General features: G+C 68.7%; 58 protein-coding genes and 2 pseudogenes (1 of these 60 running past the window's edge). 36 read left to right on the plus strand and 24 right to left on the minus strand.

The window, feature by feature from the left end:
* The 3 genes and pseudogenes from BM199_RS30150 to BM199_RS30155 all read left to right on the plus strand — a co-directional run.
* A pseudogene (locus BM199_RS30150) lies at positions 1–182 on the plus strand (IS701 family transposase); the annotation flags it as partial.
* Entirely contained in the window at positions 179–343 is a 165-nt protein-coding gene (locus BM199_RS34055) for a hypothetical protein (RefSeq protein ID WP_177242661.1), read from the plus strand. The pseudogene BM199_RS30150 and the gene BM199_RS34055, both read left to right, overlap by 4 nt.
* A 32-nt stretch (positions 344–375) precedes the next feature.
* A complete protein-coding gene (locus tag BM199_RS30155; protein ID WP_091678875.1) occupies positions 376–1716 on the plus strand; it encodes a hypothetical protein in 1341 nt (446 codons plus the stop codon).
* A 10-nt stretch (positions 1717–1726) separates the two neighbouring features.
* Here BM199_RS30155 and BM199_RS30160 read toward each other — a convergent pair whose 3' ends face one another.
* The gene (locus BM199_RS30160) at positions 1727–2341 is read right to left on the minus strand and encodes a TetR/AcrR family transcriptional regulator (protein ID WP_091678878.1); all 615 of its coding nucleotides are present in this window, start codon (positions 2339–2341) and stop codon (positions 1727–1729) included.
* A gap of 29 nt (positions 2342–2370) precedes the next feature.
* Entirely contained in the window at positions 2371–4086 is a 1716-nt protein-coding gene (locus BM199_RS30165) for an SDR family oxidoreductase (protein ID WP_245788927.1), read from the minus strand.
* A 315-nt stretch (positions 4087–4401) separates the two neighbouring features.
* Between BM199_RS30165 and BM199_RS30170 the strand changes: the two genes are divergently transcribed.
* The 8 genes from BM199_RS30170 to sepH all read left to right on the plus strand — a co-directional run bounded on the left by BM199_RS30170 (position 4402) and on the right by sepH (position 13491).
* Entirely contained in the window at positions 4402–5241 is an 840-nt protein-coding gene (locus BM199_RS30170) for an ABC transporter ATP-binding protein (RefSeq protein WP_091678883.1), read from the plus strand.
* Positions 5238–6068 (plus strand): ABC transporter permease, encoded by an 831-nt coding sequence (locus BM199_RS30175; protein WP_091678886.1) that lies wholly within the window; start codon positions 5238–5240, stop codon positions 6066–6068. The genes BM199_RS30170 and BM199_RS30175 overlap by 4 nt, the downstream gene beginning before the upstream one ends.
* Complete coding sequence (locus BM199_RS30180) at positions 6065–7240, plus strand: sensor histidine kinase (RefSeq protein WP_091678888.1); 1176 nt, start codon at positions 6065–6067, stop codon at positions 7238–7240. The genes BM199_RS30175 and BM199_RS30180 overlap by 4 nt, the downstream gene beginning before the upstream one ends.
* Positions 7237–7845 (plus strand): response regulator, encoded by a 609-nt coding sequence (locus tag BM199_RS30185; RefSeq protein WP_091678891.1) that lies wholly within the window; start codon positions 7237–7239, stop codon positions 7843–7845. The genes BM199_RS30180 and BM199_RS30185 overlap by 4 nt, the downstream gene beginning before the upstream one ends.
* A gap of 234 nt (positions 7846–8079) precedes the next feature.
* On the plus strand, positions 8080–9843 hold the full coding sequence (locus tag BM199_RS30190) for an L-lactate permease (RefSeq protein ID WP_091678894.1): 1764 nt from the start codon (positions 8080–8082) through the stop codon (positions 9841–9843).
* Positions 9844–9848: 5 nt separating this feature from the next.
* Positions 9849–11207, plus strand: coding sequence for a serine hydrolase domain-containing protein (locus BM199_RS30195; RefSeq protein ID WP_091678897.1), 1359 nt, complete (start codon positions 9849–9851; stop codon positions 11205–11207).
* An 84-nt stretch (positions 11208–11291) separates the two neighbouring features.
* Positions 11292–12419, plus strand: coding sequence for a phosphoserine transaminase (serC, locus tag BM199_RS30200; RefSeq protein WP_091678900.1), 1128 nt, complete (start codon positions 11292–11294; stop codon positions 12417–12419).
* A 190-nt stretch (positions 12420–12609) separates the two neighbouring features.
* Positions 12610–13491 carry a septation protein SepH gene (sepH, locus tag BM199_RS30205; RefSeq protein WP_091678902.1) on the plus strand — a complete coding sequence of 294 codons (882 nt, stop codon included), beginning with the start codon at positions 12610–12612 and terminating at the stop codon, positions 13489–13491.
* Between the two features lie 15 nt (positions 13492–13506).
* Here sepH and BM199_RS30210 read toward each other — a convergent pair whose 3' ends face one another.
* Genes BM199_RS30210 through BM199_RS30220 form a run of 3 tightly spaced genes read right to left on the minus strand, consistent with a single transcriptional unit; the run spans position 13507 to position 15434 of the window.
* Positions 13507–13884, minus strand: a complete 378-nt coding sequence (locus BM199_RS30210; protein WP_091678905.1) for an MmcQ/YjbR family DNA-binding protein — start codon at positions 13882–13884, stop codon at positions 13507–13509.
* Positions 13885–13938: 54 nt separating this feature from the next.
* Positions 13939–14550 carry a DUF2537 domain-containing protein gene (locus BM199_RS30215; protein WP_091679032.1) on the minus strand — a complete coding sequence of 204 codons (612 nt, stop codon included), beginning with the start codon at positions 14548–14550 and terminating at the stop codon, positions 13939–13941.
* A gap of 38 nt (positions 14551–14588) precedes the next feature.
* On the minus strand, positions 14589–15434 hold the full coding sequence (locus BM199_RS30220; protein WP_091678907.1) for a TrmH family RNA methyltransferase: 846 nt from the start codon (positions 15432–15434) through the stop codon (positions 14589–14591).
* Between the two features lie 199 nt (positions 15435–15633).
* On the opposite strand from BM199_RS30220, the gene BM199_RS30225 reads away from it, so the two are divergent.
* From BM199_RS30225 to BM199_RS30245, 5 genes are all read left to right on the plus strand, one after another.
* Positions 15634–17130 carry a glutamate-cysteine ligase family protein gene (locus BM199_RS30225; protein ID WP_091678908.1) on the plus strand — a complete coding sequence of 499 codons (1497 nt, stop codon included), beginning with the start codon at positions 15634–15636 and terminating at the stop codon, positions 17128–17130.
* Between the two features lie 214 nt (positions 17131–17344).
* Positions 17345–17962, plus strand: a complete 618-nt coding sequence (locus BM199_RS30230) for a TetR/AcrR family transcriptional regulator (protein WP_091678911.1) — start codon at positions 17345–17347, stop codon at positions 17960–17962.
* A gap of 82 nt (positions 17963–18044) precedes the next feature.
* Entirely contained in the window at positions 18045–18731 is a 687-nt protein-coding gene (locus tag BM199_RS30235; protein ID WP_091678914.1) for a biliverdin-producing heme oxygenase, read from the plus strand.
* Positions 18732–19077: 346 nt separating this feature from the next.
* The gene (locus BM199_RS30240) at positions 19078–19701 is read left to right on the plus strand and encodes a superoxide dismutase (RefSeq protein WP_091678916.1); all 624 of its coding nucleotides are present in this window, start codon (positions 19078–19080) and stop codon (positions 19699–19701) included.
* A gap of 113 nt (positions 19702–19814) precedes the next feature.
* Positions 19815–20579, plus strand: coding sequence for an arylamine N-acetyltransferase family protein (locus BM199_RS30245; protein ID WP_091678919.1), 765 nt, complete (start codon positions 19815–19817; stop codon positions 20577–20579).
* A 281-nt stretch (positions 20580–20860) separates the two neighbouring features.
* Here BM199_RS30245 and BM199_RS30250 read toward each other — a convergent pair whose 3' ends face one another.
* Both BM199_RS30250 and BM199_RS30255 read right to left on the minus strand, forming a co-directional pair.
* Positions 20861–22114 carry an MFS transporter gene (locus BM199_RS30250; protein ID WP_091678921.1) on the minus strand — a complete coding sequence of 418 codons (1254 nt, stop codon included), beginning with the start codon at positions 22112–22114 and terminating at the stop codon, positions 20861–20863.
* A 149-nt stretch (positions 22115–22263) separates the two neighbouring features.
* Positions 22264–22704, minus strand: a complete 441-nt coding sequence (locus BM199_RS30255; protein WP_091678925.1) for a MarR family winged helix-turn-helix transcriptional regulator — start codon at positions 22702–22704, stop codon at positions 22264–22266.
* A 168-nt stretch (positions 22705–22872) separates the two neighbouring features.
* Between BM199_RS30255 and BM199_RS30260 the strand changes: the two genes are divergently transcribed.
* The 3 genes from BM199_RS30260 (at position 22873) to BM199_RS30270 (ending at position 25321) form a co-directional block, all read left to right on the plus strand.
* Positions 22873–23676 carry a CU044_5270 family protein gene (locus BM199_RS30260; RefSeq protein ID WP_091678928.1) on the plus strand — a complete coding sequence of 268 codons (804 nt, stop codon included), beginning with the start codon at positions 22873–22875 and terminating at the stop codon, positions 23674–23676.
* 144 nt (positions 23677–23820) lie between these two features.
* Positions 23821–24438, plus strand: a complete 618-nt coding sequence (locus BM199_RS30265) for an RNA polymerase sigma factor (RefSeq protein ID WP_091678930.1) — start codon at positions 23821–23823, stop codon at positions 24436–24438.
* Entirely contained in the window at positions 24431–25321 is an 891-nt protein-coding gene (locus BM199_RS30270; protein ID WP_143101957.1) for a CU044_5270 family protein, read from the plus strand. The genes BM199_RS30265 and BM199_RS30270 overlap by 8 nt, the downstream gene beginning before the upstream one ends.
* Positions 25322–25557: 236 nt before the next feature.
* Here the strand turns inward: BM199_RS30270 and BM199_RS30280 are convergent, their stop codons facing one another.
* Complete coding sequence (locus tag BM199_RS30280; RefSeq protein WP_091678938.1) at positions 25558–27015, minus strand: NCS2 family permease; 1458 nt, start codon at positions 27013–27015, stop codon at positions 25558–25560.
* A 54-nt stretch (positions 27016–27069) separates the two neighbouring features.
* Between BM199_RS30280 and BM199_RS30285 the strand changes: the two genes are divergently transcribed.
* Positions 27070–27342: a DUF2530 domain-containing protein gene (locus BM199_RS30285; protein ID WP_091678941.1), complete on the plus strand. Its 273-nt coding sequence runs from the start codon at positions 27070–27072 to the stop codon at positions 27340–27342.
* A gap of 16 nt (positions 27343–27358) precedes the next feature.
* Here the strand turns inward: BM199_RS30285 and BM199_RS30290 are convergent, their stop codons facing one another.
* Positions 27359–30262 (minus strand): sacsin N-terminal ATP-binding-like domain-containing protein, encoded by a 2904-nt coding sequence (locus BM199_RS30290; RefSeq protein WP_091678944.1) that lies wholly within the window; start codon positions 30260–30262, stop codon positions 27359–27361.
* On the minus strand, positions 30243–31055 hold the full coding sequence (locus tag BM199_RS30295; RefSeq protein ID WP_091678946.1) for a DUF3027 domain-containing protein: 813 nt from the start codon (positions 31053–31055) through the stop codon (positions 30243–30245). Before BM199_RS30295 ends, BM199_RS30290 begins: the two co-directional genes overlap by 20 nt.
* A gap of 138 nt (positions 31056–31193) precedes the next feature.
* Between BM199_RS30295 and BM199_RS30300 the strand changes: the two genes are divergently transcribed.
* The 3 genes from BM199_RS30300 (at position 31194) to BM199_RS30310 (ending at position 34702) form a co-directional block, all read left to right on the plus strand.
* Positions 31194–31988, plus strand: coding sequence for a glutaminyl-peptide cyclotransferase (locus BM199_RS30300; RefSeq protein WP_091679035.1), 795 nt, complete (start codon positions 31194–31196; stop codon positions 31986–31988).
* Positions 31989–32176: 188 nt separating this feature from the next.
* The gene (locus BM199_RS30305) at positions 32177–34192 is read left to right on the plus strand and encodes an MFS transporter (protein ID WP_091678949.1); all 2016 of its coding nucleotides are present in this window, start codon (positions 32177–32179) and stop codon (positions 34190–34192) included.
* Between the two features lie 9 nt (positions 34193–34201).
* A complete protein-coding gene (locus BM199_RS30310) occupies positions 34202–34702 on the plus strand; it encodes a DUF2771 family protein (RefSeq protein ID WP_091678951.1) in 501 nt (166 codons plus the stop codon).
* 25 nt (positions 34703–34727) lie between these two features.
* Here the strand turns inward: BM199_RS30310 and BM199_RS30315 are convergent, their stop codons facing one another.
* Entirely contained in the window at positions 34728–35114 is a 387-nt protein-coding gene (locus BM199_RS30315) for a cold-shock protein (RefSeq protein WP_091678954.1), read from the minus strand.
* 211 nt (positions 35115–35325) lie between these two features.
* Between BM199_RS30315 and BM199_RS30320 the strand changes: the two genes are divergently transcribed.
* Positions 35326–35544: a hypothetical protein gene (locus BM199_RS30320; RefSeq protein ID WP_091679037.1), complete on the plus strand. Its 219-nt coding sequence runs from the start codon at positions 35326–35328 to the stop codon at positions 35542–35544.
* Here the strand turns inward: BM199_RS30320 and BM199_RS30325 are convergent.
* Positions 35483–36154, minus strand: coding sequence for an HAD family hydrolase (locus BM199_RS30325; RefSeq protein WP_091678957.1), 672 nt, complete (start codon positions 36152–36154; stop codon positions 35483–35485). The two genes, BM199_RS30320 and BM199_RS30325, sit on opposite strands and share 62 nt — an antisense overlap.
* 112 nt (positions 36155–36266) lie before the next feature.
* On the opposite strand from BM199_RS30325, the gene BM199_RS30330 reads away from it, so the two are divergent.
* The 4 genes and pseudogenes from BM199_RS30330 to BM199_RS35120 all read left to right on the plus strand — a co-directional run bounded on the left by BM199_RS30330 (position 36267) and on the right by BM199_RS35120 (position 38968).
* The gene (locus BM199_RS30330) at positions 36267–36911 is read left to right on the plus strand and encodes a TetR/AcrR family transcriptional regulator (RefSeq protein ID WP_091678960.1); all 645 of its coding nucleotides are present in this window, start codon (positions 36267–36269) and stop codon (positions 36909–36911) included.
* Entirely contained in the window at positions 36908–37870 is a 963-nt protein-coding gene (locus tag BM199_RS30335; RefSeq protein ID WP_091678961.1) for a R2-like ligand-binding oxidase, read from the plus strand. Before BM199_RS30330 ends, BM199_RS30335 begins: the two co-directional genes overlap by 4 nt.
* A 175-nt stretch (positions 37871–38045) precedes the next feature.
* A pseudogene (locus BM199_RS35115) lies at positions 38046–38186 on the plus strand (ion channel); the annotation flags it as partial.
* A 191-nt stretch (positions 38187–38377) separates the two neighbouring features.
* Positions 38378–38968 carry an NAD-binding protein gene (locus BM199_RS35120; RefSeq protein WP_342741748.1) on the plus strand — a complete coding sequence of 197 codons (591 nt, stop codon included), beginning with the start codon at positions 38378–38380 and terminating at the stop codon, positions 38966–38968.
* 16 nt (positions 38969–38984) lie between these two features.
* On the opposite strand, the gene BM199_RS30345 is transcribed toward BM199_RS35120, so the two are convergent.
* On the minus strand, positions 38985–39449 hold the full coding sequence (locus BM199_RS30345) for a pyridoxamine 5'-phosphate oxidase family protein (RefSeq protein WP_091678964.1): 465 nt from the start codon (positions 39447–39449) through the stop codon (positions 38985–38987).
* 64 nt (positions 39450–39513) lie between these two features.
* Here BM199_RS30345 and BM199_RS30350 point away from each other — a divergent pair, with 64 nt between their 5' ends.
* Complete coding sequence (locus tag BM199_RS30350; protein ID WP_091679040.1) at positions 39514–40092, plus strand: TetR family transcriptional regulator; 579 nt, start codon at positions 39514–39516, stop codon at positions 40090–40092.
* Between the two features lie 4 nt (positions 40093–40096).
* Here BM199_RS30350 and BM199_RS30355 read toward each other — a convergent pair whose 3' ends face one another.
* Entirely contained in the window at positions 40097–40963 is an 867-nt protein-coding gene (locus BM199_RS30355; protein WP_091678966.1) for an oxidoreductase, read from the minus strand.
* Positions 40964–41062: 99 nt separating this feature from the next.
* Here BM199_RS30355 and BM199_RS30360 point away from each other — a divergent pair, with 99 nt between their 5' ends.
* Positions 41063–41701 (plus strand): response regulator transcription factor, encoded by a 639-nt coding sequence (locus BM199_RS30360; RefSeq protein WP_091678969.1) that lies wholly within the window; start codon positions 41063–41065, stop codon positions 41699–41701.
* A gap of 11 nt (positions 41702–41712) precedes the next feature.
* On the opposite strand, the gene BM199_RS30365 is transcribed toward BM199_RS30360, so the two are convergent.
* Positions 41713–43374: an AMP-binding protein gene (locus BM199_RS30365; protein ID WP_091679042.1), complete on the minus strand. Its 1662-nt coding sequence runs from the start codon at positions 43372–43374 to the stop codon at positions 41713–41715.
* A 117-nt stretch (positions 43375–43491) separates the two neighbouring features.
* Between BM199_RS30365 and BM199_RS30370 the strand changes: the two genes are divergently transcribed.
* Complete coding sequence (locus BM199_RS30370; protein WP_091678972.1) at positions 43492–44277, plus strand: PhzF family phenazine biosynthesis protein; 786 nt, start codon at positions 43492–43494, stop codon at positions 44275–44277.
* 156 nt (positions 44278–44433) lie between these two features.
* Positions 44434–44805: a YccF domain-containing protein gene (locus tag BM199_RS30375; RefSeq protein ID WP_091678975.1), complete on the plus strand. Its 372-nt coding sequence runs from the start codon at positions 44434–44436 to the stop codon at positions 44803–44805.
* 22 nt (positions 44806–44827) lie between these two features.
* Here the strand turns inward: BM199_RS30375 and BM199_RS30380 are convergent, their stop codons facing one another.
* Positions 44828–45256, minus strand: coding sequence for a winged helix-turn-helix transcriptional regulator (locus BM199_RS30380; protein ID WP_091678977.1), 429 nt, complete (start codon positions 45254–45256; stop codon positions 44828–44830).
* A 136-nt stretch (positions 45257–45392) separates the two neighbouring features.
* Between BM199_RS30380 and BM199_RS30385 the strand changes: the two genes are divergently transcribed.
* Positions 45393–46241, plus strand: coding sequence for an SDR family oxidoreductase (locus tag BM199_RS30385; protein ID WP_091678980.1), 849 nt, complete (start codon positions 45393–45395; stop codon positions 46239–46241).
* Here BM199_RS30385 and BM199_RS30390 read toward each other — a convergent pair.
* From BM199_RS30390 to BM199_RS30420, 7 genes are all read right to left on the minus strand, one after another.
* Positions 46231–46800: a snapalysin family zinc-dependent metalloprotease gene (locus tag BM199_RS30390; protein ID WP_091678982.1), complete on the minus strand. Its 570-nt coding sequence runs from the start codon at positions 46798–46800 to the stop codon at positions 46231–46233. The genes BM199_RS30385 and BM199_RS30390 overlap by 11 nt on opposite strands.
* A 166-nt stretch (positions 46801–46966) precedes the next feature.
* Positions 46967–47779, minus strand: a complete 813-nt coding sequence (locus BM199_RS30395) for a metallophosphoesterase (protein ID WP_425425620.1) — start codon at positions 47777–47779, stop codon at positions 46967–46969.
* A 106-nt stretch (positions 47780–47885) separates the two neighbouring features.
* Complete coding sequence (locus BM199_RS30400) at positions 47886–48680, minus strand: HAD-IIA family hydrolase (RefSeq protein WP_091678985.1); 795 nt, start codon at positions 48678–48680, stop codon at positions 47886–47888.
* A 57-nt stretch (positions 48681–48737) separates the two neighbouring features.
* Positions 48738–49841, minus strand: a complete 1104-nt coding sequence (locus BM199_RS30405) for a sulfate/molybdate ABC transporter ATP-binding protein (protein WP_091678988.1) — start codon at positions 49839–49841, stop codon at positions 48738–48740.
* A complete protein-coding gene (locus BM199_RS30410) occupies positions 49838–50665 on the minus strand; it encodes an ABC transporter permease (RefSeq protein ID WP_091678991.1) in 828 nt (275 codons plus the stop codon). The genes BM199_RS30405 and BM199_RS30410 overlap by 4 nt, the downstream gene beginning before the upstream one ends.
* Positions 50652–51389: a molybdate ABC transporter substrate-binding protein gene (modA, locus tag BM199_RS30415; protein ID WP_245788923.1), complete on the minus strand. Its 738-nt coding sequence runs from the start codon at positions 51387–51389 to the stop codon at positions 50652–50654. Before modA ends, BM199_RS30410 begins: the two co-directional genes overlap by 14 nt.
* Before the next feature lie 8 nt (positions 51390–51397).
* Positions 51398–51799, minus strand: a complete 402-nt coding sequence (locus BM199_RS30420) for a TOBE domain-containing protein (RefSeq protein ID WP_091678995.1) — start codon at positions 51797–51799, stop codon at positions 51398–51400.
* A 159-nt stretch (positions 51800–51958) separates the two neighbouring features.
* On the opposite strand from BM199_RS30420, the gene moaA reads away from it, so the two are divergent.
* From moaA to BM199_RS30435, 3 genes are all read left to right on the plus strand, one after another.
* Positions 51959–53023 carry a GTP 3',8-cyclase MoaA gene (gene moaA, locus BM199_RS30425; RefSeq protein ID WP_091678998.1) on the plus strand — a complete coding sequence of 355 codons (1065 nt, stop codon included), beginning with the start codon at positions 51959–51961 and terminating at the stop codon, positions 53021–53023.
* 146 nt (positions 53024–53169) lie between these two features.
* Positions 53170–53415 (plus strand): MoaD/ThiS family protein, encoded by a 246-nt coding sequence (locus BM199_RS34770; protein WP_245788929.1) that lies wholly within the window; start codon positions 53170–53172, stop codon positions 53413–53415.
* 615 nt (positions 53416–54030) lie between these two features.
* Positions 54031–54684 (plus strand): transglycosylase family protein, encoded by a 654-nt coding sequence (locus tag BM199_RS30435; RefSeq protein WP_091679004.1) that lies wholly within the window; start codon positions 54031–54033, stop codon positions 54682–54684.
* Between the two features lie 171 nt (positions 54685–54855).
* Here the strand turns inward: BM199_RS30435 and BM199_RS30440 are convergent, their stop codons facing one another.
* On the minus strand, positions 54856–55247 hold the end of the coding sequence (locus BM199_RS30440; protein ID WP_091679006.1) for a molybdenum cofactor biosynthesis protein MoaE. It continues 559 nt past the right edge of the window; only the last 392 of its 951 coding nucleotides appear in the window; its start codon lies off the right edge, out of view; the stop codon is at positions 54856–54858.

Below are 55247 nucleotides of genomic sequence, written 5' to 3' on the forward strand. Positions count from 1 at the left end.
GCTGGCGGATCGAAGAGTGTTTCCAGCAGGCCAAGAACGAAGCCGGACTGGATCACTACCAGGTCCGGTCCTGGCGGGCGTGGTACGCCCACATCACCCTGTCGATGCTCGCCCACGCCTGGCTCGCCGTCGCCAAATCCCTTGCCATAAAAGGGGAATCGGTATCGCCGAACCAGACATGATCAGCTTTACACTACCGGAGATCCGGCGCCTGCTCACCAAGCTGGTCCTGCGTGTCGCCGACGCCGCCGAACACATCTGGTCCTGGTCACGCTTCCGCCGCCGACGACAACACCAAGCCCGCCTCAGCCACTACAAACGCCGCGGCTACCCACTTCCTTAACTGCCGTTGCAGTACTAGGGGGACGAACGTCGATGACCGACAAGACCATCAAGCACGCGAACCCGGCGAAGTACAGCGCAGCGGTCAACGAGGCGCTGGCCGCGTTCGAGGCGGCGCTCACCGAGCGGTACGAGAAGGAAGCCCGCGAGAGTTTCCACATACCGTGGAACCCAGACCGGGAAAACCCGATGGTGGGAGCACCGTCCAGTCCTGACCAGGTCCTGCAGCGGATACCTCGCTGGGTGAAAGAGATCCGCGCCGGCGTGGAAGCCGAGATTCCGGTTTACGAGACCCAGGACCTGGATGTTCTGGCGTCGGCATTCGATCAGTTGCACCGCGCCGCCCGCTTTCTCGGAAACGAGAAAGCGATCGGCATCCCCAGTGGTATTCCGGCCCACGTGAACAACATCAACGGGAACAGCACGTGGGCCGGGATTGCCGGCGAGGAGTTCCGACGGAACTTCGGCCTGTCAACCCGTCCTACCATGGACAACCAGCGCGGTATAGCCGACAGTCTCATCAATCTGTATGCGGCTCGTGCGGTCACCATCGATTCCGCTCGTCGGAACACGCTCCGCGCGATTCGAACGGCAGCGGGCAAACTGAGCCAGACGGTCAGTACCGACAACTCCGAGACCGAGCTGTGGCAGTGGACGGGGCTGAGCCTAGGCGCTGTCGTCGTTGGTATTCCCAATCCGACCGTTGGTGTCGTGTCGTCGGTGGCGGTCGTCGTCGGCAACGCATTTGACTTCTACCAGACCGACCTGGAATACGCCGACGACATTCACAGCATCGTGACAGGAGTCGAGGACAGTCTGAAGAAGGCAACGCAGGACGCCATCAACGCCGGATACGACTGGTCCAACAAGGTCAAGGAACTCCAGCGTGAAATCGCGAAGACGGACAGCAAACTCCTGGAGTTGTTCGATTTGACCACAGCCGGCACCACGAGTCAGCCGACGGGCGGATACGCCGTCGAGGACATAGGTGAGATCGAAAAGCTCGCGCAACACTGCTTCACTGCCTCCGAGGAATACGAACAAGTGGTCTCGGCAGTGATCGCGACGGACGACGCGGACCCGCAGCTGCGGGGAATGGACGGCGCGGAGACCGCGGGCGACGTGGAACTGAAGGACACACGCGATGCGTTCGTCTCCTTCCTGCAGACCACGTGCGCGCGGTACTACGAGGCGGGCTGCCGACTCACCGACGCCGCCCGCGCGTACTTCGATATGGAGACAACGAACACAGAAATCCTGAATGCGCTGGCAGAACAACCGGACCTCAACGGAGCCGACCCGGACCGTGGCGGGACAGTGGAGCAACACGTCGGAGCAACGGACCGCAGGAACATCCAGGACCAGATGCTCTGAGTGCCGGATGTCAGAACTCAAGCTCGGCGGAGCCGACCGCGAGCGCCACCGCCGCCGGATCGTGGGCGGCAGTGGCGTTGAGCATGGCGACGAGCTGATCGACGAGCCAGTGCTCGAGTTCCACGTCCCGCGGAATGCCGTCCTGTAGCCAGGTGAGCAGCGCGCCCTCGACCACGGCCGTCCAGCAGCGCAGGGTCGCGAGCAGGAGCGGTGAGGGATCGGTTACCCCGGTTTCCGCCAGGATCACCTCGACCGCGCGGTTGCGGACCTGGTCGACGACGGCGTTGGTCTCCGAGGTCGCGACCACGGATCCGCTACGCAGCAACGCGATGTACCCGGCGCGGTACTCGCCCGCGACGTCGATCAACCCGCGCACAGCGGCTCTAAGGCGCTGCGTCGGTGTCCCCTCCTCGCGCAGGGCCAGGCGGTCGATCAACCCGTCGGTCACCGAGCGCAGCGCCGCGAGGTGCAACTCCCGGATACTGGAGAAGTACCGGTAGAACAAGGGCCTGGACACTTCCGCCCGCTTGACGACGTCATCCACCGAGACGTCCTCCGGCGGTCTGCTGCCGAAGAGTTCCAGCGCCGCCGCGATGAGGTCCTGCCTGCGCGCCTCCGGCGACATCCGGCGAGGTTTGCCCGCGCTGGCCTGGCTCACTTCGGTGTGGCATCCAGTTTCGCGGTGGCGCGCAGCACGCCTGGCGTCAGCCTGGACATCACCAGCGCCGCCTTGGCCTCCGGAGTGGACGGTTGGAGTGCGACGTCGCGTTCCACCGCGCGCAGAATGTCCCTGGCCACCTTCTCCGGCCCGAACCCGCGTTTGGCGTACATGCTCGTGGCGGACCGCTGCCTGCGAACCTGTTCCGCGTCGTCGACACCGGCGAATCGGGTGGTGCTGGTGATGTTGGTGTGCACGATTCCCGGGCAGACGGCGGTGACTCCGATGTTCTCCGCGGCCAACTCCGCGCGCAGGCACTCGCTCAGCATCAGCACGGCCGACTTCGTCGTGGCGTAGGCGGACAGGATCTTCGACGGCATGTAGGCGGCCGCGGAGGCGATGTTGACGATATGCCCGCCCTCGCCCCGTTCGACAAGTTGCTCCGCGAAGGCCCTGCACCCGTGGATCACACCCCAGAGGTTCACGTCGATGACGCGCTGCCAGTCCTCCTCGCTCGTGTCCAGGAAGGGCCCGGAAACCCCGATGCCCGCGTTGTTCACCACGACGTCGGGAATTCCGTGTTGCGCACGTACGCGGACCGCGAACTCGCGAACGGCCTTTCCGTCCGCGGCGTCCACCTTGTAATGGGCGGCGGCGACGCCGTGCTCGCGGGCCATCGTGGCGGTCTCGGCGGCCGAATCACCGTTCAGGTCGGTGACCACGATGTCGGCCCCCTGTGCGGCGAAGGCCAGTGCCGTGGCCCTGCCGATCCCGCTGCCGCCACCGGTGACCACCACCAGCCTGCCGGGAAAGCGCAGGTCCTTCCCGTCGCCGCCGGCGACCCTGGTTCGGCGCAGTGCGCGTGCCTGACGCCCGTGCTCCACATATTCGACCAGTTCCGTCGTGGCCCTGGCGACCATCTCGGGCCGGGAGCGCGTGACCCAGTGTCCTCCGGCGACCGGGCGGACCCGCAGGTCCGGCACCCAGCGCTGAATCTCCGTCTGCAGCGGTGTCGTGACGAAGCCGTCGCCGGTCGGCGCGAGCACCTGTACCGGAATGTCGGCGGTCCGGGGCATCGGCCTGGTCAGCCGGGGCAGCATGTTCGCGCGGTAGAGCTTCAGTCCGTGCATACCGTCACTGGTGTCCGCATTGGACTCGGCGGGCTCCAGTCGCGCGATGATCCTGCGCATTACACCCGTTCGCCACAACAACTCCGGCAGGAGTGGCAACTGGAAGAAGGCGATGTAGCCGGAGTGCAGGAACTGGGTGATCCCGTTGCGCAGGGCCCTCGGGCTGGGGCGCAGTTGGGCGCGGAACCACGCGCCGGCATGGTCGAGGCTCGGCCCGGACATCGAGGTGTACGACGCGATCCGCCCGCGCATCCGCTCGCCGGTCACCGCGTGCCAAGCCTGGATTGAGCCCCAGTCGTGGGCGAGCAGATGCACCGGCCGGTCCGGACTGACCGCGTCGGCGACCTCGGCGAGGTCATCGGCGAGCTGGTCGAGCCGGTAGGCGGAGCGCTCGCGCGGCTTGTCCGACGCACCCGCGCCGCGCACGTCGTAGGTCACGACCCGGAACTTCTGCCGCAGCCCGGCGATCACGCCGTCCCACATCGAACTGTTGTCCGGATAACCGTGCACGCACAACACGACCGGCTTGTCCGCTGCCCCGCATGTGCGCACCGACAGGCGCACACCATCACTAGCCGTCACCCAGCTCTGCGTCCGCTCCTCGGTAGCCACGACTGCCATGTTAGACAATCTGTCAACAAGCGCCGAGGGTTATTCACAAGTCATTCGCTGTGGCAGGCTTCTTGGCCGCAGTAGGAGGGCCCCGCTGTGGCAGGCTTCTTGGCCACAGTAGGGGCGGCTCGCGACGAGTGACTGCAGGTGAGATGCGAGATCGAAGTGGGGGTCCGTTGTGAATAGCCCGACTTGTCAACAAGCGCTGTCCACCGTTCGACGGACAGCCGGGTTCAACGGTCCGGACGTCCCGCGACAGGGTGCTCGCACAGCAGCATCGACCCCATGACCACAGCGGTGCAGGTGCGTGGATTACGCAAGGAGTACCCGGGGCGCGTCGCCGTCGCGGGAATCGATCTCGATATCGAGGGCGGGGAGATCTTCGCCCTGCTCGGGCCGAACGGAGCGGGGAAGACGACCACGGTCGAGATCCTGGAAGGACACCGCAGGCGCGATGCCGGGGAGATCCAGGTGCTCGGCACGGACCCGGCGCATGCGGGGCAGCGCTGGCGGGCGCGGATCGGCATCGTGCTGCAGACCGCGACGGACGCGGCGGAGCTGACGGTCGCGGAGAGCGTGCGGCATTTCGCCGGCTACTACCCCACCCCGCGGGACCCGGACGAGGTCATCGACCGGGTCGGCCTCACGGCGCGGGCCAAGGCCCGGGTTCGCACGTTGTCCGGCGGGCAGCGGCGCAGGCTGGACGTCGCACTCGGGATCGTCGGTGATCCGGAACTGCTGTTCCTGGACGAACCGACGACCGGATTCGACCCGGAGGCCCGCAGGCAGTTCTGGGCGCTGATCCGGCTGCTCGCCGCCGACGGCACGACGATCCTGCTCACCACGCACTACCTGGACGAGGCGGAAGCCCTCGCCGACAGGGTCGCGGTGATCGCGGACGGTTCGGTCGTCGCGCAGGGCACACCCGCGACGATCGGCGGCCGGGACCGCGCGCTCGCGACGGTGCGCTGGCGGGAACAGGGCGCTGTGCTGGAACGCAGGACGAGCACGCCCACGGAGCTGATCCGCGAGCTCTCCCGCACGGGTGGAGAGCTCGCGGATCTCATCGTCCTGCGCCCCAGCCTGGAGGACACCTACCTCGACCTGATCGGCGGACGGCCATGACCACACTTCGACCCGCACCCACCGTCAGCGCTCCCGGCACCGTCCGCATCGGACTCGCGCGGGGTGGCGTCGAGCTGCGGCAGTTCTTCCGGCAGAAGGAGCACGTGGTCTTCACGTTCTCGCTGCCCGCGATCCTCATGGTGCTGCTCGGATCGATCTTCGACGAGACCTACGCGGGCACGGGCGTCGGCGCGAGCCAGGTCCTTGCGGCGGGGATGATCGGGGCAGGCATCGTGTCGACGTCGTTCGTCAGCATGGGCGTCGGCGTGGCGATGGACCGCGAGGACGGGACACTCAAACGGCTGCGCGGCACGCCGATGCCCGCGGCGGCCTACTTCGTGGGCAAGGTCGTCCTGGTCGCGGTCTCCAGCCTGGCGCAGATGATCCTGATGGTCACGGTGGCCATGCTGCTGTTCGATCTGTCGCTGCCCACCGCACTCAACGACTGGCTGACACTGGCGTGGGTCTTCGCGCTCGGCTGCATCAGCTGTGCGCTGCTCGGCACCGCGGCCAGCGCGATGGCGCGGTCGGTGAACGGGGCCTCTGCGGGAATGAACATCGTGCAGGTCACGTTGCAGTTCATCTCCGGTGTGTTCGTCACTCCCATCACATCCCTGCCGATCGTTATGGTCACGGTGTCGTCGTTCTTTCCGGTCAAGTGGATCTGCCAGGGCTTCCGCTCGGTGTTCCTGCCCGATTCCATGACCGCCTACGAAATGGCAGGGGAATGGGAACTGGGAATGGTCGCGCTGGTGCTGGGCGTGTGGTGCGTCCTGGGTCTGCTGCTGTGCCAGGCGACCTTCCGCTGGACGAACCGCGCGGAATGAGCGCACCAGAGCCGTTCGGGTTGCGGTCGCTGCCGAAGTGGGACCTGTTCTACGCCTTCACGCTGCTCGCCACCGCGACGATCGTGCTGACCAGTGGCGCTGATCCACTCGGCAGGGACCTGACCAGCTGTGGCCTGCTGCTGTTCGCCGCGGTCTGGTACTGGATCTTCGGACGCTCGCTGGCCGCGGCAGGCACCGCGGCGGGACGGCGCCGAGCCGTGTTCGTAGCGGTCCTGCTGGCACTGTTCGTCTCGGCGATGGTGATCGACGGTCCGGCGGCCTGGTACAGCCCGGCTGTCATCGCCCAGTTGTTCTGGACGTTGCCGATGACCTTCGCGGTGCCGACGGTCGTCCTGATCGCGTTCACCCCCACGGCGATCTCCGCGATGGAGGCACCCGACCGGATCGAGGCGCTGCGCCAGGCGGTCCCCGCGGGCCTGATCTTCTGCGGACTGTCCCTGCTGATCGGCCACTTCATCTCCCGGATGGCCACGCAGAGCGAGGCGCAGGCCGAGCTGATCGAACGGCTGGAGGCCAGCAGGGCAGAGGTCGCCCAGCTTTCCCACGCGGCGGGCACCTCGGCCGAGCGGGAGCGGCTGGCCAGGGAGATCCACGACACCCTGGCGCAGGGGTTCACCAGCATCGTGACGCTGGTGCAGGCGGTGGAGTCCGAATGGGACAGCGCACCACCCGCCGCGCGACGGCACCTCGAACTGGCCCTGCGGACAGCGCGGGAGAACCTGGCCGAGGCGCGGGCGATGGTGGCGGCGCTGTCTCCCTCCGCATTGGACGACGGCTCGCTCGAAGATGCGGTGCGGCGGCAGGCGGAACGACTGGGCGAGGTCACGCCGATCAGGGTGGTGTGCGAGATCCAGCCGTTCGAGACGCGGCCCAGCACGGCCGCGTCGGTGGTGCTGCTGCGCGGCGCGCAGGAGGCACTGCACAACGTGCGGCGGCACTCCGGCGCCACGGTGGTCATCGTTCTGTTGTCCGTCGCGGAGGACTTCGTCCGGCTCAGCGTGCGGGACAACGGAACCGGGTTCGATCAGCAGCACGTCAGCGGTGGTTACGGAATCGCCGGAATGCGCGCACGGGCCGAGCAGGTCGGCGGACGGCTGGAAATCCACAGTGGAAAGTCGGGCACCATGGTCGAACTGGAGGTGCCGCTGTGATCCGCATCGTGCTCGTGGACGACCATCCCGTGGTGCGGGAAGGACTGCGCGGGATGCTCGAGTCCGAACCGGACTTCAGCGTGGTCGGCGAGGCGGGCTCCGGGGAGGAAGCGCTCGTGCTCGTGCCTGCCGAGCGACCGGACGTCGTGCTGATGGACCTGCGCATGCCGGGGCTGGACGGTGTGGGAGCCATCCGGCGGTTGCCGGGGCAGCGCATCGTCGTGCTCACCACCTACGAGACCGACACCGACATCCTGCGGGCCGTGGAGGCAGGGGCCACGGGGTACCTGCTCAAGGACACGTCCCGAGCGCAGCTCGCCGAGGCCATCCGGGCTGCCGCGCGCGGGGAGACGGTGCTCGCACCCTCCGTCGCGGGCAGGCTGGTGCACCGGGTGCGCACTCCCGCTCCGCCACAGCTGTCCGCACGCGAGGTCGAGGTTCTGCGGCTGGTCGCCGACGGCAGCACCAACGCGGAGATCGGCAGGGCGCTGCACATCAGCGAGGCCACGGTGAAGACCCATCTGCTGCGGACCTTCAGCAAGCTCGACGTCTCCGACCGCACGGCCGCCGTCACCACCGCCATGAAGCACGGTCTACTCACCTAACCTCGCACTTTCCCGGGAAAGTGCGATAGGTGCACGCGCAAGTACCGCACTTTCCCGGGAAAGTGCGGGTTTTGGGGGCCCGGACCTGCACCTGACTCGCACTTTCCCGGGAAAGTGCGAGGGGCGGTTGGGGGTTGACGGTGACGGCGGTCACTGAGAACCTTTGCCGGTCTAACGACATCACGGAAGTGACATTCCGCGATGCGGAAGGCTTGGCCGAAGGGTGGTTCGGGTATGGACAACCTCGCCGTTCTCAGCGCGGTGGCGCTGGCGCCGATCGCGATCATCGGGATACTGCTCGTCGGCCTGCGCTGGCCCGCGAAGTACGCCATGCCGATCGGGTTCGTCGTGGTCGTGCTGGCCGCGGCCTTCGTCTGGGACGTCGACGCCGTTGTCATCGCCGCCTCCAGCGTGGAGGGACTGATCCTCGCTGTCGGCCTGCTCTACATCGTCTTCGGCGCGCTGCTCCTGCTCGGCACGCTGAGCAAGAGCGGGGCGATGGCCTCGATCAGGGCCACCTTCACCGACATCAGCCCCGACCGCCGGATCCAGGCGATCATCATCGGCTGGCTGTTCGGCAGCTTCATCGAGGGCGCGTCCGGCTTCGGAACCCCCGCCGCCGTGGTGGCTCCGCTGCTGCTCGCGCTCGGCTTCCCCGCAATGGCCGCGGTCATGGTCGGACTGGTCATCCAGAGCACGCCGGTCACGTTCGGCGCGGTCGGCACCCCGATCCTGGTCGGGGTCAACGACGGCCTCGCCGGCAGCAGCGCCGTCGAGGACCGGGTGTCGGTGCTCGGGATCGACATGCCCGAGTACGTCTCCCGTATCGCCCTCGACGCGGCGATCATGCACGCGATCATCGGCACCCTGATCCCGCTGTTCCTGGCCTGCATGCTGACCGGGTTCTTCGGTGAACGCCGCCGGTTCGGCGAGGGCCTGAAGGTGTGGCGGTTCGCGTTGTTCGCCGCGTTCGCGATGACGGTCCCCTACGTGACGGTCGCCGCGCTGCTCGGCCCCGAGTTCCCCGCGCTGCTCGGCGGGCTCATCGGCCTGACCATCGTGGTCACCGCGGCCCGTCGCGGGCTCTTCCTGCCCGAGCGGCCGTGGGACTTCCCGGCGCGCGAGCGCTGGGAGGACCGCTGGACCGGCAATGTCCAGCCGGACAGCGAGGTCGTCGGCAGGACGATGCACCCGTTGCGGGCCTGGGCGCCGTACCTGCTCGTCGCTGCGCTGCTGGTGCTCACCAGGACGGTCACGCCGGTGAAGGAGTTCCTCACCGGCCTTTCGATCGACTTCGACGCCATCTTCGGCACCGAGGTCGCGGAAAGCCTGCAGCCGTTCTACCTGCCCGGGTTCATCCTGGTCGTCGCGAGTGTCAGCGCCTATGCCCTGCACCGGATGAGCGGTACGCAGATCCGGGCCTCGTGGCAGGTGGCGGGAAAGCAGATCGCGGGCGCCGCCGTCGCCCTGCTGTTCGCCCTCCCGCTCGTGCGGATCTTCATCAACTCCGAGATCAACGGCGCCGGTTACGAGAGCATGCCGCTCACGCTCGCCGACGGCGCGGCCTCCATCGCAGGCGACGCATGGCCCCTGCTGGCACCGTGGATCGGCGCTCTCGGCGCCTTCGTCGCGGGCAGCAACACGGTGAGCAACCTGATGTTCTCGTTGTTCCAGTTCTCCACCGGCGAGCAGATCGGCGCCGCACCCGAAACGGTCGTGGCATCGCAGGCGGTCGGCGGCGCGGCGGGCAACATGATCACCGTGCACAACGTCGTGGCCGCATCGGCGACGGTTGGCCTGCTCGGGCGGGAAGGCGACCTGATCCGCAAGACCATCTTCCCGATGATCTACTACTGCCTCTCGGCGGGAGCACTCGGTTTCGTGCTGGTCAACGGACCCGGACTGAACGCGGGCACCGTGCTGCTCGTGCTCATCGGCGCGGCACTCGCGCTGATCATCCTGCGGCTGCGCAAGCAGGCGAACGTCCCGGCAGAATGACGGGCATGCTGCCTACCACCGAGCTAGCCCTGCTTCGCCGACTTGCCACCGAACAGGCGGCCAACCGCGCCCCCTCGCTCGTCGCAGCGGTGGTGCGTGACGGCGAACTGGTCTGGTCCGGGGCGCGCGGGTTCGTCGACGGCACCGGCGGCGAGCAGCCGGACGCCGACACGCAGTACCGGCTGGGCTCGATCACGAAGTCGCTCGTGGCCGCACTGGTGCTGCGCCTGCGGGACGAGGGCAGGCTGGAGCTGAACGACCCGGTGGAGCGGCACCTGCCGGGTACCGCGTTCGGGGCGACGACGATCGCGCAACTGCTCGCGCACACCGGCGGCCTCACCGCCGAGTCACCGGGTTCGTGGTGGGAGCGCAGCGAGGGCGGGGACTGGTCCGCGCTGCAGGCCGGCCTCACCTCAGGCGAGGTCAAGCACCGTCCCGGCCGCCGCTTCCACTACTCAAACGTGGGCTACGGCGTGCTGGGCGAACTCGTGGCCCGGCTGCGTGGGACCAGCTGGCTGGCGGCGTTACGCGCCGAGATCACCGGTCCACTCGGGATGACCAGGACGTCCCCGCACCCTGAGGGCCGGTACGCCCCCGGCTTGGCCGTGCACCCGTTCGCGGACGTCCTGCTGCCCGAGCCTTCACCGGACGCGGGCGCCATGGCACCGGCAGGCCAGCTGTGGTCGACGGTGAACGACCTGGCGCGCTGGACGACGTTCGTCGGCGGGCATACGGGCGACGTGCTGCACCCGGACACGGTCGCCGAGATGCGCGAGGTCGCGGTGGTGGACGACGGCGACAGCTGGACCGCCGGATACGGCCTCGGTTTCCAGCTGGTTCGCGCGGGCGGGCGCAGGCTCGCGGGGCACACCGGCTCGATGCCCGGGTTCGTCTCCTGCTCGCTGATCGACCCGGCGACGAGCACGGGCGCGCTCGCGATGGCGAACTCGACCTCGGGAGTGGCGATCGTGCCGCTGGTGCTGGATCTGATCTCGATCGCCGACGACTACGAGCCGAGCCTGCCGCAGGAATGGCGGGCGACGTCCACGGACACCCGCCAGCTGGACCTCACCGGCCTGTGGCACTGGGGCCCGACCCCGTTCCACCTGCGGCTGCTGCCCGAGGGCGGGTTCAACCTCGCGCCTGCCGAGGGGCGTGGGCGCGCTTCCCGGTTCCGCCCGGTCGGCGAGGACGAGTGGCTCGGCCTCGACGGGTACTACGCGGGCGAGACGCTGCGGGTCGTGCGCGACTCCGACGGCAGGCCGCAACACCTGGACCTGGCGACGTTCATCTTCACGCGCACCCCCTACGACCCGGCTGCGCCGATTCCCGGTGGTGTCGACGAGAAGGGCTGGCGTCCCTGATCACGCTCCACACAGGCGTGGACGCGTCCCATATGACGGACATCTCTGCGCAGCCAGTGGACGCACCATGTCAGACTTGCGGCCATGACCGACGCCGCTGACTTGACCATCCCCGCCGACCTCAAACCCGCGGACGGCCGCTTCGGCTGTGGCCCCTCGAAGGTCCGCCCCGAGCAGCTCGCCAGCCTGGCCACCGCCGGCGCCGCCGTGCTCGGGACCTCCCACCGGCAGAAGCCGGTGAAGTCCCTCGTCGGGCGCGTGCGGTCGGCACTGTCCGAGCTGTTCTCCCTGCCCGACGGCTACGAGGTCGTGCTCGGCAACGGCGGTACCACGGCATTCTGGGATGCGGCCGCGTTCGGTCTCGTGCGGGAAAGGGCACAGCACTTCACCTACGGCGAGTTCTCCTCGAAGTTCGCCACGGTCACCAAGGGCGCCCCCTTCCTCGCCGACCCCATCGTCGTGTCGGCCGATCCGGGCAGTGCGCCGGAGATCGCCTATCAGGAGGGCGCCGACCTCGTCGGCTGGGCGCACAACGAGACCTCCACCGGCGTGGCCGTACCTGTGCGCAGGCCCGCGGGCAGCGAGAACGCACTCGTCGCGATCGACGCCACCTCCGGTGCCGGTGGGCTGCCGGTCAAGGCCGAGGAGTTCGACGTCTACTACTTCGCACCACAGAAGTCTTTCGCCTCCGACGGCGGCCTGTGGCTCGCCCTCATGTCGCCCGCGGCGATCGAGCGAGTCGGCGAGATCGGCGGCTCCGACCGCTGGGTTCCCGAGTTCCTCTCGCTGCCCACCGCGCTGGGCAACTCCCGCAAGGACCAGACGTACAACACCCCCTCGGTGGCGACGCTGTTCCTGCTGGCCGACCAGCTCGAATGGATGCTCGCGAACGGCGGACTCGACTGGGCGACCGCGCGGACGAAGGAGTCCTCGACTCGGCTGTACGAGTGGGCGGAGAAAACCGGCTACACGACTCCGTTCGTGGCAGACCCCGCCCTGCGGTCACAGGTCGTCGGGACGATCGACTTCGCCGAAGAGGTGGACGCCGCCGCCGTGGCGAAGACGTTGCGCACCAACGGGATCGTGGATGTCGAGCCGTACCGCAAGCTCGGCCGCAACCAGTTGCGCGTCGGCATGTTCCCCGCGATCGACCCGGACGACATCTCCGCACTGATCGCCTGCATCGAATGGGTCGTCGAGCGCCAGGGTTAGGCGCCACCATGGCCGGCACGGCCATGGTGGGGGATTTTCGCGCCCACACTGGCCGTGTCGCCATGCGAATACCCCTCACCTGGGTCAACATCATGGTCGGATGGGTGACAACTCGGCGCGCCTCGCGCGTCAAGCCGACGCGCCGCCCTAACGTAGGCACCCACAAAGGTGAAGTATTCGGGAGGACGGCATGCGGGCGCTACGGGTAGTGGGGCTACACGAGGACGGTAAGTCCATCGTGTGCGAAGACCCCGCGAGCCGTGACCGTTTCCTGCTGCCGGCCGACGAACGGCTTCGCGCGGCCGCCCGTGGTGACATCACTCGCCTCGGCCAGATCGAGATCGAGCTGGAGAGCCAGATGCGCCCACGTGAGATCCAGACCAGAATCCGCAGCGGTGAGTCCGTGGAGCAGGTGGCGAGCAGCGCCGGTGTGCCCGTGCAGCGGGTCGAGCGGTTCGCCTACCCCGTGCTGCTGGAACGCTCCCGCACGGCCGAACTCGCCCAGCAGGCACACCCGATCCGCGAGGACGGGCCCGACGTGCAGACACTCGGCGAGATCGTCGCCTACGCGTTCGGCACCCGCGGCCAGGACTACACGCAGGCCACATGGGACTCCTGGCGCGGTGACGACGGCAGGTGGATCGTCGGGCTGCACTGGCAGGCAGGCCGGTCGGACAACCGCGCGCACTGGTCGTTCTCCCCCGGCGCGCACGGCGGCACGGTCGTCGCGCTGGACGAGCCGGCCGAGGCGTTGCTCGACCCGCACGCCCACCGGACGCCGCGCACCCTGCGATCGATCACACCTGACCACGCCGACAGCCCGGATCCGGACTCCGACCAGCCGATGTTCGACTACCACGGCACCGCTCAGCAGGGCGCGACCGTGATCGAGGCACCGATCCCGGAGCCGGAAGAGGACGACACGACCGAGTTCCCGCGCATCCCGCCGGAGGAACAGGCCGAAGGCCGTGTGGCCCAGCAGAACCGGCCGGTCGCGAAGGGCAGGAAGGGTCACCCCACGGTTCCGGCCTGGGAGGACGTGCTGCTCGGGGTCCGCTCGCAACGCGGCTGAAGTCGCCGCGCACGGCTACCGCTGCTCGGGGTCCAGCCGCGCGATCAACTGTTTCGGCGCCACCATGCGGTACGCGTCGGCGACGATCTCCGCGATCTCGACCCAGTCGACGTCCACATCGAGGCGTACGCCGAGCCAGCCCCGGTGCCCGACATAGGGCGGCCGGAAGAAGCGCTCCGGCTCCTGTGCGACCAGTTCCTCCTGCACACCCTGGGGCGCGGGACACCAGAAGCCGAGCCGATCGTCATGATGGTGATCCGAGTACGTCACGAACGTCTTCTTCCCGCGCACGAACCAGGTCGGCTCACCGTGGCTGAGCCGTTCTGTCGCCTCCGGCAGCGCGAGGCAGAGCCTGCGCAGCGACTCGAGCGGATCCTGCTGATCGACCGACATGGTTCGATTGTCCGGCCCGCACCGACAATCGCGGCCCGGACTCACCGCTCGGGGTCAGAATGCGATGACCAGGACGCCGATCCACGACGTGGCCACCCCTGCGGCGACGCCGAGTACCACCCAGCGCAGGACCGGCAACTTGCGCGCGAGCCAGAGTGACGGTGCCAGCCCAAGGGTGACCACCAGTGCGGCGGCGACCGCGATCCAGCCTGCCGTTTCGGTGGCCAGCGTCGTCGCGAGCGCGAGCATCGCGACGACGGCGACCACGGCCACGAACGCCGCCACCAGCAGTCCGGTGCCCCATGGCGTCGGTTCCTCGCTCGGCTGACCGGGACCGAGGAAGCGCCGCAGCAGCCTCGAGCTTGCCGGGGGCCGCGCGGGCGGGGAAACCAGGAGCGGCTCGCTGGTCACCGGGTCGACGTAGGTGACCGGAGTCCCGACCGCGGCCGCGACGCGTCCCGCGAGCTGACGACCTCGCTGGGAGACCATCCTGGCCGCCTCGGGCTCGGCCTCTGCCTCGGTACTCGCCCGCCGCAACGCGGCCGCGACCCTGGCCCACTCCTGCAGTGCGTCGGCGAGGTCGATGGCGAGGGCGACCGATCGCAGATCGACTTCCCTGCCCTGCGCACCCAGAACCGCGCGCTCCCCCTCGACCCGAAGCTCCACTCGCTCACTCCCGTCCTGCACCACGACCGCAAATCAATCTACCCACGATCGGCGAGCTCGTAGAACGCGACGGCGGCCGCTGTCGCGACATTGAGCGAGTCGACGTCGCCGGTCATGGGAATCCGGACGGCGACGTCCGCCGCGGCGATCGCCTCCTCGCTGAGCCCGGGCCCCTCCGCGCCGAGGAGCAGCGCCACCTTGCCGCCCGTACCGGCCGCCAGCTCGCGCAGTGACAGCGAGCCCGGCCTCGGTGTCAGCGCCGCGGTCCGGAATCCGTGCCCGCGCAGCAGTTCCAGTCCGGCAGGCCAGGGCTCCAGTTGCGCGAACGGCACCCGCAGCACGTTGCCCATCGAGACACGCACACTGCGGCGATAGAGCGGATCGGAGCAGCGCGGGCCCAGCAGGACACCGTCGACGCCCAGTGCGGCGGCGTTGCGGAACAGGGCGCCGAGGTTCTCGTGATCGCCGACGCCCTCGAGAACCGCGACGGTACGGCTCTGCCGCGCGATCTCCTCCGCCGAGGGCAGCGCAGCTTTGTCCGCCACCGCCAGTACGCCCCGGTTGAGGTGGAAACCCACCACCCTGGCCATGGTGTCCGCCGAGGTCTCGTACACCGGCGCGGAAACGTCCGCGAGATCGACGGCGAGTTCCGCGATCCGCTTCGGCACGCCGAGCACGGCCCGCAACGGATACCGCGAGGCGAGCAGCCTCCGAACCACCACCGTGCCTTCGGCGATGACGAACCCGCGGCCTCCCGGACGGTCGGGCCTGCGGTCGGCGGTGGTGAGGTCGCGGAAGTCGTCGAGCCGCGTGTCGTCCGGGTCGTCGAGCCGGATCGGTTCGTGTGTCCTTTCCACCACACCGGCGAGTCTTCCATCCGCCATTCTGCCTGCTCCGGGGTACTCCGAACTCCGCTGCGGCCTGCGGCAAACAGACGATGGTCGCGCAGCGTTAACTCGAGGTGACAGACGGCACCAGTTTGGCCGCTAGCCGGGCGGGAACGTGTGTGTAACGGTTGTCCGCCGAGCAGTTCAGCGCCACGGGCCGCGGGGGGCCATGGCCGAGCAGAAGCGGGGATGCGCCATGGGCGAAGACGTGTCGTCGGAACTGTTCAGAGCGCGTGACCGTGGTCGCTACCGGCGCAAGGTGCAACGCTGCCTCGACACCCTTGCGCGAATGCTCACCGAGGGCAGTTTCTCCTTTCCCCGCAGACACATCGGACTCGAGCTGGAACTGAACCTCGTGGACGAGTCGATGCAGCCGTCGATGTCCAACGCGATGGTGCTCGACGCGCTGGACAATCCTTCGTTCACCACGGAACTGAGTCAGCACAACCTGGAACTGAACGTGCCGCCGCGGCTACTCGCCGGGGAGTCGGCGTTGGAACTGGAGAGCGAGCTCAACGCCTACCTGGCGACCGCGGGCACGAAGGCGGCGGAGGCTGGGGCGGCGCTGGCCATGATCGGCATCCTGCCGACGCTCACGCAGGATCATTTCGACCAGAAATGGTTGACCAACAACGCGCGCTATTCGTTGCTCAACGACCAGATCTTCGCTGCCAGAGGCGAACAGACCTTGTTGTCACTGGACGGCGCTGGTCTGCCGGGACAGAAGCCCGAGCGGCTGCGCTGCTATGCCGAGTCGATCCTGCCCGAGGCCGCGTGCACCTCCGTGCAGTTGCATCTACAGGTGGAGCCGGAGGAGTTCGCCGCGCACTGGAACGCCGCGCAGTGCCTGGCCGGCATTCAGGTGGCGATCTCGGCCAACTCGCCGTTCCTCCTGGGCAAGGCGCTCTGGCAGGAAACCCGGATCCCGCTCTTTCTGCAGGCCACCGACACCCGACCCGAGGAGCTGAAGAACCAGGGGGTCCGGCCGCGAGTGTGGTTCGGCGAGCGCTGGATCACCTCGATCTTCGACCTTTTCGAGGAGAACGTCCGCTATTTTCCCGGACTGCTCCCGGAAACCGACTCGGAGGATCCGATCGAGGCACTCGACTCGGGGCAGACGCCAAAGCTCACCGAGTTGCGGCTGCACAACGGCACGGTCTGGCGATGGAACCGGCCCGTCTACGACGTGGTGGACTCCCAGCCACACCTGCGCATCGAGAACCGCGTGCTGCCCGCGGGGCCGACGGTGCTGGACGTGATGGCCAACGCCGCCTTCTTCTTCGGTGCGCAAAGGGCACTCGCCGAGGCGGAGCGTCCGATTTGGAGCCAGATGTCCTTCCAGGCCGCCGAGGAGAACCTCTACGCGGGAGCACGAGGCGGCTTCGACGCCCAGCTGTACTGGCCGGGCATCGGCTGGATTCCACCGGACGAACTGGTCCTGCGCGTGCTGCTGCCGCTGGCCCATGACGGTCTCCGCCGGTCGAAGGTGTCCGACGAGGCACGGGAGCGCTACCTCGGTGTCATCGAGCAGCGCTGCCTGGCCAAGCAGTCGGGCGCATCCTGGCAGCGGAAGTTCGTCGCCGACGCGCAGGAGGGTGGCGCCGACCGGAACTCCGCGCTGACGGCAATGCTCGCCAGCTACCTCCAGCTCTCCACGGAAGGAACCCCGGTGCACACCTGGCCCTCCGCCTGACTCGCCTGCCGAATGGTGCATGAGAAATGTGGTTAGCGAGGTCGTGGTGATCCGGGGAACTCGGTCGACGAAGTCCCGCTGTCGAGGCGGCAGGGCGTCAACCAGCAGAACTGGAAAGTCCCTGGGAGTCAGAGCCCTGGCGACTCGATCGCGGACCCGAGTTCTCAGAAAGACTCTGAACGGGTGCATGATGGAACCGGCGAGGAGGTGAGCAGTGCCCAAGATCATCGGTGGCTCGCTCGCCGAGCATCGCGAGCAGGTCCGCACGCGGGTTTTCGACGCGCTGCGCAGGCAGCTCTACGAACGCGGGTTCGAGGCCGTCACCCTGTCCGGCATCGCCGCGGAGGCCCAGGTCGGCCGGTCGGCGATGTACAACCACTTCCCGGACAAGCAGCACCTGCTCGTGGCCTTCGTCGAGGAGGAGGCGGCGCACTACGTCAGCCGGCTGCGGGCAGCCGTGGGCGCGGAGACCGACCCCGTGGCGAAGCTCGCCACCTTCGTCCGGCTGCAGCTGCGCGTCCTCGCCGAGTACCACCTGCCACCCGGTGGCTCCCTCGACGCGACACTCGACCCAGCCGCGTACCGCAGGGTGGCGGCCCACGCCGACCCGATCACCGAGCAGTTGCGGGAGATCCTCGCCGAGTGCGCACGGCAGGCTCTCCTCGCCGACGAGGACCCCGAGGTGCTGCTGGGACTGATTACCGCGGCGCTCGGGAGCAGGCAGGTCGTCGACGTCCCCGCGGAGCGGCTGGAGGCCACGATCGAGGCCGCCGTGCGGTTCGTCCTTCGCGCGATCGGAGCAATTCCGCCCTCCACCGTGAAATTAGGCTAGCCTAACAACGAGATCTGCCCTAGGCTCTTTCTGACAACGTGTCATCTCGTTCGAGGCACTATCCAGCGAGAGAGGGCGTCTCATGGCCACATCCACGGTGACCACCCCGGACATCAGGGTGGAGAGCGTCCCGTTCTCCCAGACCCTGCGCGAGTCGACAAAGCGACTGCACGACAAGGCGCACCACTCGGCATACATGGACGCGCTGCTCGGGGGCTCACTCACGCTGGAGGGATACGCCCAGCTCGCCGCGCAGTACCACCTCATTTACGAGGCACTGGAAGCCGCGTCGGACCGGATGGTCGCGGACGCCGTCGGCGCGCCCTTCGTGATCGACGAGCTGCGCCGCATGCCGGCCCTCGCCGTGGACCTCGAGTTCCTGTTCGGCCCGCGGTGGCGGTCGAAGATCGATCCGGTGCCCGCCACCCTCGAGTACGCCGAGCGAATCCGCCGCGTGACCGACGACTGGGCGGGCGGATACGTCGCCCATCACTACACGCGCTACCTCGGCGATCTGGCGGGCGGCCAGGTGGTGCGCTCCCTGCTGCAGCGCACGTACGACGTCACCGGACCGGGTGCGATGTTCTACGACTTCAGCGGCATCGACAACCCGCACGCTTTCCGCAAGCACTACCGCGCACTGCTCGACAACGCGGACTGGAACGCGACCGAACGCGCGCGCATCGTCGACGAGACGCTGGTCGCGTTCGAACTGAACATCGCGGTCCTGGGCGACCTGGCCGAGCGGATCGAGGACTTCCGCGCCTGAGTGCCTGCGGCCCGCCCGTCTCCCACCACCACCCAAACGGAGGCGCCGTGCGCCACTGTGCCCGCCCGTCTCCCACCACCACCCAAACGGAGGCGCCGCGCGCCACTGTGTCTCGTACTACACCGCGGTTGACCTCGATCTATGTCGAGGTTGCAGGGTGGGACTTGTACGGCGCTTATTTCGGGCGACCGCAGGGGAAACTTCGGCATGGCGAAACATCTCCCCGGTTCGCCCGGCTGATACGCGGCTACTAGGTTTGACTACGGCAGAGGTTCGCGTCAAAGCGCCTCGCGCGCTCAGACGCCACAGCACACGCGTCGACACGCAGATACACGAAGGAGGGCTAATGGCCCTGTACGAACTTCCGGAACTCGACTACGACTACGGCGACCTCGCCCCGCACATCTCCGGCGAGATCAACGAGCTGCACCACAGCAAGCACCACGCGACCTACGTCAAGGGCGCGAACGACACGATGGAGAAGCTGGCGGCGGCGCGGGACGCTGGTGACTTCGGCAACATCGTCGGCCTGGAGACCACGCTGGCCTTCAACCTGGCCGGGCACGCCAACCACGTCGTGTGGTGGAAGATCCTCTCGCCCAACGGTGGCGACAAGCCGACCGGCGAGCTGGCGGCCGCGATCGACGAGAGCTTCGGCTCCTTCGACAAGTTCAAGGCCCAGTTCACCGCCGTGTGCACCACGATCCAGGGCAACGGCTGGGGCGCCCTGTCCTGGGACCCGATCGGCAAGACGCTGATCACCCAGCAGCTGCGCGACCATCACAACAACCTGATCCTGCCGACGCAGCCGATCCTGCTGGTGGACGTCTGGGAGCACGCGTTCTACCTGGACTACAAGAACGTCAAGCCGGACTACGTCAAGGCACTGTGGAACGTCTTCAACTGGGACGAGATCAGCAAGCGCTTCGAGAACGCCAAGGCGGGCGGCAACGGCCTGCTGCTTTCCTGAGCCGTCGAACGTCGCCGTAGCGAGAACGGGGCCCACCTCCGAAATTCGGAGGAGGGCCCCTTTTTCATGGGTCGGGTTGACCTCGAGTTCGCATGAGGTAGCAAGCTGGTGTCATGAACATCGCCGCCTACCTCGCCAGGATCGACGTCCAGCGCCCTGCCGCGGCGAACCTCGACGCCTTGCGCACACTGCAGGCCGCCCACCTGGCCACCGTTCCGTTCGAGAACCTGAGCGTGCACCTCGGCGAACCGATCGCGCTGGATCCCGCCGCACTGGAGGACAAAGTCGTCCGCCGCCGCCGCGGCGGCTTCTGTTACGAGCTCAACGGTCTTTTCGCGGTCCTGTTGCGCGAACTCGGCTTCCGGGTCACCCTGCTCGCCGCTCGGGCCTATCTGCCGAGCGACCAGCTCGGGCCACCGTTCGACCACCTCGCGCTGCGCGTGGATCTCGACGAACCGTGGCTCGTGGATGTCGGGTTCGGCGCGTTCTCGCAGTTTCCGCTGCGTCTGTTCGCGCCGGATCCACAGGCCGATCCCGATGGGGAGTTCCTCCTGCTCGACCAGCCGGACGGTGAAGTGCAGGTGTGCCGGGACGGCAAACCCGCCTACCTGCTGGAACTCAGGGCGCGCGAACTGGCCGACTTCACGCCCACCTGCTGGTGGCAGTCAACGTCGCCGGACTCGAACTTCACCAAGGGCCTGACCTGTTCACTGCGAACGGACACCGGCAGAATCACCCTCTCCGGCGATCGGCTGATCGAGACTGTCGATGGTGAACGTCGCGAGCGGATACTGCCGGAACCGGAGATTCTGGACATCTACCGCAAGCATTTCGGCATCGAACTGGAGCGGGTACCGTCCCTGGCGGCCGGCAGCTGAACGTCGCGGCGCACAGCGCATGAACGAGGCCCCGCCTCCGGGGTTTCCCGGCTGCGGGGCCTCGTCCGTTCCCGAACTGACTGCCGCTCCCACCACGAAGCGGACAACTATGAGGTTAGCCTAACCTCATAGTTGTCGCAAGGGTGTCCGGGATAGCGACCGTGACTCACCCGTTCGGCCCAGTCCGAACGGCGCACTTTCCCGGGAAAGTGCCGTTCAGTGCCGTTCCCGCCCAGGAACGCCGCGCACTTTCCCGGGAAAGTGCGCGGCCCGGCAGGTGGTCAGCGGCGGGTGAGGATGCGGAACTGGCCGCGGGAGGGCCGGGGCAGGGTGACCCCGCCACGGCGGATGAGCACGATCGCGCAGACCACGGCCGCGAGCGCGGACATCGCGCCGCCGACATAGAACGGGGCGCGTCCGCCGAACGTGTCGGCAAGCCAGCCGGTCATCGGGCCGCCGACCGGGTTACCGCCGATCAGCACCAGCACGTACAGCCCCATGACCCGGCCGCGCATCTCCGGGCTGACCGCCGTCTGGACGAGCGCGTTCGCGGTGTTCAGGAAGGTGATCGTCGCGAAGCCGAGCGGGATGAGCGCCAGCCCGAAGGTCAGGTACGTGGGCATGAACGCGGTCGCGAACTCCAGCGCACCCAGCAGGAACGCCGAGATCAGCAGCAGGCGCACCCGTGGCCCCCCACGCGACCCCCTGCGGGCGGACATCAGCGCCCCGGTGAAGGTACCGACGGCGAGCAGCGTGGACAGCATCCCGTAGCCGTCGGCCTCGGTCCCGAAGACGTTGCCGGCGACGATCGCCAGTGAGGTGAAGAAGGTGATCCCGAAGGTGCTGACGAAGAACACCAGCACCATCAGGGTGATCAGGTCCGAGCGGTTGCGCACGTAGCGCAGGCCCTCGCGCAGCTGCCCCTTCGCCCGGCCGACGCCGGTGCTGCTGCGGAAGAGCTTGTCCGGGTCCATCATCGCCAGTCCCGTGAGCACCGCGACGGTGCTCACGGCGTTGGCCAGGAACAGCCAGCCGGTGCCGACCCAGGTGATCGCGAACCCGGCGATGGCGGGACCGATGATCCGGGCCATGTTGAAGATCGACGAGTTGAGCGCGACCGCACTGGCGACCTGGTCCCGCCCCACCATCTCCGCGGTGAACGACTGTCTCGTCGGCACCTCGAGCGCGGAGAGGCAGCCGAGCGCGAAGCACAACACGTAGACCTGCCACAGCGTGACCAGCCCCGTGACGTCGAGCAGGCCCAGCACCAGCGCCTGCGTCGCCACACCGAGCTGGATGCCGATCAGCAGCTTGCGCTTGTCCACCCGGTCGGCCAGCACGCCCGCCCAGAGCGAGAGCAGCAGGGTCGGCGTGAACTGGAGTGCGATCGCGATGCCGAGCGCGAGCGGATCATTGCCACTGAGGGTGAACACCAGCCAGTCCTGCGCGATGCGCTGCATCCAGGTGCCGATGTTGGACACGATCTGCCCGGAGAAGAACAGCCGGTAGTTGCGCAGGCGCAACGAGTGGAACATCGCCCAGCGGGGCCGGGGCGCGGCTGCAGCCGACGGCGAGTTCCGGGCAGGGGGAAGCGGGGGTGCCGTCGACCGGATAGTGCTCGATCGTGCTGTTCGCGCAGCGTCGCTACCCGTGGTCCTCGGCATCCCTGGTTACTGCCCCCTTGTTACTGGTTCCCCTGCTCTGCCATGCGGTCGATGATCTCGGCCGCGCGGGAGAGAATCTCCCGCTCCTCGTCGCCTAGTTCGGCCAGTCGTTCGTCGAGCCAGGCCTCACGTGCGGAGATCGTGGCGTGCACGTACTCCAGTCCGCGCTCGGAGAGCGCGACGATCGCCTGCCTGCCGTCGGTGGGATGCGGGGTCCGCTCGACGTAACCCAGCTCCTCCAGCGCGGCGATGACCCTGGTCATCGACGGCGGCTGTACCCCCTCCTTGGTGGCGAGCTGCCCCGGGGTGAGCGCGCCGCACTTGTGCAGCGTCGACATCGCCGACACCTGGGTCAACGACACGTCCTGGCCCGTCCGCTGCGCACGCAGCCTGCGGTTGAGCCGCACCACGGACAATCGGAGCCGGCCCGCCAGCGAACGTTCATGTGCACATTCGGACATATAGTTAGCATACCTCACGAACTTTGTCTCCTCTGGGTGAACCTTGCCACCGCCGCCACGTGAACCCGTTTGCGCCCTCGTGCGGACAACGGGGTGACAGCCAGTTCGCCACGGGATCGCGCCGGAAACCCCGACACGAGCCCGACGATCAACAGGAGATGCTCCACAATGGACCAGAAGCAGCCGAGTCGGAACGTGAACGATGGCACCGATGTCGACAGCCGGAGGCGGTTCGGCAAGCGCGCCCGGCTCGGGCTCGGGGGCGCGATCGGCATCGCGGCCGCAGCGGCGGCCGTCGCCGTCGTCGCCCCGTTCGGCGGCCAAGCTCCGAGCGCAGCGGCATCGGCCGCCGAAATCCTGCACAGCGCGGCGGAAACGGCACGAGCACTGCCCGACGTCGAACCCCGCCCCGACCAGTTCGTATACACCAAAGCCGCCATGGGCAAGGACGACTACGAATCCTGGATGTCAGTCGACGGCACCCACGACAGCCTGATCGTGCGCAACGGTGAAACCACCATACCGGGCTGCAAGAACGGCAACCGAGCCGTCGTTGACGCCAACGCGAACGAACAGGCCCCGAACAAGAAGCTTACCGAGCCCTGCGAGCCCAACCCCGCGATCGACACCAGCCTGCCCGCCGACGCCGACGTCATCTTCTCCCAGATCGACAAGCAGTACGGCGACGACGTCAACGCCTCGGCCAAGGAAATCCTTTACCTCATCGACCAGTCCCACACCCGCTCCGACGTCCGAGCCGCGATCTTCGAGGCCGCGAGCAACATCGAAGGACTCACGGTGGTCGAAAACGCGACAGACGCCGCAGGACGCACCGGCGTCGGCATCTCCTGGTCCAGCGAAGGCACCGGCGGACTGCTGATCTTCGACGCCGACAACCACACCTACCTCGGCTCCGAAGACACAGCCGTACTCGACACCGCCCTCGTCGACAAGATCGGCCAGCGCCCCTGATCCGGCACCACCGCTGACACACTCGGGGCCACTCTGCCCGCGCCGAACGCGGACAGGGTGGCCCCGGCGGCGAGCGACTCGTGAACTCGATTCCGCCTTCGTGCGGATAACCGATGACACATCACTCGCCACGGAAGGTGGTACATGCCAACCAAAGACGGCACCGCTGACAGCCCGGTCGACGGCAGCGATGCCGAGGCGATCGCCGCCTCGGCGACCGACCCGGACGCATTCGCGGTCCTCTTCGACCGGCACAGCCCGCACATCCATCGCTATCTCGCCCGCAGACTCGGGCGGCAGGTGGCCGACGACCTGCTGGCCGAGACCTTCCTCACCGCGTTCCGCAAGCGCGCCGGGTACGACCTCAGCCGCCCGGACGCCCGCCCCTGGCTGTACGGCATCGCCACGAACCTCGTCAGCGGCCATCGCAGAGCCGAGCAGCGCGAGTACCGGCTGCGCAGCATGACAGCCGTCCAGTCCGACGTCGACTGCCATGCGGACAGGGTCGCCGCTCAGGTCACCGCGCAGGCCATGACCCGGTTGTTGGCCACGGCGATGGCCGAACTCAGTGACGGTGACCGTGACGTGCTGGTGCTCATCGCCTGGGAAGGACTGGCCTACGACGAGGTCGCCAGCTCTCTCGACATCCCCGTCGGGACCGTCCGGTCCCGCCTGAACCGCGCCCGCCGCAAGGTCCGGCTCGTACTGGACACCCCCGAGACGAACCCGACGACCCGACAGGAGACGACGCAGCATGGATGAAATGCAGCTGATCCGGGACATGAACGATCACCACGAACTGCCCTCCGCGGAAGAACTGGCCCCTGCACGGGCACAGCTGCTCGCAGCGGCGGCAGCCGAACGCGCACAGGGACAGCCCGCGGTTCACCGGATCAGGCGGTTCGGTTCTCGGGCCCGGCTCGGACTCGGCGGCGCGATCGGTATCGCCGCCGCGGTCGCGGCGGTCACCGTCCTCGCCCCCTTCAACGGGCAGGCACCGGACGCCCATGCCGAGGCTGTGCGAGTCCTGCAGAACGCAGCAGACGCGGCACGGGCACTACCCGACACCGAACCCCGGCCCGACCAGTTCGTCTACACCAAAGCCGCCATGGGCAAGGACGACTACGAATCCTGGATGTCAGTCGACGGCACCCACGACAGCCTCATCGCACGCAACGGCGAAACCCTCATTCCGGGCTGCAAAAACGGCAACCGAGCCGTGACCGACGCCAACACCAGCCGACAGAACCCCGGCGAGAAGATCAGCGAGCCCTGCGCACCGGATCCCGCGGTCGACACGAGCCTGCCCGCCGATGCAGACGCGATCTTCCACCGGATCGACACGGCGTACGGCGACGATGTGAACGCGATGGCCAAGGAGGTCCTCCACCTCATCGACAAGTCCCACACCCGCTCCGAAGTGCGGGCCGCGATCTTCGAAGCCGCCACCAGAATTCCCGGACTCACCATGGTGGAGAACGCCACAGACGCCGCGGGACGCACTGGCACCGGCATCACCTGGACCACTGAGGGTGGCGGATCGGAGATGCTGATCTTCGATGCCGACAACCACGTCTACCTCGGCTCCGAAGACACCGCCGTACTAGACATCGCTCTCGTCGACGAGATCGGCCAGCGCCCCTAGTGTCGGGTGATTCTGCTCGTCTTACGTCTGCTGGGGCTCAGGCGGCGCCTCGCGGTGTTGTCGTCGGCCCGGATACAACAGCGGTATCCGGGCCTCCTGCACGCGACCGGCACCGAGGTTGAATCGGGCACGGCAGTGAGCGTGGTGCAGCCCGCCGGGCGAGTGAGGCGAAAACACCGCCTTGCGACGCACCACCTGATTCCCCAGCAGCCCGCAAGGAACAGAATCACCCGACACTAGCCGAGCGCGGCCTCGATCGGGCCGACCGCGAAGTACGCCACGAAGGCCACCGCGACCACCCACATCAGCGGGTGCACGCCGCGGGCCTTGCCGGTGGCCGCCCTGATCAGGACGTAGCTGACGAACCCGGCGCCGATGCCGTTGGCGATCGAGTACGTGAACGGCATCACGACGATGGTCAGGAACGCGGGGAGCGCGATGGCGAAGTCGCTGAAGTCGATCTCGGTGATCTGCCGGATCATCATCGCCCCGACCACGACAAGTGCGGGCGCCGCGGCCTCCACCGGCACGATCTCGTACAGCGGGGTGAAGAACATCGCCGCGATGAACAGCAGTCCCGTGACCACGTTCGCCAGCCCGGTCCGGGCGCCCTCGGCGATGCCCGCGGCCGACTCGATGTAGACCGTGTTCGAACTCGACGAGGCCGCACCACCGGCGACCGCGCCGACACCGTCGACGAACAACGCCTTGCCGACGCCGGGCAGTTCGCCCTTCTTCCCGATCAGCCCGGCCTCCTTGCCCAGACCGGTCATCGTGCCGATCGTGTCGAAGAAGTCGGTCAGGACCAGGGTGAACACCAGCAGAGCCGCGGTGATCGCGGGGACCTGCACCCACGCGTCGAAGGACACCTGGCCGAGCAGCGAAAGATCGGGCAGACCGGCCAGGTCGTCCGGCAGGGCGGGATAGCCGAGGTTCCAGCCCTTGGGGTTGACCCCGGCCGCAGGACCGGCGTTGACGATGGCCTCCACGACGATCGACAGCACCGTGGCCGCCAGCACGCCGATCAGGATCGCGCCCTTGACGTTCTTCGCGACGAGGATGCCCATGATCACCAGCCCGACGACGAAGACGGCCGTCGGCCAGGAGGCGATGTTCCCGTCGATCCCCAGTCCCACCGGCACCGTGGTCCCTGCCGCGTCCGGAAGGCGGCGCACGAACCCGGCGTCCACCAGGCCGATCAGGGCGATGAACAGTCCGATTCCCACCGCGATCGCGGACTTCAGGTACGACGGCACGGCGTTGAAGACCATCGTGCGGACGCCGGTGACCACCAGCAGCAACACGATCAGGCCGTTGACGACGACCAGTCCCATGGCCGCCGACCAGCTCATCTGAGGCGCGATGGTGACCGCGACGAGTGAGTTGACACCGAGGCCGGCCGCCAGCGCGAACGGGTAGTTGGCCACGAGTCCGAACAGGATGGTCATCACGCCCGCCACGAGCGCGGTCACGGCCGCGACCTGGTTCACCGGCAGGATGGCGCCGAACGCATCCGTTTTCGCGCCGGTGTCTTCGGCGGAAAAGCTCCCGAGGATCAACGGGTTGAGCACGATGATGTAGGCCATCGTCACGAACGTGACGACCCCGCCGCGAACCTCTCTGCTCGTGCTCGAGCCGCGTTCACTGATCTTGAAGAACCGGTCGAGTCGGGTCCGCGTGCTCTGCTCGGCCATGTCACCTGCCTCCGTGTCATCACAGTTCAACCGCGCAGGGGTAGCCTCCCTGACGTGGGCAGACCGATCAACGACAGGGGCGTTTTGGGACGGTTTCGTCCCCCGCCCGAGCTACCGAAGTCGCTGCTCGACCTGTGGCCCGTCGTGGTCACGGGGACGGCGCTGTGGTTCGTGGCGTTCGTCGCGCTGCTCGTGACCGGTATCACCGGCCTGTGGCTTTGGACCACGCTCGCGGGCGGGGCGCTCGGACTCCTCGGACTCGCGGTGATGCGCTGGCAGCGCTCGGCCGCGCAACGCGGTTCCCGGGGCGCCCAGCGCGGCCTCTGACCCTGCCCCCGGTGGGTCAGGCGAGCAGAGTGGCCGTGTCCGGCTCGTCGAGCAGGGCCACGATCAGCAGCCGGTCGGCCCAGCGGCCCGCCGCCCACGCGAAGGCCCTGCCGAGACCCGCCGAACTGTCCTCGGCGTGCATCCGGTCATCGACCCACCACGACACCCCGTGCGACTCGCCGGACAGCGACACGGAGAGTTGTTCGTGCATCTCCACTCCCCCTTCGGGCAGTGGCAGGTCCAGCAGGTCGGCCAGCACCCGGACGGCGTCGAGTTCGTCCCACCGCACGTACTCGCCTGCCTCCTCGACGGTCGCCCGAGTCCGCTCGCTGGCCAGCGGCAGGTCGAGCAGGTCCGCGAGCCGGGCATCGAACGCGGGCCCGGCGACGACGGTGTCCGCGGGCCACACGGCGAGCAGCCAGGGCGCGTCCAGCACCACCGCGTCCGCCGCGTCGGCGACCGAGCCTGCGAGGGTACGGACCCTGGGCGGCGGGTCGAGTTCGTCCACGGCCACATCGGCGGCGATGAGCGCAGCGTGAGCGCGCCACGCCAGGCCCTGCCGCACGTCCCTGCCCGGATCGCCGAGGCGGTCGAGCAGGTCGGCCGCATCCTCCGCGTCGGTGACCGCCAGGGCGGAACGGACACCGGCCGCGCGCAGGACGTCCTCGCGGATCCCGAGATCCGGCACCGGTTCGTAGAGCCCGGTCAACGCCACAGCCGACGGCAGCCGCCACTCCAGGGGAGCCTGCCCGGCCAGTGCCGCGTACCTGGCGAGCCACCATCCGGTGTGTCCCCGCGGTTCGGTCAGTGCGCGCCAGGTCTCCGGCTGCTGCGCCAGCAGCCGGAGCGTGGCCGGCCACGCGTCCTCAGCGACCAGATCGAGGTCCCGGACCGCCAGCACCCTGGCGGGCGGATCCGCTTCCGACTCCCACCAGTCCTGCTCGTCCGGAAGGTCGTGATCCGGTTCCACGGGCTCGTCGTCCGCCACGACGACGAAGGAACCGAGCACTCCGACCGACTCCAGCACCGAAGCGGGCCAGCGCAGCGCGAACTCGGCGTCGAGCACGTCCAGGGGCCCATCCTCGCCGAGAGCCTGGGCATCGAGCACGTCCAGCAGATCCGCGTCCGGCAGCACGAGTTCGTCGGCGCGGCGCCAGCCGGACCTGGCAGGCAGCGCCAGGGCGCCGAGGTGCTTCGTCCCGGCAAATGCACAGTCGGACAGGATTCCCAGCACCGTATCCGCGAGGGCCATGGTGTCCATACCGGACCGGGCATCCTCGACACTGCGTTGCACGGCGTCGCGCAACTCCGGCGCCTCCAGCAGGTCGGTGATACCCGCCCTGGTGGCACCGAGTCGTTCGAGCAGCGGATGCGCAACTTCGGGATGCGTCAGCCGCAGGCCCACGACATCCACGGTGGACAGCTTTTCGGCGAGTCCGCTGTCGGCTTCGAGCAGCAGGGCTCCGCGAGGACCGGGCAGCACCCGTCCGTCCAGGAGCGGGACCGGCAGCGCACCGAGGTCGTCGGCGGACAACTGCCTGGCATCGAGCGCGGACAGCAGCGCGTCGTACAACTCCCGCCACCAGAACAGCGGCCGGTCGATACCGCTGATCGCCTCGACCAGCTCGGCCGACGTGAGTGCGCTGGCCCCGACGGATGACAACGTCCTGCCCACTCCCGGCCCGCACAGGGGCGCGGCGACGAGATCGGGCACGATCCCGGCAAGCAGGCCCACGAGGGCGCCCGAGTCGACACTCAACACCCGCGCCCTGCCCGCCGCGATCTCCGCCACCTCGTCGGCCGGTGGCAACCACGGGCGAGTCCGCAACGCGTCCAGGACGAGTTCCCGAAGTTGTTCGTCCACTTCGGATCGTGGAAAGCCGGTTCGTGGAACGAGCAGGACCCGGGCGGCGGGCCCGACCCTGCGTACCAGTTCCGGGTACGCCTGCGCGGCCTGTCGCAGCACAGCGGTCACCGCGGCACCGGGCAGGACCCTGCGCCTGGAGGGTTCCATCGCGACGTTCGCGAACAACCGCGCGGGCAGGGAGAGCCGCTCGTCCGTCGGTGTCGGCGTGTGCAGCACGTCGCCGTCGAGCGGCGTGGGCAGCCCTTCGGCGTCGACCGGAAGGGCCCAGATGCCACCCTCGCCTGCGATCGGCTGGGTCAGCCAACGACGTACGGCGCCTGTGGGGTCCGTGATCTCGACCGTCCCGGACGCGGGCTGGTGTCGTCGCCAGACGGCGCCCGCGACCTCGATACGGGCAAGCCATGGCAGCGCGAGCAGGAGATCGGGAGCCTCTTCGGCGAAACCGGCGAGCAGGCTCGATTCATCCACACCGGACCCGAGTGGCAACCGCACCTCGGTGTCGTAGCCCTCGGCGGGCGGCGGTTCGTCTGCCCGCAGTGGCCAGGGCAGCCGCAGCACGGGGACCTCGCCACCCTCGTCCGCACCGGGTACCCCCGCATCGACCGCGGCCGTTCCCGTACGGGTGGTGGAGAACAGCACGCCGCCCGTGCGGGAGACGATCCTCGGCTCCGTGGAAACGGTGAGGACCGCGGCGAAGCCGACGCCGAAACGGCCGACGGTGTCGCCCTGCTTGCCCGAGGCACGCAGCGAGGACAGCGCGGCGACGCCGACGGCGTCGAGGGGCGAGCCGGTGTTGGCCACCCACAGTTCACCATCTACAACGGACACCCGCAGGCTGCCGGACTCCCCGGCTGCCGACGCGGCATCCGCGGCGTTCTGGGCGAGTTCGACGAACAGCCGGTCGCGATAACCACCGACCTTGAGGTCGTGCTCGGCGTTGGTGTCCTCGGTGAACCTGGTCGGCGACTCCCGCCAGGCCCGCAGCACCCCGGCCCGCAGTCCAGCGGCCCCGAAGGGATCGCTCGCGGCCCCTTCAGTCCCCGACGGACTCACCGGCGCTCGACCGCTCGGTCGCCGCGGCGGTTTCCCCGGTGGGCTCCATGTCCAGCAGCGAGTCGTCGTAGACGAGTTCGGCCACCGGCACCGAAGGAGCGGTCTCCACCTCGACCTCGGAGTGGGCGCCGCAGCCGTACTCCACGTGCACGACGTGTCCGTCGGCGGGCGAGATGTCGTTGGCGCAGGCACCGAAGGCCGCACGGAGGGACCCGGCGATCGCGAGGAAGAATCCGCAGGTGCCACAGGGCGCGGGGGCGCCGCGGGCCATGTCGGAGCGAGGCCCGAACTCGCTGCCGCGCCATCGGGAGGCGGCCTCCAGCCTGCCGTAGCGAGACAGCACCCGCACCCGGCCGAGGCCGACCTCGTGTGCGGCCTCCTCCACCTGCGGGTCGTCGGAGGCGAGGTACGCGGGCACGAGCCGGGGATCGTCCCGTTCGGTCGGGAAGAGGTCGCCCACGCCGAGGTCGCCCGCCTGCACCCGGCGCTCCCACGGCACCCAATGCGGCGCGACGATCGCTTCCGGACCGGGCTGCAGCACGACCTCGCTCACGGTGACCGGAGCTTCCTCGTCAGCGGTGGCGACGGTGACGGACCAGCGCCAGCCGCGGTAGCCGGGCACCGTGGCCTCGAACAGGTGACTGACCGAGACGGCGTCCTCGTGCTGCACGTCCACGTGCGCGCCGACCTGCTCGGCACCCGCTTCGAGCACCGCGGCCGCACGTGCGACCTCGATCGCGCCGGTCAGTTTCTCGCGGATCGCGCCGTCGTCGAGAGTGAGCAGGAGCGTCATAAGGCCCCATTGTGCAGCACGTTGCGGGGGAAGGCGGGGTCAGGCTCGCAGCCACCCGCACGCGCGTGGCAGACGAACCAACGACCGTGCGTCACACGCGCTCTGCGCGGAACCCTGTGTCACGCTGAACGTGTGCGCATCATCTCCGTCCTGCTCGCGGTCGCCGCGGTGGCCACGGGGTGCGCGGGCACACCGGCGCAGGAGGAAACGGCGCCGGTCGAGCAGCTGCGGGTACGGGTCGAAGCGGAGTTGCCCCACGACACGAAGGCCTTCACCCAGGGGCTGGAACTGCGGGACGGAACCCTCTACGAGGGGACCGGGCTGGTCGGCCGCTCCAGCCTGCGCGCCGGACCGCCCGGCGAGCGGCCCGAACTCACCGCGGAACTGCCGAGCCCTTTGTTCGGCGAGGGAATCACGGTTGTCGACGACCGGATCTGGCAGCTGACCTGGCAGAACGGACTCGCGATCGAGTGGGATCGCGAGCGGCTCACAGAACGACGCAGGGTGCCCTACCAGGGTGAGGGCTGGGGGCTGTGCCACCAGCCGGGGTCCGGCAGGCTGGTGATGAGCGACGGATCGGCCCGGCTGACCTTCCGCGACCCGCGGACCTTCGCCGAACTCGGCTCGGTGACGGTGCGCGCGGACGGCCGGGAGTACGGTCAGCTCAACGAGCTGGAATGCGTCGGTGACGAGGTCTACGCCAACGTGTGGCACTCCGATCGCATCCTCCGGATCGACCCTGCCGACGGTTCGGTGACCGCGGAGATCGACGCGTCCGGACTGCTCACCGCGGACGAGCGGGACTCGGCCGACGTGCTCAACGGCATCGCCGCGGTTCCCGGGAGTGATCAGTTCCTGCTGACCGGGAAGCTGTGGCCGAAGATGTTCCGCGTGACACTGGTCCCGGCGGACGGGAGGGTTATTCACAAGTGAGTTGGCGGGGCCCGCCCCGGAGAGCGCCCCCGCTGTGGCATGCTTTTGGGCCGCAGTAGGGGCGGGTCGCGACGACTCACTGCTGGTGAGGTGCATGCATGACCGAAGTCGATCGTGAATAACCCGACCTATGGGTAAGACACCGGGTAACGGGCGCGGCATGCTGGGGATACGGCAGGATTGAGGCCATGACGCGTTCCGGTTCGCAGCCCGAACCAGACGGCAGGCGTTTCGGCCGTCTGGGAAAGCGCCGTGCCGGTCGCAAGGGCAAGCGCAAGTGGACCCCGGAGCCGGGCGGCGCTGCCCGGCCCGCCGCGCCGAGGGAGACCCGGCTCTACGAGTCCCCGGGCGGGGATCCGCCTCGCCCGCCCTACCGCGAGCCGTACCGGCCGGCAACGCCGGCACCCCCGCCGCCGTCAGGCCGGTCCTTCCCGACCGCCGACGACGCGGCGACCGGGGCGGTTCCGCCACCGCCCGGAACCCGCAGGGGAGCGCGCCCCTACCCGCCGCCGGAGCCGGACCAGTGGCGGACGCAGCACGTTCGGCGGGACTACGGCGCCCCACCGCCACCACCGCAGCCTGCACCGCCTGGCGAGCACGGCCGGTACGAGCGGTACGACACCGGTGGATACGCCCGCGGTCAGCCCAGGGGCCACGGACCGGAGCCGGACCGTGAGCAGCACCGAGATGCGGAGAACGGCTTCGAGGCCCCGCCGCCGCAGGACACCGGCCCCCGGCTGCCGAAGAAGATCACCGTCACCCGGGTCGCCGCGCTGCGCGGGCGGCAACTGACCGGGCAGGCCGTGGACGCCTTCCACCGTGCGACCAAGGCGGACGGTGCCGACAAGTCCGGGCTGACCTCGCTCAGCTACTCGGTGATGCTGAACTACGCCAGCGACGCGGCCATGGCCATCGCGCTGGCGAACACCCTGTTCTTCGCCGCCAGCAGCGGCGAGAGCCGGGGCAGGGTCGCGTTGTACCTGCTGATCACGATCGCGCCTTTCGCGCTCGTGGCCCCGGTGATCGGCCCCGCGCTCGACCGGATCCAGCGCGGGCGGCGGCTGGCGATGTCCGTCGCCGCGGCAGGGCAGGCACTGATGTGCGTGATCATGGCGCTGCATTTCAACGACTGGGGGCTGTATCCGGCCGCACTCGGGAAGATGGTGCTGTCCCGGTCGTTCATGGTGCTGAAGGCCGCGGTGACACCACGAGTGCTGCCGCCGGAGATCACCCTGTCCAAAACCAACGCCCGGCTGACCGTGTTCGGCCTCGCGGCGGGCGGCGTGTTCGGCGCCATCGCCGCGGGAGTGAACTGGGCCTTGGGCTCCTCGGGCGCGCTGTGGTTCGCGGGCGCGATCGCGGTGGCAGGCGCGATGCAGGCGATGCGGATTCCCTCCTGGGTCGAGGTGACCGAGGGTGAGGTCCCGGCGTCGCTGTCGTCACGTAACGAGCACAAGAAACGTCAGCCGATGGGCCGGCATGTCGTGGTCGCGTTGTGGGCCAACGGGAGCACCCGGCTGCTGACCGGCTTCCTGATGATGTTCGCCGCGTTCGCGGTGAAGGCGCAGACGGAGGATGGTGGGCAGAGTCCGTTCATCCAACTGCTGCTGCTCGGGATCATCGGGGCAGCGGCGGGTGTGGGTGGCTTCCTGGGCAACGCCATCGGATCCCGGTTGCACCTCGGCAGACCCGATCAGGTGGTTATCGGCTGCGTGGCGGCCGCCCTCGGGTCCACCGTGCTGGCCGCACTGCTGTCCGGGCTGGCCACGGCCGCCGTGGTGGGGCTGGTCGGGGCGTCCGCCAGTGCGCTGGCGAAGATCAGCCTGGACGCGGTGATCCAGCAGGACCTTCCCGACGAGTCACGCGCTTCGGCATTCGGCCGGTCGGAGACTGTGCTGCAGATGTCCTGGTGCTTCGGTGGCGCGATCGGCCTGCTGCTGCCACCCACCTACTGGATCGGCTTCCTGGTGGTATCGGTGCTGCTCGCGACGGGGCTCGCGCAGACCTGGCTGGTGCGCAAGGGCAGCTCGCTGATCCCCGGTCTCGGCGGGGACCGTCCACTTCGTCCCGACCCGGTGGGCTCCGGCCCCGCACGACGGACCCCGGGTCCCGCGCCGAGGGAGCCGCAGGAGTCCTGGGAACCGCAGGACCAGCGAGGTGCGCCCAGGGGACCGGCTCCGTCCCGGTTCAAGGCGGGCTCGTAGGCTTCGACCATGCGATCCCGTCTCGCCGTCCTGGTCTCCTGCGCCGCACTGACACTGGTCGGCTGCTCCGCACCCGACGGCGGCCCCGAGGTCACGTTCTTCGCCGACGGCGAGGCGGTCGAGTCCGGCCCGTTGGTCCACTGCGACGTGCTGATCCGCAGGTGCGAGCAGGGTGGTGACCCGGCCAAGCTGAGGGCACGGGCCGGGCGGCCCGTGCAGATCTCGGTTCCCAGCGAGGTCAGCGACGCTCCATGGGTGGTCAACGTCCAGTACGCGGACGCGAACGGCGAACCGCGGCCCGTCAAGCAGGAGTTCTTCTCCCCCGGCACGCGCCATGCCTACACGGCGACCGGCGACGCGCCCGGTGATCAGCTGCTCGTCGTCGAGGTGCAGCAGCTCGGCGCCGCCTACGCGGCGGACGAGGACGTCAACCCGCTGCTCGACGCGGCGGGAAACCCCCAGCTCGTCGCCCGAGCCGTCTGGTCCCTGCAGCTGATCCCCGGCGCCTGAGGGGCCGCAGGCGCGCCGACCCGGATCAGGGGTCGAGGTCGCGCGCCACGGCCCGCATCACCTCGGCGATGCGCTTGATGTTCTTGCGGTCCGGGTAGCGGCCACGGCGAAGATCGGGCTGCACCTTCATCTCGAGCAGCTTGATCATGTCCTCGATGAGCCCGTGCAACTCCTCGGCCGGACGCCTGCGCGCCTCGGCGACCGACGGCGGCGGATCCAGCAGCCGGACGGACAACGCCTGCGGCCCGCGACGACCGTCGGCGACACCGAACTCCAGGCGCTGGCCCGCCTTGAGGCCTTCCACGCCCTGCGGTAGTGCGGCCTTACGGATGTAGACGTCTTCCCCACCCTCCTGGGTGACGAAGCCGAACCCCTTCTCCGCGTCGTACCACTTGACCTTGCCGGTCGGCACTGCCCTCACCGTTCCTTCACTCTGCAGCCGAGTCTGCATGACCACACGGCCATGCACGACGAACGCGCCCCAGGGCGTACCCAGGACGCGCGTCCACCAAGCCTATCCCGGCACCTGTCGTCATGAGAAGCAGATACCGTCCGATTACGATGTCGGTATGGAGCAAGCAGCGCGCGACGCCTCGTCGAAGGACCAGTACAGGCCCACACGGATGTCGCCGTTGATGCGAACGGGTGTAGTGCTGTTCGCGATCGGCATGGTCGCGGTCGTCGCGGTGTTCGTGATGTTCGCCGCAGGTTTGCAGGACCTGCCGGTCTGGCTGAGCGCAGCCGCAGGCGTCATCACCCCACTCGGCCTCGCCCTCGGCCTCATCGCACTGGTCCGCGAGGGTCGCCGGCCGGGCTCCGGCAGTACGACGGCCAAGACGTAGCGGCCAACGGGTTCGCCGCTAGCCAGGCGGGGAACTCCTCGAGGGAGTCCAGTACGACCTCCGCTCCCGCGTCGAGCAACTCCGCCCGCGGACACGGCCCCGTGGTGACACCGACCGGCAGCACGCCTGCCGCCAGCGCGCCGAGCACGTCGCCCCGGTGATCACCCACGTAGGCCGCCGCACCGTGATCGCGTAGCGCCCTCGCCTTTCCCGCGGCCCACAACTCCCCGACCAGGTGGTCGACCCGCAGGCCCAGCGCATCGAGGTGCAGGGCGGCGTTCGGCCCGTACTTGCCGGTCACCACCAGGACCTGATGCCCGGCCGCCCGGACGGCCTTGATCGTGTCCTCGGCACCGGGCAGGGCCACCGTGCGCGGAATCACGATCTCCGGGTAGGTCTCCCGGAACCGTGCGACCAGCCACGGCAGGTCCGCCTCCGGCGCGCCGAAGTCCCGCAGCACGTGGTCCAGCGGTGGGCCGAGATGTGCCGCGAAGTACTCACCGTCCAGCGGAAGCCCGGTCTCGGCCGCGAGCGCGTCCATCGCGGCGACCATGCCCGGCCGCGGATCGATCAGTGTCATGTCCAGGTCGAAACCGATGGTCGTCCCCACCGCCCCCACGTTAGCCGCATCGGTTCTTCAGCCCGTTCTCCCACGAGCTGTACACGGAAGGCACCTGAGTCCATTTGCTTGACAACGCTATTCAATATGTCAAACTGGCGTTGTGTCTGACGTCACTTCGTTCTCCCAGCGAGCCAGGGCGTCGCTGCGCGAGGAGCTGCTCGACGTTGCCACCGAACTGCTCGCCGACAACGGCTACGGCCGCCTGCGGATGGCTGACGTCGCGGCCGGCGTCGGCGTCAGCAGGCAGACGGTCTACAACGAGTTCGGCAGCAAGTCGGCACTGGCCCAGGCGGTCGCCCTGCGCACGGCCTCGGAGTTTCTCGATGGCATCCGGCAACGACTGACCAGCGCCGACGACCTGGTCGAGGGCATCCGTCTCGCCGTGATCTACACGGTTGAGCACGCGCGGGACAACCGGCTGGCTGCCGCGGCCCTCGGCACCGAGGCAGGCGAGGACCTGCTGCCCCTGCTGACCACGCGCGGCGAACCGGTCCTGCGGGCGGCCACCGAGGTCGCCGCCGCGCACTACCTCGAACGGCTGCCCGAACTCGACGCGGCTTCGGCAGACCTGCTCGCCGAGACCGTCGTCCGGTTGTCGCTGAGTCATCTGGTGCTGCCCACCCACTCGGCCGCCGAAGCCGCGGCATCCGTCTGCGCCGTGATCGCTCCGGCCATCCACCACTATTCGTCCACTCCGGACAGCGAGGTTCGGAGTACACGGACAACAGGAAGGGCTCGTTCATGACTGCCACCTCCACACCGCACCGCACCGGCTTCCAGTCTCTGCAGCGCGGGGGACTGAACTGGGACTCGTTTCCGCTGCGGCTGTTCGTCAAGGGAAACAAGAAGTTCTGGAACCCGGCCGATATCGACTTCAGCCGGGACGCCGAGGACTGGAACACCCTGACCGACGAGCAGCAGCGTTCGGCGACCTATCTGTGCGCGCAGTTCATCGCGGGCGAGGAGGCGGTGACCGAGGACATCCAGCCGTTCATGAAGGCGATGGCCGCGGAGGGCAGGCTCGGCGACGAGATGTACCTGACGCAGTTCTGCTTCGAAGAAGCCAAGCACACGGAGGTCTTCCGGCGCTGGATGGACGCCGTCGGCCTGACCGAGGACCTGCACCCCTATGTCGCCGAGAACCCGCACTATCGCAAGCTCTTCTACGAGGAGCTGCCGGAATCACTCGGCGTGCTGGAATCCGACCCCAGCCCGATCAACCAGATCAGGGCGAGCGTCACCTACAACCACGTCATCGAGGGGTCGCTGGCGCTCACCGGCTACTACGCCTGGCAGAAGGTGTGCACCTCACGCGACATCCTTCCCGGCATGCAGGAACTGGTCCGCCGGATCGGGGACGACGAACGCAGGCACATGGCGTGGGGCACCTTCACCTGCCGTCGGCACATCGCAGCGGACGACTCGCTGTGGGAAGTGGTGCAGCAGCGGATGGGCGAGCTGCTGCCGCACGCACTGAACATGATCCAGTGGGTGAACGACCAGTTCGACGAGTTCCCGTTCGGCATCGACCCGAACGAGTTCACCCAGTACGCGGCCGACCGCGCTCAGCGCAGGCTCGGTGCGATCGAGTCGGCCAGGGGCGCGGCACTGGAGAAGATCGACCTGGACTACTCCCCGGAGCAGCTCGAGGAAACGTTCGGCGAGGAGGACGCGAAGGTCTTCGCCGAGGCCGCCGCTGAATGACCCGGCGGCGGGTCGCGCGCCAACGACTATGGTGGGCCAGGACCATGTTCTGTCCATCCGGGAGTGATCAGTGCCGTTCATCCTCGCGAGGCTGCTCGCCCGCCTGACGTTTCTGCGGAGCTGGGTCACGCCGATCGCGGTGATCGTGGTTCTGTTCGTGACCAGCTGGCCGTTGATGGTGCTGGCCGAAGGCGTGGACAGTGACATCGTGGCGCCGGCCAACTACTGGTGGTACTTCGTGGTCACGGCCGCCACGGTCGGCTACGGGGACCACTTTCCGGAGACCGCGGCCGGCCACGTCGTCGGCGCCTATGTGATCGTCGGCGGGATCGTCACCCTGACCACCATCTTCACCAACCTGGCCGCAGTGCTCGAGAAAGCGAAGGGACGCCGCATGCAGGGCGGGATCACCGTGGACGCCTCCGACCATCTCGTCTTGATCGGCTACACGCCGGGCGCACCGAACGCATCGCCGACGAGTTGCTCGCCGACGGAGGCAGCCGGGTGGTGGTCTGCGCGTGGGACGAGGTCACCTCCCACCCGATGCCGGACAGGGACATCGAGTTCGTCCGGGGTGAGCCGACCGACTCCGACGTGCTGCGCCGCGCCGGGGTCCAGCGAGCGGCCACGGTGCTTGTCGACGCGCGCGACGACAACGAGGCACTGGCCATCTCGGTGACCGTGGACCACGTCCGGCAGAACGCGCACGTGGTGGTGACCCTGCGGGACATCGCCCGCGCCAGGCATATCGCCTACGTCAACTCCGCGATCCGTTGTGTGCAGTGGCACACGCCGCGGATGGTGACCGAGGAACTGCAGTCGCCCGGCATCGCCGAGGTGTACGCGGAACTGATGACCCACGGCGGCGCGAACACCTATTCCGCGCCGCTGCCCGCATCGATCGGCCCGGTCCGGGTCGGCGACTGCCAGGCCCGGCTCGGCAAGGAGCACGGTGCGACCCTCCTCGCCGCGCGAACCGGCGAGGGACTGCTGGTCAACCCGGCGTGGGAGACCGAACTGCCCGTCGGCTCCGTGCTCTACTACGTCGCCCCCCACCGCCTTGGCACGGAACAGATCGAAACCTCTTTGCGCGCCTAGTGTCGCGGGCGGTCACTCACGCCCGGGTGCGCATACGGTGTCCGCGCCCCGGATGCCAGGACTCGATCGCCAGGTGATCGGCCGGCTCGCCGAGGTAGGTCAGCGCCACCTCGGCGATGTCGACCCGGAAGAACCCGGCGTCGGCGTGCGGGGTGTCCGGCGGTGCGGGCACCCCGACCAGCCGACCTGCCAGCTTCGCGTCGCCTGCCCAGGTACCCGGCTCGTCCGGCTTTGGCGGCTCGATCGTCGGACTGTGCACGGCGACCCGGTTGTCCCGGCGCACGTCGCGCAACTTCATCGAGCCACCCATCATCCCGAGCGTCACCTCGCCGTCGGAGAACTCGAGTTCCGTCCCGCTGATCCGAGGTGAACCATCAGACCGCAACGTGGCGATGGTCTTGTGGGTGCCGAGGCCGAACACCGCACGCACCCGGGCGGCGAACTCCGGCGCGTCCCGCTCGATCTCCTGCCAGTTGACCATGTTGCTCCTTTCCGAACGACGGTTCGGATACTACCCCGTTTCCGATTCGTGGTTCAATAACATCATGGGCCGTCCGCGCAAGATCTCCGACGACGAGCTGATGGCCGCCTGCGGCCGGGCCATCGGCAGGTACGGCCCTGGCTTCACGCTGGCCCAGGTGGCGGCGGAAGCAGGCGTCGCGGTCGGCACGGTGTCCGGGCGGTTCGGCTCCAAGCACGGCCTGTTGGTCGCGATGATGACCGCTGGAGGCGCCGGTGCCGCGCAGCGGATGCGGTCGGCGGCGGATCGCCATCGGGACCCGGCCGAAGCGATCCTGGCCGCCGTCCTGGTCGCCGCCGAAGGCGTCGACGATCCGGCTACCACGACGAACCACCTGGCGCAGCTGGGAGTCGACATGAGCGACCCGGACCTGCGCGACGGGCTCGTGGCGATGCGCGCGGAGGTTCGCGCGGTCCTGCGTTCGCTGCTCGCGGCAGCGGCGCTGCCCTCCGCGCCCCCTCCGGCACGGGCGGCGCGGATCATCGCCGCGCTGGCGCATGGCACGCAGCTCGACTGGGCGCTGTCGCCCACGGGGAAGCTGCGCGACCGACTGCGCGGCGACGTCCGCGCCGTGCTCGACGCGTGGAGCGGGCCGGATGCCTAGACGGTCACCCCGTCAACCGCGCCAGCTCGTCCGGGGAGAGCCGCAGCGCCGCGGCGGCGATGTTCTCGGCGAGGTGCGCCGGACTGCCGGTGCCGGGAATCGCCAGCACGTTCGGTCCGCGGTGCAACGTCCAGGCCAGCCGCACCTGTGCCGGGGTGACGTCGTGCTCGGCCGCGATATCGGTGACCGCCTTGTGCTCACTGCCGGAAGCGATCGCGAAGAACGGCACGAACGCCACCCCGTGCTCGGCGCACAGCTCGATCAGCGCATCGTCCTCCCTGCGGGCGGTCAGGCCGTACTGGTTCTGCACACTGACCACCGGCGCGATGGCCAGTGCCTCGGTCAGGTGTTCGGCGGAGACGTTGGAGATGCCGAGATGACGGACCAGACCGGCCTCGCGGAGCTCGGCCAGCGCGCCGAACCGCTCGGCGAGTGAGCCGGTCCCACGTTCCAGCCCCTCGCCGATGCGCAGGTTCACCAGGTCGAGCTGGTCCCGGCCGAGCTGACGCAGGTTCTCCTCGACCTGGCCACGCAACTGCTCCGGCCGGGCTTCCGGCAGCCACTCACCGGAAGGTCCTCGACCGGGGCCGACCTTGGTGACAATCACCAGATCGTCCGGGTACGGGGCGAGCGCGTGGTTGATCAGCTCGTTCGCCGACCGGAGCTCGGAGAAGTAGAAGGCCGCGGTGTCGATGTGGTCCACGCCGAGGTCGACGGCCTTGCGCAGCACCGCGATCGCCCGGTCCCGGTCGCTCGGGGTGCCGTCCGCGTCGGACATCAGGCGCATCGCACCGAATCCCATCCGGTTCACGGTGCGGTCGCCGAGCTGCCAGGTACCCGCCGCGGCGGCGGTGATGGTGTGTGTCGTCATGGAATCCAGCCTGCTCGCGACGATGGGTCCCCCGCTGTTTTTGGCAACTTGCTGCCGGTCTTTCCCCACCGAGGCCGCCGGAGGAGGACACTGGGAGACATGGAGTCCGCTCAGCTGACGGTCGTGTACGGCGAGGAGGAACTGTTCGCCAGAACCGCGCACCTGTTCGCCACGGCTCGTGACGTCGCCTGCGCGGCCAACGACCTGTACACCTGGGCGGCGACCAGGCCGCGATCCGGCGCCGACCAGCGTGCGGCGGGAATGCGGATTCGCAAGCTCTACCGGCCCGGCGTGCTGCTCGACCCGTCGACCGCGCAGCACGTGCGAGAGGTCGAGCGGGCGGGAGCAAGTATTCGGATAACCAGGGACGAGGTCAACGAGACGATCATCCTCGACCGCCGGATCGCGATCCTCGCGGGCGATCGCACAGGCGGCCAGCGCAACTACAGCGTGCTCTCCCAGCCCGGCGTGGTCCAGGCGGTGACGTCGCTGTTCGACGCCGCCTGGCGAGTGGCGACCGAGCTGCGGACCTACGAGGCGCAGCACGCGGAGTTGCGCGCACTGGCACCGCGGGTACTGGAACTGCTGGACTCGGGCTGCAAGGACGAGACGGCGGCCCGCACGCTCGGCCTCGGTGTGCGGACCTACCGGCGGCGGGTGGCGGAACTGATGGACGTGCTCGGCGCCGGGACCCGCTTCCAGGCCGGCGCCCGCGCCCGCGAACTCGGCCTTGTGTAGGTCAAGGGGAGCTAGTACTGGTCGGCGGCGTCCGTTGCCCGGTTCAGACCCAGCAGGTCGATCGACTTCTCCCGCATCTCCACCTTGCGGACCTTGCCCGTGACCGTCATCGGGAACTCGTCGACGACGTGCACGTAGCGGGGGATCTTGTAGTGCGCGAGCTTGCCGTGGCAGAACTCGCGCAGGCTGTCCGCCGACAACGGCGCCGCACCCTCGCGCATTCGCACCCAGGCCATCAGTTCCTCGCCGTATTTCGCGTCCGGCACCCCGACCACCTGGGCGTCGAGGATGTCCGGGTGGGTGTAGAGGAACTCTTCGATCTCCCGCGGATACAGGTTCTCCCCGCCGCGGATCACCATGTCCTTGATCCGGCCGGTGATGTTGACGTAGCCGTCACCGTCCATGACCGCGAGATCACCCGTGTGCATCCAGCGGGCCAGGTCGATGGCCTCCGCGGTCTTGTCCGGTTGTTCCCAGTAACCGAGCATCACCGAGTAGCCACGGGTGCACAGCTCTCCCGGCTCGCCGCGCGGCACGGTGAGCCCGGTCTCCGGATCCACCACCTTCACCTCGATATGCGGGCCAACTCGGCCCACAGTGGACACTCGCCGGTCGACGGAGTCGTCGGCGCGGGTCTGGGTGGAGACCGGTGAGGTCTCGGTCATCCCGTAGCAGATCGACACCTCCGCCATCCCCATTCGCTCGATGACCTGCTTCATCACCTCGACGGGACACGGCGAACCGGCCATGATGCCGGTACGGAGGCTGTTCAGGTCGTAGTCGGCGAAGCCTGGTTCGGCGAGCTCGGCGATGAACATCGTCGGCACCCCGTACAGCGAGGTGCACCGCTCGGCGGCCACCGCGTCCAAAGTGGCCGTCGGATCGAACGAAGGCGCCGGAATGACCATGCAGCTGCCGTGGCTGGTGCAGGCCAGGTTGCCCATCACCATGCCGAAGCAGTGATAGAAGGGAACCGGGATGCAGACCCGGTCGGCTTCGGTGTACCCGCAGAGCTCCCCGACGAAGAAGCCGTTGTTCAGGATGTTGTGGTGGCTGAGGGTGGCACCCTTGGGAAAGCCGGTGGTGCCGGAGGTGTACTGGATGTTGATCGGGTCGTCGGCGCTCAGGTTCGCCTGCGCGCGGGCGAGCGCCGAGGTGTCCGCCGCCCTGCCCTCGTCCAGCACCCGCCGCCAGTCCTCGCCGCCGAGGAGCAGGACCCGCTCGAGATTCGTGCACTGTGGACGAACTTCCTCGATCATGGCCGCGTAGTCCGATGTCTTGAACGACTCGGCCGCGATCAACAGCCGGATACCGGCCTGGTTCAGCACGAACTCCAGCTCGTGTGAACGGTACGCGGGGTTGATGTTGACCAGGATGGCACCGATCTTGGCGCTGGCGTACTGGGTGAACGTCCACTCGGCACAGTTCGGCGCCCAGATGCCCACACGGTCACCCTTGCCGATCCCGGCGGCCAGCAGGCCCAGCGCCAGCGCGTCCACCTCGGTCGCGAGTTCCCGGTAGCTCCACCTGCCGCCTGACGCCCGGTCGACCAGGGCGTCGCGGTCGGGAAAGGCCGCCACCGTCCGGTCGAAGTTGTCACCGATCGTGTCGCCGAGCAGCGGTACGTCGGAGATCCCCGAGGCGTAGCTGGGGACCGCGGGCGCCTGTGGCATATCGCCTCCGAACAACATCGAGACCGGCGTGACGGCGGTCACGCGACTACCTCCGTGAGTGTAGGAACCGCGCGCGAACTCGGCCATCTGCAAGTGGAGGGTCACTACACTCGACTCATGCGCCTCTATCTGGTCGACGCCTTCACCAGCAGCGCCTTCGCGGGCAACTCGGCCGGCGTGGTTCTGCTCGACGAACCGGCCGATCCGGAGTGGATGCAGGCGGTGGCCGCCGAACTGAAACATTCGGAGACGGCGTTCGTGCAGGTCGGCACGGCCGACGGGGTACCGAAGCCGCTGCGCTGGTTCACCCCCGCCGCCGAGGTCGACCTGTGCGGGCACGCCACCCTGGCCACGGCCCACGTGCTCGGCGGAGACCAGGTCTTCACCACTCGCAGCGGGCTGCTGCGGTGCACGGCGGCCGAGGACGGGGTCCGGATGGACTTTCCGGCCGATCCGCCGAAGGCCGACCCGGCACTGCTCGCCGAGGTGACTCCCGCGCTGCCCGGTGTCTCCCCTGGCGAGATCGAGTACGTCGGTCGAGGCGTGTCCGACGTACTCGTACGGCTCACCAACGCCACGCTGGTCCGCGAACTGGACCCCGACATCGGGGCAGTCGCGCGAATAGCAGCCAGGTGCCTGATCGTCACAGCGTCCGGCGACCGGGAGGACGTCGACTTCGTCAGCCGGGTGTTCGGCCCGCGCGTCGGCATCGACGAGGACCCGGTGACCGGGTCCGCGCACTGCACACTCGCCCCGTTCTGGGCCGAGCAGATCGCGAAGGCGGAACTGGTGGGCGAGCAGGCCTCCCAGCGGGGCGGCATCGTCCGTGCCCGGCCGGACGACGACCGGGTGTGGCTGACCGGGGCCGCGGTCACCGTGTTCGAGGGCACCCTGCTCGTCTGAGCGCCCCCAGCGCCACGCACTTTCCCGGGAAAGTGCGACTCCGAAAACTCCCGTCCCTGGCCCCGCGCTTGCCCTCCGGCACTCTTGCGGGAGAGTGCGAGCACCTGCGCTCCGGCACCTTCGCGGGAAGGTGCCACGCGCGGGGAGAATGGCGGCATGAACGCGATCCTGAACGTCATCTGGCTGGTGCTCTGCGGGCTGTGGATGGCCATCGGCTACGCCGTCGCAGGCGTCATCTGCTGCATCCTGATCGTCACGATCCCGTTCGGGCTGGCCGCCTTCCGGATCGCCAACTATGCCCTGTGGCCCTTCGGCCGCACGATCGTCGACCGTCCCGGTGCGGGTGCGCCTTCGGTGCTCGGCAACATCGTCTGGATCCTCGTCGCGGGTATCTGGCTCGCGATCGGGCACGTGATCACCGGCATCGCGCTGTGCCTCACGATCATCGGCATCCCGCTCGGTATCGCCAACTTCAAGATGATCCCGGTGTCATTGGTGCCGCTGGGCAGGGAGATCGTCCCGGTCTGAGCGGGAGAAACGAACTCCGGGATTACAGCGACTTCTCCGCGTCGTAGCGCTGCCTGGCTTCGAGCACCTCGGGCATCTTGTCCGCCGTCAACTCGACCAGGTCCATCAGCTTGACCGCGACCTCGCGACCGGCAGGCGACAGGCTGTACTCCACACGCGGTGGGATGGTCGGCTGCGCGTCCCGGATGACGAAGCCGTCCCGTTCCAGCGCCTGCAGGGTCTGCGCCAGCATCTTCTCGCTGATGCCGTCCACCCTGCGGCGCAGTGCGTTGAAGCGGAAGCTGCCCTCGAGCAGGGCCGCGAGCGCGAGCACGCCCCACCTGCCCGTGACGTGTTCCAGTGCGCTGCGGGAGGGGCAGCGCCGCGCGAACACGTCGAACACGACACGGTCGTGTTCGTCGCTCTTCGGCTCCGGAACCTGCTCCGGCACCTCGGACACCCGCACGCTCATGACATCGACGATACCCCGCGGACGACCCAGCGGATCGTGTTTGCGCTCACCAACGGTTTGCACTTTCGATTAGTTAGTACAAACTCGGAGGAAGTGGCGGGGTTCCGCCGCCTCCGACTTCTCCGAGGAGCGACTCATGATCGTTGTCACCGGCGCCACCGGCCAGCTGGGCAAACTCGTTGTCCAGGGCCTGCTGAAAACACTGCCCGCGGACCAGGTGGTCGCTGCGGCTCGCACCCCGGCCGCCGCGGCCGGCCTGGGCGCCGAGGTCCGCGAGGCGGACTACGACCGCCCGGACACTCTGGTCTCCGCCTTCGCGGGCGCCGAGACCGTGCTCCTGGTCTCCGGCAGCGAGATCGGCAAGCGCATCGCCCAGCACGCCGCCGTCGTGCGGGCCGCAGCGACGGCAGGCGTGCGCCGAGTGGTGTACACGAGTGCTCCGCAGGCCGACACCAGCCCGCTGGTGCTCGCGCCCGAGCACAAGGCCACCGAGGAGATCATCCGCGAGTCCGGCCTGGCCTTCACCATCCTGCGCAACGGCTGGTACACCGAGAACTACGCCGACTCGATCGCACAGGCCGCGAAGACCGGTGCGCTGATCGGCAGCGCGGGTGACGGCCGGGTGGCCAGCGCGACCAGGGCGGACTATGCCGAAGCCGCCGTGGCCGTGCTGACCGGACAGGGACACGAAGGACGGACCTACGAGCTTTCCGGGGACGTGTCGTGGAGCTACCAGGACCTGGCGGCCGAGATCGCCGCGGTCACCGGCGGAGAGGTCGCCTACCGGGACCTCCCCGCCGACGAGCACCGTGCGGCGCTGACAGCTGCCGGACTGCCCGCCCCCGTGGTGGAACTGCTGGTGTCGCTCGACGGCGACATCGCACGCGGCCTGCTGGCGGAGACCTCGGGTGAGCTGTGCAAGCTGATCGGCAGGGCCACCACGCCGATGCCCGAGACCGTGCGCGAACTGCTTGCTACCGGCTGACGCGTGCGGGTCCGCCCTCGGCGAAGACACCGGCGTAGGACTCGGCACTGCGCAGGTTCCGGCCGAAGTTCGACTCGACCTCCGCGATCTCGGCGGCGTTCGGATTGGGGTTCTTGCAGCTCGTGCCCGCGCTGGCGCCGGACATGAGGTCCCTGCACAGTCCGGTCCGCCGGTCTGGCAGTCCCAGGATGTGTCCCAGTTCGTGCGCCGCGATCCGAATGACGTCGTGGCCTTCCCGCACGGCCTGCCTGCCCATGTAGATGGTGCCCTGGCCGAGCCGTTGGACATACGCCCTCGGCCAGCCGTTGTCGGCACGGATGATGATGGAGGCTGGCTGCCCCTTCACCAGACGGACGTTGCTGACGCTCTCGTTCCACACACGGGCGCCCGCGTCCACGGCGCTGACGAACTCCGCCGCACCACTGGAGTCGTAGTACAGCGTCCGAACCTGCGCCGCTCCGGGTTCGGACGCTGTCGCGGCGGCGACCGGACCGCCGACCAGTTGGGCGAGGCCAAGGGAGAACAGCAGCGCGAGCGCTGCGAACAACTTTCGGGACACGTCGAACTCCTCACATGGGGACTGTCGTGTGTCGGCGAAGTTAGCCAGCCCCACACGAGTGCCTCAACGGTGAAGAATTCACAGATAACGGTTACGAACCACGAGTACCCTGCTCAGTCCCGCCCCGGGTGTTAACGGCCACCGACGAAAGTCGCGCCGCGGTCGCTCAGTCGGTCGGCGACCAGGGCAGGCGGATCACCAGGCAGGGGCCGCCCGCGAAGAGACCGCCGTCGATGCCGAGCACCTGGCCGCCGGCATAGAGGTACGGCTCCTCGATCTGCGTGGGGTGGATGCCGAGCTGGTCGGCGATGACGCTGTGGCCGTGCACGATGCGCGTGCCACCGAAGCGCGTGAGCAGCGCCGAGGCAACCGCTGGGCCGCTCGGGCCGCGGAACACGTACCGCGTGGTCATCCGCCGCCAGACCTCCCACCACTGGACGAGGTCGTCACTGGCCAGAATCTCCCGGACCGTCTCGTTGATCTCCTCGGGGTCGCCGCCCCAGTCGAGGTACTCCAGGGTGTCCGAATGCATCAGCAGGTGGTCCGCGGCGTGCGCGATCAGCGGCCTTGTGGAGAGCCACTCCACGTGGTCGTCGTTGAGCCGGTCCAGATCGGACAGCTGCCCGCCGTTGATCTCCCAGCTGCGCGCGAAGCTACGCGGGCCGAAGTCGGACGGCACGTCGGTGTCGCCGAAGTGATACATCCCGAGCAACAGGATCTCGTGGTTGCCGAGCAGTGTCTGCACGAGACCACCCGCCTGCTCGGCCTGCTGCTGCAGCCGCATCACCAGGTCGATGGCGCCGATGCCGTCCGGGCCCCGGTCCACGAAGTCCCCGAGGAACCACAGGTGCGATTCGCCGCCTGCCCAGTCGTCGTCCTCGTCCAGCAGGCCGTGCTCGCGCAGCGCGTCGGCCAGCTCGTCCCGGTGCCCGTGCACATCACCGACCACGAAGGTGGGCACATTGTCGTCGGGAGGCACAGCGCCGTCAGTGCCGTCGGCGCCGTGTTCGGCCACGGCCTCGTCGCCGGACTGCTGCTCCTCACTCACCCCCCGACGATAAGCCCCAGCTCAGGAGCCGGTCGGGTCAGCCCGCCTTGAACGGGTCCGTGGTGCGCCCGAGCAGGTCGGAGACGGAGTCGACCACCAGCGTCGGCCGGTACGGGTAGCGCTCGGCGGACTCCCTGGTGGAGATCCCGGTGAGCACGAGAATCGTCTGCAGTCCGGCCTCGATCCCGGAGTGGATGTCGGTGTCCATCCGGTCACCGATCATCAGGGTGTGCTCCGAATGGGCGCCGAGCGAGCGCAGTGCCGAACGCATCATCAGCGGATTCGGCTTGCCGACGTAGTAGGGCTGCCGCCCGGTCGCCCGTTCGATCAGTGCGGCGATGGACCCGGTGGCGGGCAGCGAGCCCTCCAGACTGGGGCCGGTGGCGTCGGGATTGGTCGCGATGAACTTGGCTCCCGCCTCGATCAGGCGGATCGCCTTGGTGATCGCGGTGAAGCTGTAGGTCCTGGTCTCGCCGAGGACGACATAGTCCGGGTCGCGGTCGGTGAGGACGTAACCCGCCTCGTGCAGCGCGGTGGTCAACCCGGCCTCACCGATGACGAAGGCCGACCCGTTCGGCCGCTGGGTGTCCAGGAACTTCGCCGTGGCCAGCGCGGAGGTCCAGATCGACTCCTCCGGCACGTCGAGGCCGGTCCGCTGCAACCTGGCCCGCAGATCGCGTGGGGTGTAGATGGAGTTGTTGGTCAACACCAGAAACCTGATTCCGTTCGAACGCAACTCGGCGAGAAACTCGTCCGCCCGCGGCACCAGGTGCTCCTCGTGCACCAGCACGCCGTCCATATCGGTCAGGTAGTTCCACTGCGGCTCGCTCATGGCCCCGAGCGTAGCTGTTTCGCCAGAGCGCCGAACCCGTCCGGCGCGGCCGCGGGCCTACCCTGCGGACCGGACCGGATGCACTCGCACCATCGTGGTCTTGACCACCAACCGAACCTCGCTGCCCGGTTCGAGTGCCAGCTCGGCGACCGCCGCAGGGGTGAGATCGGCGGTGAGACCGGCAGCCCACTGCCCGTCCCCGCCGGTGTGCAGCCGGACCAGATCGCCGTGCGGCGCCACGGTGGCGACGGTGGCCTTCGCCGCGTTCCGCGGGCTGCCAGTCACGGCCGCACCGGCCGGATAGACCGCCACCGCCGCGGGGGCGAACACGGCGACCGCAGGTTCTCCCACCACCACATCGTCCGCGGGCAGGCCACTGATCACCTCTCCGCCCTCGGTGCGCAGGCCGCCCGCGGTGGCGATGCCGCCGACGAGGTTGACCCCGGCGATTCGCGCGGTGAACGGTGTACGCGGCGCGGAGAGCACGTCACGCGTGGCGCCCTGTTCCACGATCCGGCCTTCGGCGAGCACCACCACCTGGTCGGCGAGCGACAACGCGTCCAGCGGATCGTGCGTCACGAGCACCGCGGCGGGTGCGGCTCCTGGTGAGCGCAGCACCCTGCGCAGCAGGCCGCGGATCGCGGGCGCCGCGTCGACGTCCAGCGCGGCCAGCGGTTCGTCCAGCAGCAACAGTCCGGGGTCACCGGCGAGTGCCCTTGCGACCGCCACTCGTTGCGCCTGGCCGCCGGAGAGCTGGGCAGGTCGCCGGCCTGCGAGGTCTTCCGCGTCCACTTCGGACAACCATCGCACGGCTCGCTCCCGCGCCACGGCCCTGGACGCGCCGAGGGACCGCGGAGCGAAAGCCACGTTGTCCAGTACGGACAGATGCGGGAAGAGCAGCGGATCTTGCGCCAGCAGGCCGACCTTCCTCGCCTCCGGTGGCACCAGCACCCGCCGGTGCACATCGGTCAGCGCCCGGCCGTCTACCACGATCGATCCGCGGTCCGGCGAAAGCAGCCCGGCAAGGCAGCCGAGCACGGTGGACTTGCCCGAACCGTTGGGGCCGAGGATCGCCAGCACCGAACCGGCGGGGATGTCGAAGGCGACGTCCAACCGGAAGTCACCCTGGCGCAACACCAGCTCCGCGTGCACGGCGTTCACCTGCCGCCTCCCCCACTCGCGTACGCACCCTCCAGCGCCCTCGGCCGGGCGATCGCGATCACCAGTACGGCCACCACGATCAGCAACAGCGACAGCGCGATCGCACTGTCCACATCGGCCTGCGACTGCGCGTATACCTCGAGGGGCAGGGTGCGGGTGACCCCCTCCAGACTCCCGGCAAAGGTGATCGTGGCGCCGAACTCGCCGAGTGCCCTGGCAAAGCTGAGGACAACACCAGAGCCGAGCGCGGGAAGCAGCAGCGGCACGGTCACCCGGCGGAAGACCGTCCACGGCCGGGCTCCCAGGGTCGCCGCGACGCGTTCGTAGGAGTCTCCGCCGCCACGCAGCGCGCCTTCCAGGCTCACCACGAGGAACGGCATCGCGACGAAGGTCTGCGCGATCACGACCGCCGCCGTGGTGAAGGGCACGCGGACGCCGGCCGTCACATCCAGGACATAGCCGAGGAAGCCGTTGCGGCCCAGCAGGTACAACAGCGCGAGACCACCGACCACCGGCGGCAGCACCAGCGGCAGCAACACCACCGCACGCAACACCCTGACCCCGCGCACCCGCGTCCTGGCGAGCACGACCGCGAGTGGCACACCGAGCAGCACGCACGCCACCGTCGACATCGCGGCGGTGGTCAGCGACAGTTCGAGGGCCCGCAGTGCGGCAGGTGCCGCGATCAGCCGAGGCAACCGGGCCAGGTCGGTCCGGACGACAAGGCCTGCCACCGGCAGGAGCACCAGCGCGAGCGCCAGTACGGCCGGAATCCAGAGCACCCGGGGAACGCCCGCGCGCACCCGGGCGTCACGGCGTGCCAAAGCCCGCCCTGCCCAGTTCCTCGCGACCCGCGCTGCCGAGGACGAAGTCGACGAAGCGCCGGGCCGCCTCCGCCTGCGCGGACCCTTCCACCGCCGCGATCGGATAGCTGTTGACCGCGGCAGCGGCCTCCGTGATCGCGACCGAGTCGACCTTGCCCGCCGCGGCGGTCGCGTCGGTGACATAGACCAGCCCCGCGTCGGCCTCGCCCGCGACGACCTTGTTCAGCACCGCCTTGACGTCCTGTTCCTCGCTCGCCGGAGTCAGCTCTGCACCCGCGCTTCGCTCCACCTGCTCGGTCGCCGTCCCGCACGGCACCTCCGGGGCGCAGACGACGACCGTGAGCCCAGCGCCGGTGAGATCGGCCAGGGATCGGACGTCCCGCGGATTTCCGGCAGGGACGACGATGGTCAGGGAGTTGGTCGCGAAGACGGCGGGTCGCGCGGCCCTGCCCGCGGCGACGACCGTTTCCATGGTGGATTCGTTCGCCGAGGCGAAGACGTCCGCGGGCGCGCCCTCGACGATCTGCTGCGCGAGCGTGGCCGATCCAGCGAGGTTCAACCGGACGTCGACGTCCGAGTTGTCCTGCTCGAACCGCCGCCCCAGCGCGCCGAACGACTCGGCCAGCGATGCGGCGGCGAACACGTTCAACGGGACGCCTCGATCGCCGTCCGCGAGGGCGCCGCAGGCGGTGGTGAGCAGCGCGGGAACAAGCAGTGCCGCCATCGCCCTTCTCATACTGATCCCGGCGTCTCGACCACGACGTGCGTCGCCTTGACCACGGCGACAGCCAGCACGCCGGGCCGCAGCCCCAGTTCGTCGACGGCGTCCGAGCTCATCAGCGAGGTCAGCCGGTGCATCCCGCACTGCAACTCGACCTTCGCCATGACCTTGTCGGCCACCACCTCGGTCACCAGACCGACGAACCGGTTCCGGGCGGACCTGCCGATTCCGGACGGGTCATGCGGGTCCGCAGCGTTGGTCCGGGCGAACGCCGCCAGTTCGGCGCCGTCAACGACGCCCCGCCCAGCCTGGTCGGTAAGGGCGGTCAGCTGTCCGGATCGGACCAGCCTGCGCACCGTGTCATCACTGACGCCGAGCAGGCGGGCGGCCTCTGAAAACCGGAACTGCGGCATGAGTGAGAGATTATCTCCGCAGATGCGGAATTACTACCGTTGTTCCTGTCGCATCTGCTGCCTCTGCGAGCAGTGCGTGAAAATCTCGGCGCGGATACGTTCCCAGCCACTGGTCGGCAACACTGCCCTTGGGCTGTATCCGGCATTAGGCTGACAAAGATGACAGCGGTTGATCTCGGTGTGCCCCGGATTCCCGGCAAAGGGCCGACCAGCGACAAGACCCGGCCCGAAAATCCCGCGCTCGTGGACACATACGGCCGTGTGGCCACCGACCTGCGCGTCTCGCTGACGGACAAGTGCAACCTGCGGTGTACCTACTGTATGCCGGAGGACGGGCTCGAGTGGATGCCCGGCGACGAGGTGCTGTCCGACGACGAACTGATCCGGCTGCTGCGCGTGGCCGTCGAGCGGCTCGGCATCACCGACATCCGTCTCACCGGCGGCGAACCGCTGCTGCGCGCCGGCCTGGAACGCCTGGTGGCCGAGGTCGCGGCACTGCGGCCCCGACCCCGGCTGTCGATGACGACCAACGCCATCGGCCTTGCCAAGCGGGCGGCGGGACTGGCCGCGGCCGGGCTCGATCGGATCAACGTCTCCCTCGACTCCATCGACCCGGGCACCTTCGAGCGGATCACCCGGCGCGACCGGCTGCCACACGTCCTGAGCGGCCTCGCGGCCGCGAAGGAGGCGGGACTGAGCCCGGTGAAGATCAACGCGGTGCTGATCCGCGGACTCAACGAACACGAGGCCGCCCCACTGCTGGGCTACTGCCTCGACAACGGCTACCACCTGCGGTTCATCGAGCAGATGCCGCTGGACGCCCAGCACGGCTGGAACCGTGGCGAGATGATCACGGCCGAGGAGATCCTCGAACTGCTGCGGGCCGAGTACACCCTGGAACCGAGCCGCGAGGAACGTGGCGGCGCACCCGCCGAGCGCTGGCTGGTCAACGGTGGCCCCGGCGAGGTCGGGGTGATCGCTTCGGTGACCCGGCCGTTCTGTGCGGCCTGCGAGCGCACGCGCCTCACCGCGGACGGAGCCATCCGCTCGTGTCTGTTCAGTACTGATGAGACCGATCTGCGGCGACTGCTGCGCACCGGTGCGACCGACGAGGACATCGCCAAGGCCTGGCGGGACACCATGTGGGCCAAGCTGCCGGGGCACGAGATCAACGAATCCGGTTTCGCACAGCCGATTCGGCCGATGAGCGCGATCGGCGGCTGAGTATGAGCGACCGGAACCGGGTGCGAGTCGGGCATGGCGCTGAGCGATATGCAGCCGACCGGCGAGTGCGGCAAGGGGCAGAGTGCGGTTCCGCGGGTTCGGCGGCGACTTGGGCCACCCGGACCGAGAACGACGGCGGCACCACCCTGCTCGTCCGCTACTTCGCCTCGGCACGAGCGGCGGCAGGCGTGGAGGAGGAGACCGTGCGGCTGCCGCACGGTGCGACCGTGGCGGACGCGGTGACCGCACTGCGCGAACGCCACCCGGAGCAGCTGCCCCGCATCCTGGCGGCCGCGGGCTTCCTGCTGGACGGTGTCGCGGTTCGCGACACGGCGAGGCCACTGCCGGACGGCGGGGAACTCGACGTCCTGCCCCCGTTCGCGGGTGGCTGAAAAACGGGGTCGAGAGCGGCGGGACAGCAGCGGCGAACGTTCGCGAGTTGGTGAACCGACCTCGGCGTGGCGTTCACCTCGCGGACGCTCACGTAGCTCACAGTGACCAGAGTCGATCTTGCCAAGACCGTCCGCCACCGCGGCCCGTACCCCTTCTCCGGCCCAGAATCCACGCTCCGAAGGTAGTACGCGAACGGACCAGTCGCACCAAAACGACGTGACCCAGACCTCACAATGGGTGAAAGATCTCGACTAGGAAACGGCCAGATAACGGCGCGCTGACCTGCGAAAAGTGCAGGATCGTTATAGGTTGCGTGCCGTTACTGTGACGTAGGACACGTCCAGAATAATTTCCGATCACGCTCGTCGTTACGTACCGTCGCTTCTCGGTTGGCCCCGACCGACCAGAGCAAGACCGGGATCCCGTGGCGCCGTGCCCTGTCCGACGGAATCCCGGACCCAAACCCCGAGCGAAAGAAAACTTCCGGACAGGGGCACGAGGGACGGAGCCGGTGCGTGCATCGGAGCCGTCGGCGGGCCAGAACGAACGGCCCGGCCAGGTCCCGACCTGACCTCAGCGTGATTCGCAGGCGCGGAAGATGAGATCGAGTCGCAATGACTTACCGTGGCAAACACCGCAAGACCTCCGCCGCCTCCCGTCACATCGCTCGCGTGGCTGTCGCGGGCCTGGCGGTAGGTGCCCCGCTGGCGATCGCTGCGACCCCCGCGCAGGCATCCGACGTCAACTGGGACGCCGTCGCCCAGTGCGAGAGTGGCGGCAACTGGAGCATCAACACCGGTAACGGCTACTCCGGCGGGCTCCAGTTCAAGGACAGCACCTGGCGGGCGTACGGCGGCACTGGCGCGCCGCACAACGCCTCGCGCGCCGAGCAGATCCGCGTCGCCGAGAACGTGCTGCAGGGCCAGGGCATCGGCGCATGGCCGGTGTGTGGCCAAAAGGCCGGTGCCTCCGGTAGCTACCAGGGCACGAACACCCAGGGTTCCGCCAAGGTGGAGTCCCGCAGCAGCGCGCCCGCCAAGCAGGAGCAGAGCGCTCCCGCCCCGAAGAAGCAGGTTGCTCCGGCGCTGACCGGCACGGCGAAGTCCAACCCCGATGGTGACTACACCGTCGAGGCAGGCGACACGCTGACCAAGATCGCCAAGGAGCTGGACGTCAAGGGCGGCTACCAGAAGCTGCACGAGCTCAACTCCGAGTTCATCTCGAACCCGGACTTCATCGTGGTCGGCCAGAAGATCGCCACCAAGTGATTTTCGGCTAGCCGAGGCGAAAGGCCCCACCGCATATCCCCCGGGCGGTGGGGCCCTTCGACCTGACACTTCCGACCGCCGACTTGGCAGTTCCGGAGGTGTCCTCGTCTCGGAACTGCGAACTCGAACGCCAAAACTGCAAACTCGGCCGCCGGAAGTGCAAACTCGGCGTTAGGGCGAGTTGACCCACTCGTCGGTTCCGTCGGCGAAATGCTGGTGTTTCCACACCGGTAGCCGTGCTTTGACCTCGTCCACGAGGTCGGCGCAGGCCGCGAAGGCCTCCGCACGGTGTTCGGCGGCAACCGCACAGGCCAGGGCGACATCGCCGATCTCCAGCGCGCCCACCCGGTGGCTGACCGCTACGGCGCGCACGCCTGGCCGCCTGCCCGCGACCTCGCCGACGACGTCGGTGAGCACGTCATCCGCACTCGGATGTCCCTCGTAGAACAGCGAGGTCACCGACCTGCCGCCGTCGTGGTCACGTACCACGCCGCCGAAGGTCACCACGGCGCCCGCAGCGCGGTCGTCGACCATCGCCGCATGCTCGTCCACCGACAGCGGGG

The sequence above is a fragment of the Amycolatopsis marina genome, assembly GCF_900111885.1.
Lineage (GTDB): Bacteria > Actinomycetota > Actinomycetes > Mycobacteriales > Pseudonocardiaceae > Amycolatopsis > Amycolatopsis marina.

Bases quoted from the DNA above. Each gene is read 5' to 3' on its own strand.
- sepH (WP_091678902.1), top strand. From the start codon at position 12,610: ATGCGGGCGCTACGGGTAGTGGGGCTACACGAGGACGGTAAGTCCATC.
- BM199_RS30240 (WP_091678916.1), top strand. From the start codon at position 19,078: ATGGCCCTGTACGAACTTCCGGAACTCGACTACGACTACGGCGACCTC.
- BM199_RS30265 (WP_091678930.1), top strand. From the start codon at position 23,821: ATGCCAACCAAAGACGGCACCGCTGACAGCCCGGTCGACGGCAGCGAT.
- BM199_RS34055 (WP_177242661.1), top strand. From the start codon at position 179: ATGATCAGCTTTACACTACCGGAGATCCGGCGCCTGCTCACCAAGCTG.
- BM199_RS30235 (WP_091678914.1), top strand. From the start codon at position 18,045: ATGGCCACATCCACGGTGACCACCCCGGACATCAGGGTGGAGAGCGTC.
- BM199_RS30360 (WP_091678969.1), top strand. From the start codon at position 41,063: ATGGAGTCCGCTCAGCTGACGGTCGTGTACGGCGAGGAGGAACTGTTC.
- BM199_RS30225 (WP_091678908.1), top strand. From the start codon at position 15,634: ATGGGCGAAGACGTGTCGTCGGAACTGTTCAGAGCGCGTGACCGTGGT.
- BM199_RS30220 (WP_091678907.1), bottom strand. From the start codon at position 15,434: ATGGCGGATGGAAGACTCGCCGGTGTGGTGGAAAGGACACACGAACCG.
- BM199_RS30175 (WP_091678886.1), top strand. From the start codon at position 5,238: ATGACCACACTTCGACCCGCACCCACCGTCAGCGCTCCCGGCACCGTC.
- BM199_RS30255 (WP_091678925.1), bottom strand. From the start codon at position 22,704: ATGTCCGAATGTGCACATGAACGTTCGCTGGCGGGCCGGCTCCGATTG.
- BM199_RS30420 (WP_091678995.1), bottom strand. From the start codon at position 51,799: ATGCCGCAGTTCCGGTTTTCAGAGGCCGCCCGCCTGCTCGGCGTCAGT.
- BM199_RS30210 (WP_091678905.1), bottom strand. From the start codon at position 13,884: ATGTCGGTCGATCAGCAGGATCCGCTCGAGTCGCTGCGCAGGCTCTGC.
- BM199_RS30355 (WP_091678966.1), bottom strand. From the start codon at position 40,963: ATGACGACACACACCATCACCGCCGCCGCGGCGGGTACCTGGCAGCTC.
- BM199_RS30385 (WP_091678980.1), top strand. From the start codon at position 45,393: ATGATCGTTGTCACCGGCGCCACCGGCCAGCTGGGCAAACTCGTTGTC.
- BM199_RS30260 (WP_091678928.1), top strand. From the start codon at position 22,873: ATGGACCAGAAGCAGCCGAGTCGGAACGTGAACGATGGCACCGATGTC.
- BM199_RS30270 (WP_143101957.1), top strand. From the start codon at position 24,431: ATGGATGAAATGCAGCTGATCCGGGACATGAACGATCACCACGAACTG.
- BM199_RS30350 (WP_091679040.1), top strand. From the start codon at position 39,514: ATGGGCCGTCCGCGCAAGATCTCCGACGACGAGCTGATGGCCGCCTGC.
- BM199_RS30335 (WP_091678961.1), top strand. From the start codon at position 36,908: ATGACTGCCACCTCCACACCGCACCGCACCGGCTTCCAGTCTCTGCAG.
- BM199_RS30435 (WP_091679004.1), top strand. From the start codon at position 54,031: ATGACTTACCGTGGCAAACACCGCAAGACCTCCGCCGCCTCCCGTCAC.
- BM199_RS30250 (WP_091678921.1), bottom strand. From the start codon at position 22,114: ATGTTCCACTCGTTGCGCCTGCGCAACTACCGGCTGTTCTTCTCCGGG.
- BM199_RS30170 (WP_091678883.1), top strand. From the start codon at position 4,402: ATGACCACAGCGGTGCAGGTGCGTGGATTACGCAAGGAGTACCCGGGG.
- BM199_RS30345 (WP_091678964.1), bottom strand. From the start codon at position 39,449: ATGGTCAACTGGCAGGAGATCGAGCGGGACGCGCCGGAGTTCGCCGCC.
- BM199_RS30400 (WP_091678985.1), bottom strand. From the start codon at position 48,680: ATGAGCGAGCCGCAGTGGAACTACCTGACCGATATGGACGGCGTGCTG.
- BM199_RS30320 (WP_091679037.1), top strand. From the start codon at position 35,326: ATGTCGCCGTTGATGCGAACGGGTGTAGTGCTGTTCGCGATCGGCATG.
- BM199_RS30295 (WP_091678946.1), bottom strand. From the start codon at position 31,055: ATGACGCTCCTGCTCACTCTCGACGACGGCGCGATCCGCGAGAAACTG.
- BM199_RS30370 (WP_091678972.1), top strand. From the start codon at position 43,492: ATGCGCCTCTATCTGGTCGACGCCTTCACCAGCAGCGCCTTCGCGGGC.
- BM199_RS30180 (WP_091678888.1), top strand. From the start codon at position 6,065: ATGAGCGCACCAGAGCCGTTCGGGTTGCGGTCGCTGCCGAAGTGGGAC.
- moaA (WP_091678998.1), top strand. From the start codon at position 51,959: ATGACAGCGGTTGATCTCGGTGTGCCCCGGATTCCCGGCAAAGGGCCG.
- serC (WP_091678900.1), top strand. From the start codon at position 11,292: ATGACCGACGCCGCTGACTTGACCATCCCCGCCGACCTCAAACCCGCG.
- BM199_RS30310 (WP_091678951.1), top strand. From the start codon at position 34,202: ATGCGATCCCGTCTCGCCGTCCTGGTCTCCTGCGCCGCACTGACACTG.
- BM199_RS30365 (WP_091679042.1), bottom strand. From the start codon at position 43,374: ATGCCACAGGCGCCCGCGGTCCCCAGCTACGCCTCGGGGATCTCCGAC.
- BM199_RS30155 (WP_091678875.1), top strand. From the start codon at position 376: ATGACCGACAAGACCATCAAGCACGCGAACCCGGCGAAGTACAGCGCA.
- BM199_RS30190 (WP_091678894.1), top strand. From the start codon at position 8,080: ATGGACAACCTCGCCGTTCTCAGCGCGGTGGCGCTGGCGCCGATCGCG.
- BM199_RS30160 (WP_091678878.1), bottom strand. From the start codon at position 2,341: ATGTCGCCGGAGGCGCGCAGGCAGGACCTCATCGCGGCGGCGCTGGAA.
- modA (WP_245788923.1), bottom strand. From the start codon at position 51,389: ATGGCGGCACTGCTTGTTCCCGCGCTGCTCACCACCGCCTGCGGCGCC.
- BM199_RS30245 (WP_091678919.1), top strand. From the start codon at position 19,815: ATGAACATCGCCGCCTACCTCGCCAGGATCGACGTCCAGCGCCCTGCC.
- BM199_RS30305 (WP_091678949.1), top strand. From the start codon at position 32,177: ATGACGCGTTCCGGTTCGCAGCCCGAACCAGACGGCAGGCGTTTCGGC.
- BM199_RS30375 (WP_091678975.1), top strand. From the start codon at position 44,434: ATGAACGCGATCCTGAACGTCATCTGGCTGGTGCTCTGCGGGCTGTGG.
- BM199_RS30280 (WP_091678938.1), bottom strand. From the start codon at position 27,015: ATGGCCGAGCAGAGCACGCGGACCCGACTCGACCGGTTCTTCAAGATC.
- BM199_RS30380 (WP_091678977.1), bottom strand. From the start codon at position 45,256: ATGAGCGTGCGGGTGTCCGAGGTGCCGGAGCAGGTTCCGGAGCCGAAG.
- BM199_RS30195 (WP_091678897.1), top strand. From the start codon at position 9,849: ATGCTGCCTACCACCGAGCTAGCCCTGCTTCGCCGACTTGCCACCGAA.